The organism is Paracoccus sp. MKU1 (assembly GCF_001447385.1).
In the GTDB taxonomy this organism is placed as follows: domain Bacteria; phylum Pseudomonadota; class Alphaproteobacteria; order Rhodobacterales; family Rhodobacteraceae; genus Paracoccus.
On record NZ_LLWQ01000179.1, the window covers coordinates 1 to 54682 of the forward strand.

Below are 54682 nucleotides of genomic sequence, written 5' to 3' on the forward strand. Positions count from 1 at the left end.
CTCGACAAAGCCGGCAGGATCGTCGGGATCCGGCGGCAGATAGGCGTCATAGGGGTTGCCGCTTGCGAGATGGCCGAACGGCGTGAAGACGTAATCACCCCCGTCGCGGCCGACCGCGCACAGGACATAGCGTGTCTCACGGGTCGCGGCGTCGAGGCATTCCATAAGGGCGAGATTGCCGTCATCGGCAGCACGAAGCAGAGTGTCGAAGTTCGTTCGAACGGGATCGGGAATGGCCATTGTGTTCTCCTGAAACGAAGAAGGCCCGCCGTCACGGGACAAGCGGGCCGGATGAACGGGATCGGCGAACGTCACGCGGCAGCTCGACCCTCGACGGCGTCGGCGCCTGCCTCGTCGGCGGTGATCTCCTCGAGGCGCGCGCGGGTGTAGCCGTTCCTGGCTAGCCAGAGTTCGGCCGCCTCGTGGTTCTCCGCGAGGTGCAGCAATTCGACGTTCTCTCCGACATCCTGCACAACGCGGACTTGACCGATCTTCGGGCGTTCGATCACCCGGAAGCTCAGATCGCTGTCGATGCCGTAGCTGCGCATGACGGTGATAAGAATGATGCCGCCTTCGCCGAAATCGCCTTCATGCAGGGTGAAGGACGGCGTGGTCGTGTAGGTCGGGCGCTCGCGGCCCGGTTCCTTGCGCACGAGACGACCGGCCCCGTTGCGGGATTTCCACGCGGCGAGCTTCTTGGTGAAACGTGCGGGCGGCTTCGGCTGGCCGTCGCTGTAGGCCACGAGCGAGCCGAGCGGCACGATGTCGAAGATGAGGGAAGCGGACATGATCTTGCTCCTGAAACGAAAGCGGCCCGGCGAGATGCCGGGCCTTGAGATGGAAGGGATGGAATGCGGGGCGACGGAGGCCGCCCCGCTGATTCGCGTCACTCGGCGGCGACGAGGGCCTCCGGATCGTCGGCGGCCTCGGCCGTGTCCTCATGGCCACCGGCGAGGAAGTCGGGCAGCGCCACGCTGTCCTCGTCCTGATCGGTCGCGCCATCCACGGCCTGCGCCTCGATGGCGGGGCGCAGCGGCTCCGGCAGCCAGCCGGTATCGGCCAGGAGCCGTTCGGCCTCCTTCGCCATGTCGCCCTTCTTGAGATGCGCGATGAGATCGGCCGCGCGATCGCCGGCACCCTCGCGCACCGCCTCGATGATGCGGGTCTTGGTCACGCGGCCCAGATAGTTCTCGACCGTTGGCCTCCAGCCCGCTTCGACGAGGTCGAGGCCGGTGGCCTGCGCCAGCCGTTCGGCCTCGGCCATGCGGCGGTCGAGACCGTGCTGCGAGATGCCATTCCCCGAATAGGGGTTGGGCCGCTCGTAGAGCGCGTTGACGCCGAAACTGACGCAATGCGCAAGCAGCGCCAGGCGGCTGGCATCGTCGAGACCGTCGATCCAGTCCCAGAGCCGGTCGTCATCACCGGAGGGAATGTCCCCCCGCCAGGCGTCCGCGCGCTCGTCGATCATCTTCGCGGCGGCGCTGTCAGCGAGCCCGGTCGCATCCGTGGGAAGATAGATGTGACGCACGGCGGCATAGAGGCTGGTTCCCGAGGTGGCGGTGCGCTCGAAAGTATCGAGAACCAGCTTGTGCAGCAGCGCCGTCATGGCGACGCGCGGATTCTTGGCAAGCGCATTGCGCAGCGCCAGCGTCCGCCAGGCGGTCAGGTCGGTCACGAGTCGCTCGGGCAACGGCTTGACGGCATCGTCATCCTCTTCATCGGCGTCCGGGACGGGCTCGCCGCCGACGGTGATGACCGCGCGCTGCACCGCATCGGGATCGGACGGGTCCGCACCCTCGGTGGCATCCTCGCCATCGACGGTCTCGGGTTGTTCGTCCTCGGAGCGGACGTAGCCGTTGCTGACGATCAACTCGCCATCGCGGCCGATGCTGACGAAGACACCGGCACGAGCGATGTCTTCCGGCGCGAAGGTGACAGGCCGATTCTCGAAGGCTTCCAGCTCGGCTTCGATTTCCCCGAGCCGCTGATCGACCTCATCGGGCAGCTCGTCGGCTTCGGCATACTGCGCTTCGAGTTCGTCATACTCGTCGCGCAGCGCCTCTCGGGTGGCGCGTTCCTCGTCGGTCAGTTCCTGGGTCACGCCGACCAGCCTGCGCAACCCGTTGGTGTGGCCGTAGGGCAGCTCGACTGCCGCGTCGATCCACTTCCAGCCCTGACCGGCGATCTCGTCGGCGACGGTGCGCAGCTTCTCGTCGACCAGCCGGTCGAGAAGCGTGACGTCCTGCAACCAGCCGCCGTTCTCCTCGGAGAAGAGGTCGCGCAGCACCGGGCCACCCGCCGCATCGTAAGCGTCAACGCCAATGAAGCGGGCGCGCTTGTCGGCGGCCGGAACCGTGGTCTCGGTCAGCATGTTGCGGATCTGCCAGGGTTCCTTCTGCCACGACGTGCTGATGCGCTCCCAGACCTGCTGCTGGCGCTCGTGGTCGGGGTTGACGGTGAAGGCTTCCAGCATCGCCAGCGTCATCTCGTTGCGCGCATAGGCGTCGTGCAGCGTCGGCGCAACGGTGGCGAGGCGAAGACGCTGCATGATGTAGCGCGGGGTGGTCCGCCATGCGTCGGCGATCTCCTCCTTCGACATGCCCATGTCGAACATCCGCTTGAACGCCTTGAACTGGTCGAGCGGATGCAGGGCGAGGCGCAGCAGGTTCTCGGCCAGCGAGTCGTCCACGGCCGAGGTCTTGGCGTCGGCCTTCTTGACGATGCAGGGCACGAGCCCTTCGGCCGGGAAGCGACCGGCCTCGACAAGGCGCGCGATGGACCTGTAGCGGCGGCCGCCGGCCGGGGTTTCGAACTCGCCGGTCTCATTGCCGTCCTCGTCGAGGATGGCGCGGACATTGAGACCCTGCACGAGATCCTCGCGCCGGTCGATGTCATGGGTAAGTTCGTCCAGACCCGCCTCGACATCGGTCTCGCGGACATTGCTGTCCGACAGCCTGATGCGGTTGAACGGAATGTCGCGCGCCCGCGAAAAGACGATCATCGGGGCGACGGGCTTCTTCCTGGCAGCTTTGGCCATGGTGGTTTCTCCGCGACGGGCGGCCGGGAGCCTCTCTCTCGACCTCCAACCCGTCACGAAGCGAAGCGCCGCCCTCTTCCTCTGAAGAGCGCGACGCCAGGCCACAAAGCCGACAGCCGGAAATCAGGAATCCTGGCTTTCCGTATCTGCGGATGTGCAGGTGAATGCCGCACCGGCGCGGTAGAGGGCTCGCTCCGCCGCACGGATGCTGCCGGCTTCCCGCGCAGCCTCCGCCCAGACCGAGATCGGGAAATCCCCGGTGAAGAGCAGATCCCGCTCGATCCCCATGCCGAAGGGCAATCGGACCCTGCGCAGCTCTTCCAGGCTCCACGAGCCAAGTTCGGGGTAGCCGATATCGGCCAGGCCGAACATGATGTCGCCGCCCTGATCCAGCTCAGTGGCGAGCCAGACGCCCGCGCCGAAGGGGTTGAAGAATTTCACGACGGGGATGTGATCCACATCACGTTGGCGACCATTGGCCAGAAGCCGGTCGCGCTGTGTTCCGGTCAAAAGGATCATGCCGCGACCCTCCCTTCGATTGCAGCCGGAACCGGCTCCCCGGCATCTTCGTCGGGCAGATGCGACAGCAGCCAGTCGGCCGCCTTGCTGGCCTGAGAAGCTGCGCGGACGATGGCGCGGTTGTCCTCGCGCAGCACCTCCAGCCAGGAGCCGATATAGTCGGCATGGCGCACGGTCGGCACGATACCAAGCGAGGCGCAGCAGAATGCCGCGTTCATCTCGGCGACCAGCTCCTCGAAGGCGTATTTCTTCGTGCCGAAACTGCCCGAGAAATCCCGCCCCAGGCGCGAGGCATGGCCGGTGGCGTGCCCCATCTCGTGCAGCGCCGTCCGGTGCCAGTTAATCGGCTCGAAATAGGCGGCCGGCGGCGGCACCTGCACATAATCGAGTGCCGGCACATAGAAGGCGCGATCTCCGCCGATGCGGAAATCGATCCCGGTCGCGCGGATCAGTGCCTCGACCTTCGGCTCGATCATACCGGGCGGCGGTGGTGGCGCCTCCACGGCAATATCTTCTGGCAGGCCCTCGCATTGCGCGGTGTTGAAAACGGTGAAGCGCTTCAGGAACGGGACGCGTCCCGGTTCTTCACCGGTCTCGCGGGCTCGGCGCTTCTCGTCTTCCGGGGTGAAGCGGTCGGCATAGACGACCGTCGTGCCGTGCTCGCCCTTACGGACATTGCCGCCGAGGGCTGCCGCCTGGCGATAGGTGAGCCAATGCTGGGTCGGATAGCCGTTCTGGACCACGGCACCCCAGAGGATCAGCACATTGATCCCGGAATACTGCCGCGAGGTCGCGGCGTTTCGCGGCATGGCAAGCGGCGCTTTCGCCGCAGTCCCCCAAGGCTGGACCCAGGGAAGCCGTCCTTCCTCCAGCTCGGCGATGATCTTGCCGGTGATGTCGTCGTAAAGATTGCTGCGGGCGCCGCCTTCACGGGCGCGGTCCTGTCTGGCCATCGGGATGATCTCCGCGACGGGCGCCGGAGGCCACTCCTCCAGTCCTTAACCCGTCACGGAAAACCCGCCCGCACTCGAACTCTCAGGGGGCGTTGCGGGGTCTCCCCGCTGATGGGGGTGCGTCGGCAACGCAGTGCCGACCAGGGGGAAGGCTTTTCCCTGCCACCTGAGAATCTCAGCCATGATGAACCTTGTAGTCGTTCACTGCGCCTGCATAGTGTGACAGTCCGAACAGAGGCTTGAGCGATTGAAGGGGCGGAGAACGGACGTTCGTTGCCGTGAGCGCGAATGACCACAAACTTCCCGATGTTCCCGATCGCGAGCTACCCCTCGAGCCACTTCACAGAACAGATTGCTCGACTTGAAGTACGTTTCTCACGTAAAACCAAATAAAGTCATGTAGTTGTTGTCGCACATCCGCAGCACTGTCATTGAAAAGAACGCGCATGCAGCCGCCGCTGCTAAGAGAGTCTTAACCAGATGAACAAGGCCCATGAGATAGACAGCCCCGACAAGATAACCGTTTCGGCCGGGCCGGAGGCCGGAGTTGCGTCCCCAACGGCGATTTCGACGGCAGCGTGCAAGGTCAACGAGCACTGTGTCGGCGATCACTGGACGGTCGGTGATGTCAAGTTACTAGCGCGGCTCATAGCGATCATCGCGATGGGACAGGCGAAGCACGCGGCGCGAATTATCGCGGACCTGCAGCCAGCGGTTCCGGCCTTGACAATCGACGTGCTCCGTTCCGACGCGAAACAGCGTCTGACCGTGACCGGAGACACGCCGGAAAAGCAGGACGCTCACCGATGGCATCGCGACGGTCTGATCTTCGAGGCGATCTCCTGGATCGCCGCCCGACAGGGTGCTGCCGCCAACGTGCTCATGAGAGACCCGCACATCAGCGCGACGACACAGGGTCTTGACGGGCTCATGATCGAACTGGACGAAAAAGGTGAAACGGTCGTCCGCGCGACAATTCTCGAAGACAAATGTTCGAACGACCCCCGGCGAAAATTCAGAGACGAAGTTCTGCCTGCCTTCCGAAACTACCATGCGGGCAAAAGGGCTTCGGAGCTGGTGGCGGCAACATCTTCGCTGCTTGACGGCAGGATTCCCGACGAAGCGGTCATGGAGGCTGCAGGGCGCGTACTGGATATGGCATTCAGGGCCTACCGCGCCGGATTGACGATCAACCCTGACCACGACTCGGAGGCGGGACGCACAGCTTTGTTCAAAGGATATGAGGGGCTTGAAAAGATCACCGGGGCGCAGCGCATCGGGGCGACATTCCTGCCGCCTTCGGAACTGCGCACCTGGTTTGACGAGATTGCCGGTCGGGCGATCGCCTTCATTGACGTGCTCGGGGAGGACGATCACCAATGTTCGATCCGGTGACAGCGGAAATCATGCGTACTGCGCCAGCCTTGCCAGGCCTGAATCCTGCCGAGCTGCCGCAATTGCTTACAGCGCAGTATGCAGAACTGGCTGCCCGCAGAATGAGGCGCGTCGATGGCGCTGAAGAGGCGGCGGGTGACGGCGCTGCTGACGGCGAATGGCCTCTCGCCCGTATTGCCGACGCCTATGAGATCGTTGTGTCCGTCCGGCGTGATGCCGACCACCGCAGAGCGGCGGCATTCGTTGCCGGCACGGCGCATCAAATTCTGGCGCAGGACCTCGCGCAGACCGATGCTGCCGGGTCTGTTGCCATCATGGATCGGGATCGCATCCATCCGGCGATCGCGGCGGCGGTGCTTTTTCTGGTGGCCGAGCAGTATGCGGACGCCCACGAAGCCGCGCGCTTTATCAGGCCGGAAGATGGAGGGCAGGACTATGTCTGCACCATTCTGGCCGAAGATATCCGTGACCTGGCGCGCGGCAATTTCCAGAGCATTCTTGACCGCGCGCAGCGCCGTCCGGAGGGGTTCTTCTCCGGCGGACTGCTTGAACAGCGGGGGACAACGGCGCTCTTCGAGAGCCTTGTCGTCGGTGTCGAGTTGTTTGCTGCGGAAGTTCTGGCAGAAGATATGCCCGAGAAGGCGGCAGGGCGGTTCGACGGCGCAAGGGCGGCGTTCGCCCGCGTGTTGGCCCTCTCTTCGCTGGAGCACGGGCGCCTCGGCGATTTGTCCCAGAATTTTCAGACCACCTATCCGGGACCACGTCACCTCGCATCACTGCTGCTGGCAGCCTACGACTCCATTGCGGGCGCGGCGGTTACACGCCTGCAGCCGCCCAATGGTTCAGATCGGGATTATTGGCGAAGCTGGCTGAGGCATCGTGCGAATGCCACACCTTTCGCTTGGCCCAATCATAGGGAGGCCATAGCGAAAGGATTCCACGAGAGCGGCAAGTCCGCCGTGCTCGTTCTGCCGACCGGCGCGGGAAAAACGACGGTCTCTTGCCTGAAGATTGCTGCTGTACTGGCAAGCGGCAAGTCGGTTGTGTTCTTGGCTCCAACTCACGCGCTTGTGGATCAACTCACCGACGATCTGCAGAAGGTCTTCCCGGAATCGCTGGAAGGTTCGGTTGTTTCGAGCGATTTCGATCGCTTGTTCGCTCCCGGTACCAACTTCGAAAGCATCGAGGTCATGACGCCGGAGCGCTGTCTTGCACTTCTGTCATATTCGCCCGAGGCTTTTGAAAACGTAGGGCTGCTGGTCTTTGACGAATGTCATCTCCTCAGCCCCGTATCGAATCTCCGCCGGGCGTTGGACGGAATGTTCTGCGTCCTTGCCTTCAACAGCATCGCGCCGGAAGCCGATTTCCTTTTTCTTTCAGCGATGCTTGATAATGGCGCGGCATTCGCAGAGTGGATTGAAGAGCTCACCGGTCGGACCTGTGTTTTTGCCGATCCGCTTTGGAAGCCGAGCCGACAGGCGCGCGGCGTCCTGCTGTATGAGAGTGCCGCCATCGTGCAGATGAGACGCAACGCGATCGCCGTTCAGCGCGCGGAGGATGCCCGAAAGAAAAAGCGCGCAAAGCATCTGCGCAAACCAGCTGCCGAAGCGCTGCAATGCCCGCCGCATGCTCTCTTCGGGCTTCAGCACAACTGGCTGGCCGGTGCAGCGCCAAGCTGCACCCTGGCGGCCATTTCCGATGCGCCGGTCCCGTTAACCGGTAAGCTCAACCGGGATGGTTCGATCTATCTGACGCCGAATGTAAACAAGGTCGCCGCGCAAGTTGCGGCTGCTGCGGCGCGCAACGGCCTGAAAGGTATCGTCTTCGTCAACCGCAAGGATACTGCCGCGTCCACTGCGCGTGAAATCTCGGCGCTGCTGGGCGACCCGCCAGAGCAAACGCAAGATGAAGAAGAGCGATGGAAGGCGCTGGAGATCGAGCTTGGCGGGCTGGAACATGCGATCTTGGCCGGTCCCGCTGCCGCCGTGCCCCACAATGCGCTGATGCTCAGGCTGGAGCGCGATCTGGCAGAACGCTTGTTCCGCCGTGCCGACGGGGCAAAAGTCATCGTTGCTACACCGACGCTGGCGCAGGGTCTGAACCTTCCAGCTCATATTGCCATTCTTGCCGGGGACAAGCGCAGCGACCCGGACGAAGGAGGGCGTGAAGACCTGGAGGCGCACGAGATACTGAATGCTGCGGCCCGTGCAGGGCGCGCCGGTCACCTCGCCAACGGCATCGTGCTCCTGATCCCTGAAGTCGTGCTTCAATTCAGGCAAGGTAGGGCCTTCCCAAAAGGGGTGCTCGACAAGCTGAAGTCGGTACTGCCAGAGGACGACCGCTGCCTGTCCCTGAGCGATCCCCTGCAGACAATTCTTGATCGCATTAATGTGGCGGCTGCTGTCGATCCCGACGTCGAGTATGCCCTGAACCGCCTAGCCACTGCGGTCGCGCCTGAAGGCGCAGAAACCGAAGCAACGACGCGCTTTTCGATAGGACGATCACTGGCTGCCTTCACGGCCATAAGGATCAATCAGAAAGCGGGGTTCGATGCGAAAGTCGCGCGACTGAACGAGCTTATCGGCGAGAGAGCGAAGGAGGCCGATGATCAGGTCCTGGCGGAGCTTGCCACCCAGAGCGGCGCGCCGCTCGGCATCCTCAAATCGCTGCGGCAAAGGATCGAGGATCAGATTGAACGGCTACCCCAGACAATACCGGACTGGACGTCCTGGATCATCAACTGGCTTGCAGAGGATCAGGATGCGCGCGATGCTATTCTGATCCGTGATGGTAGAGCAATTCTCGGCGCTACCGGAAACAAGAAGGACGGACCGCTGACGGCCGACGCCGTAAGAAACCTCGAACCCGGCATTCTGGCCTGGCTATGCGGCGAACCCTTGCGCGAAATCGAAAGACAACTCGGCGGCGACCCCGCTGAAAAGGCGATTTGCCCGCGTGCCCGTGAGCTAGTCTCTCAGCTAGTGCCTCTCAGCCTTTCCTTCGCTGCCGGTCTAGCCGCGCGCACGGCAAGCGAGATACCTGCCGTCGCCGACGGAACGGCTACGCCGGTCTCTGTCATTGACTGCCTTGCAGCCGGGATCAGACGCGGCTTCGACACCCCGAACAAGCTCGCTTTTAGCGACATCAAGCGCGGCTTTCTGAGCCGCGTTCAGACGCATCAGGCCTATTCCGCCACTATCGAGCGTGAGCCAGAGATCTCAAACATGGAAGAGTACCCTGCGGTGGTGGATCGCATGCGGATGTATCTGCTGCTGGTCGACGACTGAGTGTAGCAGGCAAGTTTTCAAGCATCCCTGTTACCGTACGATCAATCTTGCTAAGGAAAGCAGAAGTTAGCCTCTGTGCGGTCGCGCGGCCGCAAAGAGCCGATTTCGTTTTCTGCAACTGCGGTCAATGCGAGGTTGCTGGGTGTCGTAAAGGTTCCGACCATTACCGAAAATCCCGCGTCTTTACCCTGATCGCGTCGACGTGCGGGTCGGGCACAGCCATACTGCACGCCCGCAGCCCCTTCGGTGGCTGACCGCGCAGATCAGGCGTCGGAGATTCTTGGTGGAGTTCGCATCCTCTGCCATCCGGCAGGAGGGCCGCCACGTCGCGTTGCCCAACGCTGGCCAAATCCCGCGACAGATCGACGATCCGATGGACAACGAGATGCACGACCTCGCCCTCGCGCTGAACGCGCCCCCTGACGGCAATCATGCTCGATGAGAGAATGGCCCGCCGATAGCACTCGAACACTTTCTGCCAGACCACGAGATTGGTGATGCCGGTCTCGTCCTCGATCGTGATGAACATGACGCCCTTGGCCGAACCAGGCCGCTGGCGGACGAGGACGATCCCCGCCGTCTCCAGCCAGCGGCAGTCGCGCGCGCCCATCGCCTCGGCGCAGGAGACCATGCGGCGCTTGCGCAGAGCCTCGCGCAGGAAGGCAACCGGATGGCGGCGCAGCGACAGGCCGGTATGGCTGTAATCCGCGACCACCTCGCCGCCAGCCGCCATCGGCCGCAGGGCGATGGACGGCTCCGATATCTCTGAAACCGTCAGGCCCTCGCGTGCCGAGGCTGCCGCAAACAGCGGCAGTTCCTCGTCGCGCAACCCCTTGATCGCCCAAAGCGCTTCGCAGCGCGCGAGGCCGAAGGGCGGGCGGAAACCGTCGGCCTCGGCAATGTGGACCAATGCGGCGACCGGAACCCCGGCCCGCCGCCAGAGATCCTCGACCGAGGCAAATGGCTGATCGGCACGGGCGGCGACAATCGCCGCCGCATGGGCATTGGCAAGCCCCTTGACCATGCGCAGGCCAAGCCGAACCGCAAAGCGCGCCTCGTTGCCGGTCGGCTCCAGCGTGCAATCCCAGCGGGAGGCATTGGCGCAGATCGGGCGCAACTCGACGCCATGGTCGCGCGCATCGCGCACGATCTGGGCCGGGGCATAGAATCCCATCGGCTGGCTGTTCAGTAGCGCGGCGCAGAAGGCATCGGGATGCCAGCATTTCAGCCAGGCCGAGGCATAGGCGATCAGCGCGAAACTTGCCGCATGGCTTTCGGGAAAGCCGTAGGAGCCGAAGCCCTCCAACTGCCGGAAGGTGCGTTCGGCAAAGTCCTGTTCATAGCCCTTGGCAACCATGCCCGAGATCAGCTTGTCGCGGAATTTCGAGACGCCGCCGGTGTGCTTGAATGTGGCCATGCTCTTCCTTAGCATATCGGCCTCACCGGGGGTGAAGCCCGCGCATTCAATGGCGACGCGCATCGCCTGTTCCTGAAACAGCGGCACGCCGAGGGTCTTGCCCAGCACCTTCTCCAGTTCGGGTGTCGGATAATCGACCTCTTCCAACCCCTCGCGGCGGCGCAGATAGGGATGGACCATATCGCCCTGGATCGGGCCAGGCCGGACGATGGCGACCTGCACCACCAGATCGTAATAGGTGCGCGGCTTCAGGCGCGGCAGCATGGACATCTGCGCCCGGCTTTCGATCTGGAAGGTTCCCAGCGTGTCCGCCTTGCGGATCATCGCATAGGTGCGCGGATCTTCGGCCGGGATCGTCGCCAGATCAAGGGCGATGCCCTTGTGTTCCACGATCAGATCCAGCCCCTTGCGCATGCAGGTCAGCATCCCCAGCGCCAGCACATCCACCTTCATGAAGCGCAAGGCGTCGATGTCGTCCTTGTCCCATTCGATGATCTGGCGATCCGCCATGGCGGCGGGTTCGATCGGCACCAACTCGTCCAGCCGGTCATGGGTCAGGACAAAGCCGCCGGGATGTTGCGACAAATGCCGCGGCGCCCCGCGAAGCTGGGCGGCCAGATCAAGGGTCAGGCGCAAACGCCGATCCTCCGGGTTGAGGTTCAACTCACGAAGCTGCTGATCGTTGACACCGGTCTCGGACCAGCCCCAGAGCTGGCCGGAGAGTGTCTGGATCAGATCCTCGGGCAGCCCCATGGCCTTGCCGACATCGCGCAGCGCGCCCTTGGAGCGATAGCGGGTCACGGTGGCGGTCAGCGCGGCCCGGTCACGGCCATAGTTCTCATAGACCCATTGGATGACTTCCTCACGGCGTTCGTGCTCGAAATCGACGTCGATATCCGGCGGTTCGCGGCGTTCCTCGGAGACGAAGCGCTCGAACAGCAGATCGTTGCGGCCGGGGTCGATGGCGGTGATGCCGAGAACATAGCAGACGGCGCTGTTCGCCGCCGATCCCCGCCCCTGACAGAGAATGCCGCGCGACCGGGCAAAGCGGACGATACTGTTCACGGTCAGGAAATAGGGCGCGTAATCGAGCTTGCCGATCAGGGTCAGCTCATGGCGCAACGCCGCCGTCACCTCATCCGGCACGCCCTCGGGGTAGCGGTTGGCCGCGCCCTGCCAGGTCATCCGCACCAGTGTTTCCTGCGGGGTCAGTGCGGGATCGTCGCGTTCCTCCGGATATTGATAACGCAGCTCATCCAGGCTGAAGCGGCAACGGTCGGCGATCTCGATGGTGCGGGCCAGCGCCTCGGGCCAGCGGGCGAAGAGCCGGCGCATCTCGGCGGGCGGCTTGAGATAGCGGTCGGCATGACGCTCACGGCGAAAGCCCAGCTGGTCGATGGTGGTGTTGTGGCGGATCGCAGTGACCACATCCTGCAGCATCCTCCGGCCAGGCTCGTGGAACAGCACGTCATTGGTCACGACGGTCGGCACGCCGATCCGCTGCGCCAGTTGCGAAAGCTCCCAGAGCCGCATCTGGTCGTTGGGCCTGCGGCGCAGGGTCAGCGCCAGATAGGCCCGGTCGCCGAAGGCATCGCGCAAACGGCGCAATCGGAAGCCGCAGTATTCATCGGCATCATCCGGCACCAGCACCGCGATCAGCCCTTCGCCATAGGCGGTGAGATCGGCCCATTCCAGGTGGCACTTGCCCTTGCCGGCCCGGCCCTTGCCAAGCGTCAGCAGCCGGCAGAGCCGGGCATAGGCCGCTCGGTCGGTCGGATAGACCAGCACCGACATGCCGCAGGCGAGATCGAGGCGGCAGCCAACGATCAGCCGGATGCCGGTTGCCTTCGCCGCCTCATGGGCGCGAACGATGCCCGCCAGCGAATTGCGATCCACCACCGCCAGCGCCTCGATCCCCATCGCCGCCGCCGTCGCGAACAATTCCTCGGCCGAAGAGGCCCCGCGCAGAAAGGAAAACTGCGTGGTGACCTGCAATTCGGCATAGCGGGGCGCATTCATCCGAAAACCCCGTGCAGGAACCAGCGATGCGATCCGGTGGCGACATCCTCGCCGTCACCGGCGCGGAAGATCCAGAAGCGTTCGCCAGCGTCATCCTCGATGCGGAAATAATCCCGCACCGCGACCAGCTCGGCATCGCGCTTCCACCATTCCCCGAAGACCCGCTCGGGGCCATCGGCCCGGCGCACCCGCCGCCGCACGCCGCGCCACGAGATCCAGTTCGGCGGATCGTCGGGCAGCAGCGCCATGGTCTCGATCGGATCGGGACGGGGCAACAGCCGCGAGGGGCGCGGCCAGTGATCGGGCCAGCCCGCGCCGGTCTCTTCCGCCAGGGCCGGAATGCGGCAGACGGATCGCTCGGGCACATCGCTGGCCACCGGCGCGAAGCGATAAATCGCGCGGGCGCCGACCCGGTTGGCGAGCGTGTCGATCAGGCCTGACAGGTCAGGCTCGGGCGCCTCGATCAGGTGGCTCACGGCCTGGCGCTCGGTCATGGGTTCCGCCAGCGTGGCCGTCAGCGTCATGATCTCGATGCCGAGGCCGGGGTCGATGGTCTCGATCTTGTCGCAGAGCAGCCGGGTCAGGCGCTGAGGGTCGCGCACCGGCCGCGCGAGGCCGATGCGGACGGTCTCGACACGGCTGTCTATCCGGTGGCAGAGCAGGTCGAGGCGGCGCACGCCGAGGCCGCGGACCTCCAGCGCCTCGCAGAGCGTTGCGACCAGCTTTCCAATATAGCGGGCGATGGTCTCAGCGGCGGCGATGGGTTCGGCAAAGCTGCGCCGCGCCTCGATCATGTCCTCGGGGCGCAGCGGCTCGATGGGTTCGGCGCTGTTGCCCAGGGCCTGATCCAGCCGACGGGACAGTTCCGGCCCGAAGCGCAGCGTCAGGGGCGCGCGGGGCTGGCCGATCAGATCGCCGATCCGGGAAAACCCCAGATCGCGCAGGCCAGCCGGGATCGCGGGCGACAGCCGTAGAGCCTCCAGCGGCAGCGGCGCGAGCATGTCGATGCTGGCCCCCGGCATGGCGATCAGCACCGGATTGGACCCATAGCGCGCCAGCGCATGGGCCGCGCCCCAGGTGTCGGCAATGGCGGCCCGTGCAGACACACCCGACAAGGTGAGCCGCCCGATCAGCGCATCGAGCATCGCCGCATCGCCGCCATGCAGATGATCCGCGCCGGTAGAGTCGATCACGATCCCGTCCGGCGGATCGACCGCCACAATCGGCGCGATCCGTTGCAACACCCAGAGCGCGAGGCGCTCCAAGCTTTCGGCATCGGCTTTTGGGTCGGCGGGTTCAATCACCAGTCCCGGCACCAGCGCCTGCGCCTTGGTGACGGGCATGCCGACCCGCAGGCCGAGCGCCTGCGCGGTCGCGTCGACCGCCGTCACGATACGGCGGTTACGATCACGTCCTGCAATGATGAGCGGCACCTCAACTGGCGGCGCTGTGTCGCCGGCCTTCCGCCGCAGCCGGTCTGTCGGCCATGTCGGCAGGAAGACCGAGATGACCCGAGCCATCGCACGCCTCCAGTTCGATATCGAGGGATTCTCCCGCCCGCGCCCGGATCAGTTCGATCAGCCAGCGCGCGCGACCGACGCCGGGCACGGGCAAAGGCCGGGACGGCAGCACCGAGATCCGCCAGCGGGTCATCGCCGCCGTCGGCTGGCCGAAATCGCTGGCCTCGGCCTGCCGCCGCCAGCGGCGCAGGGCGAGGCCGATGGTGCCGCTTTCCTTGGCGGCCAGGTGCAGCCGCCGCGAGGCGGTCATCGGCAGCCGGGCAATATCGGCGACCACCGCGCCCAGCCCACCGTGCCGCAGGCCTTCCTCCATGCAGGCCAGGACCGACTTGTCATCGCCGGCCTCGACATGGATGACGCGATCGGGCGGCAGGCCGGCCTGTTCCAGGCCCGGCGCGAACAGATCCTGCTGGGCGACGCACCACAGCACCTTGCCTTGGGTCCGCGCGGCGATCCCGGCCACGAAACAGGCCGCCGCCGCGCCGTCCACGGCGCCGTTGCCGCCGCCCGCAACCTCATGCAGACAGCCAAGAGCCAACCCACCACCGGGCAGTTTGCGGTCCAGAGACGGAACGCCGAAGGGCAGCACTTCCCGCGCGCGAGCGCCATCACCTTCAAGCTGCGCGATTCGCACACGAAGGGCCGCAATGGCTGGACTGATGGCGAGCTCGTGCATCTGGAAGGCAGGCTCCGGATCTTCTCAAGGGCAAATCCTGTCGTTATGTTCTTTGTTTGTTCTAGTGCGCGGCGGGAGTCAATCTGAGTCTCGTAAGATGTGATCGGAAGCCTTGCCGGAACTTCTGGCGTATGATGGCCGCAAAATCGGAGAAGCGGGTTTGTGCAATCTCTACAATCTGACCACCAACCAGCAGGCGATCCGGGATTTCGTGGCGCTCATCCACGACAGTATCGGCAATCTGGAACCGATCCTCGACGTCTATCCCGACCGGCCCGCGCCGGTCGTGCGCAAAACCGATGGCGGGCTGGAGCTTGCTCGCCTTACATGGGGAATGCCCACGCCGGTCGAGCATCTGAAGACCCCGGACGCGCCTGACACCGGCGTCACCAATGTTCGCAAGACCTGGATACGGCACTGGCAACAGTGGCTCGGGGTTGAGCACCGTTGCGTCGTCCCGGCGACGGCGTTCTCGGAATACGGGCAGGTGCCTGATCCGGTGACGAAGCGCAAACCACTCTACTGGTTCGCGCTCGACCAGGCGCAGCCCCTGTTCTTCTTCGCCGGGATCTGGACCCGATGGGAAGGGACGCGCGGATCGAACCGCACGCCGAGACCGGGCGAACATGAACTCTTCGCTTTCCTCACCACTGATGCCAACGAAGTGGTGAAGCCGATCCATCCCAAGGCAATGCCAGTGATCCTGACCAATTCCGACGAGGTGGAGGTCTGGCTGACGGCCGACTGGCGCGAGGCGAAGGCCCTGCAACGACCTTTGCCCGCCGATCGGCTGGAAGGTATCGAAAAACCGGCAACTCCGACAGGTTGACGACGAAGCATGTCGGGATCGGGAGAACAGATCGGGGAGGCCGCCGAGCCAGACAGGAATATCGGCAAGATCATCCATGTGGATATGGATGCGTTCTATGCCTCGGTCGAGCAGCGCGACAAGCCGGAGTTGCGGGGCAAGCCGGTCGCTCCTAACCTAGCGCAGCTTCGGTCGAGTTCGAGATGTCAAGCGGCGGTACGTGCCCTCTCGAAGTTGCGCGACCTGTACCCCTCGGACTATCTTGAGGAATGATGCAAAGCACCGCTCCAGATCCCAATAAGCAACCGGAAATACTCGGTCGAACACGCCGGCTGACGCCGCAGCACAGAATCACCTTCGACCAGATATTTCACAGTGGTGGTGGCTACGTTCTGAATTTCTCTGACCGGACCATGGGTGAATGGTTTGAAGAATTCTTCGATTTCAATATTTTTGACGAACGTTATCAGATCGAGGGCGATAGCAAGGGCAAGACGCTGAGGGGTTTTATCGAGGTCGCCGAGCCACGCCTCGTTGCTCGCGTCCTTCGCGCGCACTATGGGACTATCGTTGTAGCCTGGACGGTTTCGTGGAAGACAATTCCGATCAGGAGACGCGACTCAAGATGTGGCTCGAACAGTTCACCAACGAGTTGGAGAACTCCTCATCGCTTAATCTGGACGAGGCGTTCAAGGACTTCTCGAGCGATACGACTTTGCCCAAGCTACGAGCGTCGATCGCTGGGGATCTGATCGGCAACAAGCCTGATGTGGCACTCGATCGCATACACACATACTGCGTGAAGCGGTTCCGTGCACTGCTAGCGGATCGAGGTATGCCGTGCGATCCATCGACACCACTACACGCCATTTTCGGTGCATATGGCAAAGCGGTGCGAGATGAAGGTGTAGTGAGCCAATTTGCACTACCGACCCTGCGCGTTCAGCATAAGCTCTTTGAAGGTCTCAATGACGCGCGCAACAAGCGCTCTTTCGCGCATGACAACGACCTCCTTGCTGTTTCGGAGGCGCGGTTCATCGTCGATTGCGTATTGGCATCGCTTTCCTTCATCGAACGGATCGAGGCCGACCGGGACTCAGCAAACACCACTTCGGACAACGAGATTCCGTTCTAGAATTGCCCTTCTTGCTCGGGGTCAGGCCACCTGGTCCAACTGTCGACCCAGCCAAGTATTGCAGCTGCCCCCTGCCCGCATTAGACTGACCTCAGGACATGGCTGGAACGTCGCGCTGTGCGAGCAGATGTTCAAATCTCCTGGCGAGCCGCAAATTCGCACATCGTCGCGCCAGTATTTTTGCGACGCCATGCTGCTCAGGACTACGCCAATGCCCGACCCAGCCCTCCATTCCCCGCCGAACGCCGCCGGGCGCTTCTCTGTAACGCATTGGAAATGCTGCGTAGTCTCTGTGCAGGCTCTTCAGGGATCGGCACGGGAATGGCACGGCAACGACAAACCACCGCATCGAAGCTTCGGCTGGTCACCGAGACCACCGATGAAGCCGTTGCGCGCGTTGCTGGCACCCGCAACCCCGACCCCCGCCTCGCCGATCTCGTCCGGCAACTCGCCCGGCAGGCTGCGGGCGATTTCGTCCAACAGGAGACGGCCCGATTGGCGGGCGGCCGCCTCCCAGACTGAGGTGTCCGCATGAAGGTCGCGCTCTACGCCCGCTACTCGTCCGACAACCAGCGTGACGCCTCGATCACCGATCAGCTGCGCATGTGTCGCCTGCGCGCCGAAAAGGAAGGCTGGACCGTCGTCGAGGAATACACCGATCACGCCATCTCCGGCGCCAGCATGATCCTGCGGCCGGGTGTTCAAGCCTTGATCTCCGATTCCCTGCGCGGCCGCTTCGACATGATCATGGCCGAAGCGATGGACCGCCTCTCACGCGACCAGGAGGATATCGCCGGTATCTTCAAGCGCATGACCTATGCCGATGTTAAGATGTTCACCCTGTCCGAGGGCGAGATCACCCATCTGCATGTCGGGTTGAAGGGCACGATGAACGCGCTGTTCCTGAAGGATCTGGCCGACAAGACCCGCCGTGGGCTGCGCGGTCGGGTCGAGGATGGCAAATCCGGCGGCGGTCTCTGCTACGGCTATGACGTGGTTAAGAAGTTCGATGATCGTGGGGAAGCCGTCCGCGGCGACCGGACCATCAACGAGACTGAGGCCGGGATCGTGCGCCGCATCTTTGCCGATTATCTCGAGGGGAAATCATCGCGCACTATCGCCATGGCGCTGAACCGCGAAGGCGTACCGGGGCCGCAGGGCAGCGAATGGGGACCATCAACGATCCACGGCAACCCGAAGCGCGGCACCGGCATCCTGAACAACGAACTCTATATCGGCAAGCTGGTCTGGAACCGGCTGCGCTATATCAAGGACCCCGACACCGGTCGGCGCGTATCCCGCCTGAACCCGGAAAGCAATTGGGTCGTCCATGAGGTTCCCGACCTGCGGCTCATCGACCAGGATGTCTGGGATGCGGTCAAGGCACGGCAGAGCCGCCTCGCCTACGATGTGGTCGAGACCAGCCCGAATCCCCTGAACGACCGGCGTCGCCCGAAGCATCTCTTCGCCGGCCTCGTCAAATGCGGCTGCTGCGGTGGCGGCTATACGATGATCTCGAAGGATCTGCTCGGCTGTGCGACGGCGCGCAACAAGGGCACCTGCGACAACCGGCTCAACATCCGGCGCGACGCGCTGGAAGCCTCGATCCTCAACGGGCTACGCAAGCATCTGATGGATCCCGCGCTGTTCAAGGAGTTCTGTACCGAGTTCACCAGGGAGGTGAATCGGCTGCGCATCGAGCGCGGCGCCGATCTGGAGGGTTGGAAACGGGAACTGGACAAGATCAGCAGGCAGATTTCCCAGATCATCAATGCGATCACCGATGGCATGTATCACCCTTCGATGAAGGAGAAGATGACTGGGCTGGAAGCCCGCAAGGCGGAACTGGCGGACAAACTCGCCAATGCCGACGAGCCGCCTCCCCTGATGCATCCGAACATGGCCGGTCTCTATGCCCAGCGGATCGGCCAACTCTACGAACATCTGCAAGATGAAGACGGTCGTACTCGCGCTGCCGAGACCTTTCGGTCGCTGGTCGATCAGGTGACGCTGGTTCCCGACAATGGCGAGCTAGCCATCGTCCTGCGCGGCGACCTCGGTGCGATCCTGCGGTTTGCGGCGGGCAAGAAAAACCCCGACTTCCTTGCGGAGGCCGAGGCTTTGGACAACCTGCTATCGCCGGGATCGTTGGTTGCGGGAGGGCGCAACAGCCGATCGCTGCGGAATGAGGGTAAAAATGCAAAAACCTCCGCGACGGTGTCAGCGGAGGTTTCGCAATTATCGTTGGTTGCGGGGGCAGGATCAGATCAAGACTTGCCGAGCGCGCAAGTAAAGATGGTTGCGGGGACGCGCTTCAGCCTCAACTTGCTCACACGGTCAGCCGCGTAAGCCTTTTCGATCTGAAGACCAGCGGTACAATCGAACCCGACCCAAGTGAGCCAACGAATTCAACTTGCCCAGACTGAGCGAGCGGTTGGACCTGAAGTCCAGCCTTCTCTTATTCGCAAGAGCACGTTGGACACTTCGTGCATTCATGGTTTGATCGAAGACCCGTCGATCGACTGGCGCTCCGGGAAGAGTGCGATGATTCGTCTAAGCTTGGGACGCCTGAATGGAAGGTCTGAAACCAGGACGGTAGCCGCAAGTTTCTCGCACAACTCATCCAGAGCCGCATACTCAGCAGGGCTGGGTGAATGTTCGGCATTCTCTATGGGCTCCAGCTCATTGAGTCGCATCAGGAGCTCCCAATCGCGGAGCGCCACGGCCTTATCTCCGGTCCCGTGGATTCCAACAACGATCCTATGCACTGTAGCGCCAGTGCCGGTGATCTCGTCCTCGACTTGCGCTACAAGAAGTGGCGCTGAAATGCCGCGAGCACGCGACAGGAACACCGGCTGATCAATGCTGCGCGATATTGCGCGATCAAGCAAAGGATGGCCAACGCCAACAAGCCTGGTTAGGGAATGGTCCGAGCGCATAAAGCGATCAAAGGTGAGTGCGTCGTACCTGTCGCGTAGCTCGATGCTCCCTCGCCAAGCCTCAGGTGTGGCGACTGAAAGGCCCTCGTCGCCTTTCGTAACACGACGGCCTGCCAGCGCCATGGCGTTGCGGAAGAAAGGTTCCAATGCAGGAAGGTCGAGTTTGGGAATTTCCGCCCCTGCCGACTGAAAATCGTATCGAGCGACATTCCCGAGCATTGCCCGCACTGTCTCAACGGCATCACGCCCGCCAAACTGCTGAGTACTCTGGTCAAACCAGCCTGCAAGGCCACTACCGCTGCGCATAGAACCTTGTGAATAGATATCATCAAAGAACTGGCTCCCAGCCATCCCGATGACCAGCTGGGAGATGTCCTCTGGATCATCCATTGAAGCGGAAAGGGTTTCCTGAATCCGCGCAAGTTTCTCCTGTAGGAGAGACCATATCCTTGCTTCCACCGTTTCTGGGTTACGCAGCAAGAAGACACTTACCGCACGCTTCTGACCGTAACGATTCAGCCGGCCAACGCGTTGATGCAATCGCATTGGGTTCCATGGCATGTCGATGTGAACCAGCACGGCACAGCGTTCCTGCAGGTCGATGCCTTCGCCGCCGGCCTCGGTGGAAATCAGAAAGCGGGTCCGACCTGCGTTGAAATCTTCAGCAGCAGCGTCGCGTGACAGCACGAGTGCCGTTTCAGTGCCTGCGGCCGAGGAGACAACTAGACGCTCGTCACCATTGATGAAGCCAACGCAGCCTTTTCCGAAACGCGCCTCGAGCGCCTCATGAACAAGTGCTTGCGTCGCCTTGTACTCCGTAAACAAGAGCAGGGGCTCACCTTCAGGGAGATCACGTTCGATCAGGTCGAGCAGCGTTGCAATCTTTGTTTCGCGGTCAATCTCGGTCGAGAGAGCCAAAATCTCGTCGAGGCGGGCAATCTCATCCTGCATCAGCAAGACTGCGGTCTCGCTCGGACGGGCTTCCTCGGCCTCAGCGATTTCGTCGAAAGTCTCAGGTTCGCTGATGTCACGAGGCGTTGCATCCAGAAGGGTGTTTGCCAGCATAGCTCGCCTGCGCCGCAAAGCCCGAGTGATTGCGGCAATTGAGCTGGCCGCAAGCTTTTGCAGGGCGATCAGCAAGAGCATCCGGGCGGTCTGCTGGCGGCCGGAAAGACTTGCTGCATAGGCTCGTCCATCGATGATGAATTCGCTCATTGTATGATAGAATGCAGCCTCAGCTTCAGAAAACCCGTAGTCAATGGAGCGGGTTACCACCGGGCGAAACAGCTTGTTCCCGTCGAGATCAGTCACCAGTGCTTTGTTATTTCGGATCATTGCATTCGGCAGAGCCGAAAGCTGCTCCTTCATTTCTTTTTCCGGATCGAAAAGATCGGGCCGCACGAGCTGCATGAGTGCCAGAAAGCCGAAGTCCTTGCCCCTGTGTGGCGTGCCGGTGAACAAGACCAGTGAATCGATCCGACCAGCATCCTGGAGTTCGCGCAGCAAACCGTAGGTCAGAGTAGCTGCCCGCTCCTGCGCCTGGAAGTGATGCGCTTCGTCCACGATGACCAAGTCCCACGGCTCGGCTTGCAGCAGGCGTTTGCGGGGCTTCTCCATGCGCAGAGTGTGGAAGGACGCAACCACCTGGTGCGCGGTTTCCCAGAAACTGAGACGACCTCGGTCACTGTCCGCAGTAAACTCCTGCAGACGGATATCGAACATCGATTTCATTCGGGCCCGCCACTGCGGAACCAGCCGTGCTGGCGCAAGAACCAGTACACGCCTCACTCTGCCGGATGCGATCAACGGCTCAAGGATCAGCCCGGCTTCGATCGTCTTGCCAAGCCCGACATCGTCTGCAACCAGCCAGCGAATTGGCCATGCGCGCGTTACTTGTCGGCACACCCAAAGCTGGTGCGGCAGCAATTGGACTCGGGAACGCGAAAACACTCCCCATTGATCGTTCACCGAAGCGATGGCCAATGCCTGCGCCCTGCAGAGAACAGCGCGACTGTCATCCATCTGGCCGCCCAGCAACGCAGTTTCGAGAGAGCGCTGAAGGCTGATACTCTCGCGCTCGACCTGATGGATGGCTGTGCCGAACCGGGCCAGCACCGTAGGGCCGAGGTCGGCCACTACAAACCCCTCGCCATGTACGTGATGGCGAACCAGCTGATCCGCTTCAAGCTTCGTCATAGTTCGTCACCATGAGGTCGTCGTCCAGAACGCCGTAATCACTTCCAAGGAAACCGTGTCTTGCAGAGATCATCAGCAATTGTTGCTCATGCCGCCCATCGCTGATGATCTGCATTGGCAAATCCAGATCGCCAAAGAAACCTGCGTCGTCAGGGCCGAGGTGATCTTTTACAATACCGTAGATCTCACGGGTCTGGTCCATGTCCCCGGCCTCCCCCAAGTCAAGGTCAAGCTCGCTGCGACACAATCTGCGGACGCGATCAGAGGCTGCCCAGCCATAGGGATAGAGACAATTTCGTTCATCCTCACCCCACAGACCGGCGCGGAGGCCTTCCCGGATCAACCAGTTGGCCCCAAGTCCCAGACTCTGCGTCAGCGGTGCGCCTTCAAGTCCCCGCCTTTGCCAGATCGGCGATGCGCTCAACTTCCACACTTCTTTTAGCGAGATCACCTTTTGAGTTTGTAAAACCTTTGGCAGGTTACGGTAGGCATCGATGTAATCAGGAAGCCAGCGTGCCAGAACGTAAAGGTCAGCCAAAGCCCGACGCCACTGAGGATAATCAATTCGCCACGCGTCGGCGCGAGCGAAATCTTCAAGCCTGAGCAGCCATGGGCTGGGGTCGTTAGGCAGTTTAGCCTCGGCCATTTCCTGCCACCAGCCCGTTTGCCTCGCTCTAGTGACAAAGCTGCGATGCGCGCCCTCCGGAGCCCGGCCCAGAGTGCGAAAGATCGCCAGCGCAAAAAACGTGAACCAGTCCTCACGCCGGGATGCAACATCCTGCGCTGCCAGGTTACGCGGGTGGAAGCCATGCGGATAGACCCTTGCCTCGTAGGTCATCCGTTCCTTCTGGTGGTTCTCTTGCCACCAGTCGTGAAGCCGTCGAAGAAATGCTTGAGAGTCGGTTGGTTTATGTTCAGCCTCGGGTTGAACCCCACCGGACCAAAGAAGGCGCTGTTCAATGGGGTAGAGGATTCCGAGCAATTCTGGCAATTCTTCGGGAGCAACTGATTTCCCAAGCGGGCAGGCGCGAAATTCGTCCGATGTATTTGGGAGCCAACCGGGGCGATCATCCGCCAACAATTGCCCCAGTTCTCTGCCATGCCTGCCCTCGAGGATGTAAGATAGAACAGCGCACTGCAGGGCATCGTCACTGGCAAGCTTGGCCCACTGCGCGAGCGCGATTGGTCCGCGCTGAAAGCCGCTTTGGCGCATTGCAAGGCGGTAGAAAGTCAGTGCGGCGCCATCATAATCACGATCTGCAAGGTGCTTAGAAGGTGCAAACCCCAGAACGCGCCGTTCCTCCTCATCCCCGTCCGTGGCATTTTGCGGGGGCAAGGCTGCCGTGTGCCACCTCCCGTCACTCATCTTGAACAACAGGGACGATAGAAACTCCAAGAGTTCGCCTTCTTCCTGCTTGTCCAAAGACTTTACCAGATCGTCATCGACGAGCCTCCCAAGACGTTGCGCGAGATCAGGTGCGGCGCGTTTTTCCGCGCCGATCTCGTGGCGTAACAGATCGACCAGCTTGAATGATCTCGGACGATCAAAGCCCAAGCTTTCAATCCGGTCGGCAACCTCCTCTGCTATGGCAGCGCCGCCGATCACACTCATTGCCTGCCAGTCATTCAGCGAGGCGAGCAGTTTACGATCAGCTATCGCCCCCATCATTACGAAGCGAGCTTCATGAGCCCTCAGAAAAGGGCTAAAGGGCATGGGCAGACCCGTGGCCAGTGCAGAACGCTCCGCTATCAGCCTGCCAAAACCGCGATCCTTCCCATGCAGTTGGCTAGCAAGCGGGTCGCCTTGATCTTTGGCGAACAGTCGGTCGAGCGATCGTAAGAAACCTTGTGGGCCACGATCCTCTGACCTGTCCGACAACCCAGCGCGTTCGGCCAAAACAGCCCAATGATGCGTAACCAGATCATGAAGCTCCACAAGCCGCAGACCGAGAGTGCGTCCAAACTCGGCAAACATCCCTTGGCGCTCGGTTTCGCTACCAGCCAGGCGACCGCGGCCCGGATCAACCCGAAAGCGTCTCCCGTTCATCAGCCAGCCAACGGAAAGCACCTCTGCAAGCGGCGCCAGCAGCCACAGACGCGGCAAGCCCTCGGGCGCGGCTACTGGTCCCTGCATGTCCAGTGGCAGGAACAGAGTTGTCTCTTCGCCAAGGTCGAGAGCGAGCGCATGGCCGAAACCGCGCCCACCGAACGATACCAGCCTGATCCGCTGCGCATCCAGTTCGCAGAACTCTGCAGACCAGTCTCCGGAACCGTCGATCTCGATATGTCGGACCGATCGGCTCATCGCTGGCAACCACGGCGCCGCCTGCGTGAAATCAGCTAGCGCCCGTCCTACATCCTCGTGGCCCTCAGGATCTATCTCAACTTCGATCACCGTTGCCGGCCGCCCATGAGCGCTCCGCCTCACCGACAGCTCACGGCCCTCAGCCCATGCTTCTGGCAGCATACCGCCCTTGATCCGGCAGGACACGAAATGGCTTGCGATCGACACCCGCCTCGAAAGAAGGTGCACACTTTTGAACCCCAGACCGAAACGGCCAGTCACGTCCTCGCGCTTTTCCGAAAGATTCATCAACAGCATGTTGAAGAGATCATTGCGCCAGCCCTTTTTTATCCCTTCGTCAACATTCGGGCCTGGGTGGTTGATCAACCGCCCCCAATGGCTGACGGCCAACCGGTCATCGCCATATTCTAGACGAAACCGCCCCTCCGTAGAGACTGGATGCTGATGGGTCGCATCATCAGCGTTCTGGAATAGCTCGAAGAGCACACGGGAAGGATCATAACCATAATCCTTGATCCGCTGTCGTATGGCGATGAGGAGTTCGTCAGCCTTCTTCGGGGATGCAACCTTTTCCCATAGCTCACGCTTTGCGGCCGGTCGGGCTTCTTCTTGCCTCTTTCCGGCAGGATGGGAATCGATCCTGTCCCTGTAGGCTTTTCGAGCCTCCCAGAGCCCGGACCCATTCTGAGGTCTCAATTCGTCCAGGACCTGCGGCAAGCGATCTTCAAGTTCGGCCCTCGCGGCATCGACTGTGGCCTGATCCAGCCGATCACATTCGTCGGCAAGACGGTCGAGCGCTTCTAGGCAAGCTGCCTGCTCTTTGCGGTAGCCGATGAAGACTTCTGCCAAGGTCAGGCACAGCATTTTCACATCAGCAGATGTAACCGCCGTCCCGGAGAAAGCCGCGATCTGGAGCGTTCGCGCAGCGATAAGCTGCTTGTTGTGCCAAAAGTTCTTCCAGCCGACATGGACGTTCCCAAGGACGCCCAGAGGTTTGACCTCACCCGTCGGGAGGTTCGCAATAGTTCCGGTAAGTGTCTCGGTCGAGATTTCAGAAGGTGGCACCGTAAGTGATTGGAATTGCACGAACCGCGAAAGACGCTTGTCTTCAAATTTCTGTCCAAAGGTCTCTGGTTGGAAGTGCAGAGCGACGTCACTGTCAATTCTGCTCCAGATGCGGGCTATATCATGTTCGCTCACTGAAAGGCTTTGCCGCGCAACGGCGCGGAAGGGGTCGGTTCGCCCGACCAGCCCGACAAGAAGCAGCAGGAGATCTGATGGCACATGCGGCCGCGCGAATTCCAGGATCGGCTTTAGACTGGTTGCCGATGCCGCCAACAGCTTTTCGGGACTTTGCCCGTCAAGCTCTTTGCCGTTTTCCATGCGACGTTGGTTGCTCGTTTCGCTCTGAGAGGCCGGTGTCGGCAAGTAGCCACTCAGTTCGCGATGCAACAAGTGCGTGGAGACAATCCCTCCGCCAGTGTGGGCGACGGCAGACGCGTCCACCCATGTATTGGCCTCAGTGCGCACCCGGATAAGCTTGAAGACTGCTTTACGATCAGAATCCTCCCACTGCGCAAGGTCCTTGAAGGCTGCCCGATAGACAGACCAGGTGGCAGCGCCCTTCTTCGGGTCATCAATCAAGCCTTCCAGAGCAGACAGGAATTGCGCTGCGCTCTGGCAATCGCCATGCCTGACGGGGTCAAAGGCCCGCAGGAGATCTTCTGCGGGGCGGTCAGACAGGCGCAGAAGCGCGGCAAGGAGCGGCCAGCCCGGGAGGCCGACGTCCACACCCTGCTTTGCGATGAGCCCCAGCTCAGATGCGACCTGCGAGCACTCGCCCATTATCGCCACGGGCCGTGCGTCCTCGATCAGCAACATCAGCCGCTCCAAAGAACCAACCTTGTCCGGAATGACCCGACAATTGCGGAGAATTCTCTGGGCATCCGGATCGCACGTTTCAGGCGCCAGTTCGTCAATTGGCAAAAAGGACAGATCGCCTTTCTTCGCCAAAGACTGCCGAGCCGCGTTCAGAATGTCCGGTTCAAGATCCAGAATCTCATCCGGTGCCCAGAGGTCTCCGCGCCGGTCCGTGAGCCACTTCGTCGTATGGATTGCAGGCGGCAGGGAGGAGGCATCTGTTGCAAGCGCCCCAAGAATTTCGTGGGCGAAAGACTGTGGGTTTGATTGACGCAGTGCGAGTTCTATCAGCGATGCGGGAGTCCAAGGCGAGACAAGCCGCTCCATGCGAGCGTCGCTTGGGGCTTGGTTAAGGCGCCGCAGAATTGGCGCATGCCTAGACAGAGCAGGTGGGACGGGAAAATCTCCACTGATCCACCAGATCTCTGAAGCCGTCAGCTTGTGCCCATCCTTTGAAGGAAAGATCGGCAGGTTTCGCAAGTACTCATCGGGGATGTCGGATCGTAGCAAGGCTAGCACGGTCTCGTCGTGCAAAGGCGGCGAGCGCAGCTTGTCGATGTTTCGGTGGAGAAGCTCTCCTAGCTCGGCCCCATCGACCTGGGCAATCTTGACGTGCTGCAGTTGGTGTCCGTTTAGGCCATTCAGAATTTCACGGTCCACAAGCAGGCTGTGACTTTCGTCGGCGACGAGGTTAGCCGCGAGCTCGGCAACCGGGCCCATGCCATCGGCAAGTGCACATAGCCGGGTATGGTCATCACAGATCTGGCCCACCACCATGCTTCGCATGGCTCGGCGCGCTTCTGGTGCTTCTGTGAAGTGCTTCTGAAGATATCGACCACGCGCGCTCGCTGGGCCGAAGACACCAGACCCGACGATCAGCCCGGCGACGTTCTCTGGCGTAGCATCGGTAAAGCTGAAGGGGTGGCCGATGGCATCAAGCAGGTCAGCCTCGACCTTGCGGATGATCAGGGCCCCTCTCTCCGGTGCCGCTTCGTAAAGCGCTTTTACCAATTGCTGCGCCTGCGGACTGTCCCGAAACAAACGTCGCTCCCGTGACGCGGCGACGAGATCGCTCAGGCTGACAAGTGTGGCAAGTCCACTGCCGTTCGTGGCCCGCAGGATATGCAGTCGTCGGCAGGCCGGATCATCGAGGAACGCGGCCAGCTGCCGTCCAAGAAGACGGACAATGCAGAGGGCTGCCGCACCGGCTACCTCATGATCGCCGCCGCTCTCAAGAAGTGGTGCAATCCCGTGCAAGAGCGCGGTCGCCTCGGCTGTGCTGATGCTTTGCCGCATCGCCGCATCGGGTAACAGTTCCTCAGAAAGGCAAAGCGGACCATCGCGCGCCTCGGCGAGGCTGCGCAGGATGCGGCGCGAGCGACCCGCTGATTTTGGAAGTCCGATGACCTGATCCGGTGGCAGGAATCCAAGGATGGCGCGAAGATGGTCCTCATTGGCGAGGCTCGTGTTTCCCAGCAATCCCTTGCGAAGCAGGCCCAACAGGATCGGCGCGGCAGCCTGTCGCAAGTGCTCATCCTGCCCAACGACGACATCCAGTAGCTCCGCCAGAGCAACCGCGTTCCCGCCCTGCAAGAACACCCGAGGTGAAAGTTGCCCGAGCAACTCTTCGATCTCGTCAGGATGCCAACCAAGGTCACGCTCGCTGAGTGCAGCAGGACGCACCACCAGTAAGAGCCCACGCCCTCGCGCCCAGTCCGTGAGGCCCGGCAGGATCTCTGCACAGGTGAACCGGCCGCGCGAATTGGCGGCCGGCATCCATCTCAGCGAGGCGTCCGCCCGAAGCAGATTCCAGGTCGCCGTGATCTTGCCCTCGGCCTCCTCCAGTACTGGTGCAAGCGCATATTCCGCCGCAATGGCGCTGCGGTGTGTTCGGCCAAAGTCACTGCGCAGGAGCGCTTGCAGCAACCCGGCCAAGTCGTCATCCGAAAGCACACCTTCCTTAAAGGCGTCAAAGATCACCATCGGAACAAGAGGCAAAAGAACCTCGTCCCGCAGCAGAGCGTTCCATTCGCTTTGCACCGTGGCCGGGGCGGCACTCGAAGCATCGAAACCCTCGATGAACCGGCGGCCCGAGTCGACGAAGAAATACCCGTGCAGCATCAATCGCACAGAACTCCGATCTGAACGAAGTCTGGCCGCATTTGCTACTGGCAGGAACACAGCCCAGTCGACCAAGGTTTCCGTTCCGCTAGCTCGATCAGTCAGGACGACTGCGGCATGCACCTCGGCCTTTTCGGGAAGTATCTCCTCGCCAGCCTCGGTGAAGACGGGAGATTGCGGCCAACGCTCTGAGTTCCGAAGAGCATCGAGCTTAACCTGGGCACCGGAAACCTCGCGCCCAACATAGGTTGACGCTGCAGCACCTTGCTCGTTGATCACTCCCTTGAAGCCGATTGCTCGCAGTTCTCCGGCAGGATCAAAGCCGCGCATCCGCTGCGCGTCGGGGGCGCGGCCAAGACCGACGATCTGTTTGGTATCCCGCCAAAGCTCGATCCGGTTGAGATGACGCAGCCCTGCGAGCGTCAGATGCAGCTCAGCACGGTTTTCAAGAAACCCCGATATCAGTTCCTCGATCTGTGGTCTGTTGTCGATGAAGGTGAGTTTCGGCGCAGGCAGAATGTCGTCGTGCCGCAAAGGAAGCCAGAGCAGCAAGCCTCGATTGATCCCCAAGCATGCGGCAACAAGCTTGGAAAGATCCGTTGGGCCTATCGTGTCCCATGTTTTGGCCTTGGTGTTTTCGATCACCCCCAGACAAGGGTTCACGACTTCGGAGAACGGGATCGTATGCCCGAAGGCATGAACGATGAAGGCATCACATAGATGAAAAACCGCTTTCTGGCCAAACCCGAAACGGCCAATGGTCCCTGAATCATCTCCTTTGGCGCTGTCAGCGAAGGAAAGGATGCCGCGACCGTCCCTCTCGGTAAACGAGCCATCGTTTGACACCAGCAAACCGGGCACCCTCAAAAGCGGATTATCCGCCTCGGGCCAACCCTCATGCGCGACAAAACGGATCATTCCGGCTTTCGCGTCTTCGGCGTTCTGTATGAGTTCCTTCAGCACAGGAAACCCCGAGGAGTACCTATCTTTCAGGTTTGCTTGGATCTGCCGAAAGATGGCGCGCGGCGGGGTGGTCAGATTGGACATGGCTTCCTTGCGTTCCCGGCGGCGGGCAAGATTTTTTTGGGCGGATGATCAACCGAATAGAAGGTCAGTAAATCCAAAGGAACATGGCAATGTTGCGCTGCTCCAGTGGATCATGCTGTCTATGCAGTCTCACTCTTGGAAAACTGACTTTCGTCTTGCAGGGAGTACCTGGACAAGAGGTCAGCATCGACCGACCGGGTGTGCGTAGCCATCAATCCGCTGATCGTGGCGTTCGGCAGCACAGCGGTTTCGGGCACAAGCAGGTAAGACCAAGGTTTATCGCCAGCATTTCGTCCATTGGCGCGGTTTGCAATGTGGCACCACAGGGCGGCGGCATCGGCCTTTCTGACAACCTGCGCATTGGTCATTTCTGACGCTCGCTTCGTCTCAATGATAAGCTTGTCGGTCTTGGTCTCGACGACGAAATCAGGCTGATATGAAGCGTTATCTTCGTCATAGATTCTGAACTGGTTCGGCCCCGGCTTCATCCAGAGCTGCACGGAGGGGTCCTGCTCCAGAATGACCGCCATCCGACGTTCGGGGTCGGAGTCGAACTTTGCCATGTTGTAGCAGGACTTCGCGAAGCCGACGAAAATGAACCGCTTCATGTCGCTCAGGCGTTCAGGCGGACTGCGAAAATCGCGCATCGCGTCTTTTCCGCTGCCATCGAACGTCTGCGGCTTCAGTTGATCGAAAGCGGACACCCGCGTGACGCGATAGGTGGTCTGCTCCCTCCACATGTTGAGTTTCATTTGGGCAACGAGGGCTTCTGAGATCTGGCGCGCATGGCCCTGAAGGATCGACCGGACCTGCTCGTCGTCGGAGTGCTTCGCCCGGAAGTGGGCGACCACCTGGCCTGCAAGATCATAGAGAATGGCCGCGTGAGAGTCGTAGTCGATCTCGGGCACGTCGATCAGCTTGGCGACGATGTAGTCCTCCAGCCGTGATGGGGTCTCACCTCCGGCTTCGCCCGAAATGACTGTTCTCTGCTCCGTGCGGAGGATCTGGATCAGGAGTTCACGCGAAAGCGGCTGAAAGTTCCAGGACTTCAGGTCGACGTCGAAACGCCTGAAGCCGAAAGAAACCTGCTGTTCCGGCGTAATGGTCAACATCGGGATGGCGATCGTCCGCTGAACGAACTGCTTGCACACCTCAGCCGTGACGGCCGTAGCCTGCTCGGGTGTCACCGTCGCGAACAGACCTTCATCGAACTTCTGCGCAGCCATGGCAGCCTCTGCGATCCGCTGGACGACCTTAGGGTCTTCGAGGTCCTTGATCGAGGACACCTGCTTGCTGATCTGCGGCAGGACGACATTAAGGACGGTCTTTGCCAGCCCGATCTCCTCGGGCTTGTCATACTTGAACGTGGGCGCTGGCGGAGCCTGGAAGCTGTTCGGCGTTGTTGCGAGGCCGTCTTTCACCGATGATGCTTCCGACGGACTTGTCGCTGCCTGCGCGCCAGCACCGGCTTGCAGGACCATCTGCTCGACAAGGGACGGCGCGGTCACCATCACCGGCTTAGAGGCTGGCACATCGCCGCCTTCACCGATCGTCACCGATTTCAGTCTGCGCGTGACGCCGTTTTCTTCCTTCGCCTTCTCGATCAGCTCATTGAACCGCTCGTGGGCGATGACAGTAAGGGTATCGACAACTTCGACCCCGGTGCGCTTGCCATAGGGCAGCCGCAGGCCGCGTCCGAGGGTCTGTTCCGTCAGGATCTCCGACGCCGAGGCGCGCAGCGGAACGATGGTGAAAAGGTTGGTTACGTCCCACCCTTCCTTCAGCTTGTTGACATGGATGACGATATCCGTGTCGCCGCTCTTTTCGATGTTCAGCAGGCGCTGCGCGTTCTCGTCGCTTTCCTCGCCGGTGAGCTTGGAGTGGATCTCGATGACGCGCCCCTTGTAGCGCCCGTCGAAGAACCGGTCGGACTGGACGAACTCGTTGACTTGCCGGGCGTGGGTCGTGTCCTGGGTCACCACCAGCATGAACGGGCGCACTACGCGGGCCTGGTGTTGCAGGGCATAGGTCTCGAGCGCGACACGGACGTGTTCGTGGTAGTTCACGCCGTCTTCAAGCTTGATCCGCTCCAGCGTCGCGTCATCGACCGACTTCGGGTCGAAGTTGGCGCGGGTGCCGACCGCGGGCTCCTTGACGTAGCCGTCCTCCATCGCGTCCGGCAGTTCGTAGCGATAGACGACATTCTTGAACTCGGCGGACCGCGCCCCGACGCTCTTGGGCGTCGCGGTCACCTCGAGGCCGAGGATCGGCTTCAACTCGGCAATCGCCTTGGCCCCGGCCGAGGCTCGATAGCGATGCGCCTCGTCCATCAGCAGCACAAGGTCGTCGAGGCCAGACAGATAGGCGAAGTAGCTGTCCCCGATGTATTCCTGCAGGCGCTTGATCCGGGGCGCGTTGCCGCCACGCACCTCGGAGTTGATCTTCGAGATGTTGAAGATGTTGATGATCGCCCCTTCGCGGCCGAACAGGTCGGCGCCGCGAACACCGCGCCCTTCCTCGTAGTTCTCGGCGTTGACGATCAGCGGCGCCTGGTGCGCGAAGGCCTCGATCCCGCGAAACACGTATTTCGGGCTGGTCGGCTGGAAATCGGCCAAGAGCTTTTCGTAGATCGTCAGGTTCGGGGCCAGAACGAAGAAGTTCCGGCTCTTCCCGATCATGTAGAGATAGCTGATGAACGCCCCCATCAGCCGCGTCTTGCCCACGCCGGTGGCCAGCGCGAAGCAGATCGAGGGGAAGTCGCGCTCGAAATCCTCGAACTGGGCGTCAGACATCGGGCCATAGACCTGGCGCACGGCATCGCGCGCGGCGGCGACATCGGTCTCCTTGGACGGGACGATCAGGTCGACGATATCGTCCAGCCGCCGCAGGGCCTCGGCCTGCGGTTTGCGCAGGGACAGGCGTTGGGTGATCTGGATGACGGCGCGCTTGGGGTCGACGTTCTGCATCCTCAACCCTCCGCCTCGTCGGCGAACAGGTCGCCGGTGGACGTGTCGGCCTTGCTGGCGCGCCTCGGGGCCGGGCCTGCGTCTTCCCCCTCCTCCTCCTGCATCATCGGCAGGGAACTGATCTTGAGCGAATAATCGTCCTTGCCCCATTCGCAGCGGTCCAGCACCGCGCCGGGGATCTTGCGGATGGTCAGGTTCGACAGGGCACTGGTGCCCGCCTCTTCATAGGCCGAGCAGCAGATCAGCAGGCTGCGGTGTTCGCCCACCTCGTCGGACAGGGCGCGCAGCTGGGCGCCGGTCAGGCTGTTGGTGGTGACATAGATGTAGGACGTCTCGGAACTGTGGCCGTGCATCCAGAAATGCTCGGTCGAGGGGGCGTAGGTGTAGTTGAAGTGCTTGCACATCGCCTCGGCCAGCATGGCCGGGTTGTATTCCGCGCGGATGACCCAGTTGCCCCAGGCGTCCTTTTCCATCAGCGAAGGGGCAAGGCGCGCAAAGCGATAGCCACCGCCGCCGCGCCACGCCGTGGCCTCGGTCACGCCGCCCTTGTCGGTGCCGTCGATCACCTTTTGCAGGCGGGGGACAATGTGGGTTTTGGCATGGTCGCCGAGTTCGACCATGATCCAGCGGCGGCCCATCTTGTGGGCGACCGCGCCGGTCGTGCCTGAGCCCGCGAAAGAGTCGAGAACAAGGTCGCCAGGCTGTGTACACATTCCAATTATACGCCGAATAAGTGCTTCGGGCTTCTTTCCGTTGGGAAAAAGCACGCCACCTTCTTGGCCAACTCCGCCCGTTGTCTTGATATCAGTCCAAAAATCACCGGGATTTCGCATGAGATTCTCGTCAGCAAAAATAACCTGAATGCGAGGCTGCTTAGCATCTTGATCGAAGTCCGACTTATACAAGTATACCAAGCCGCGAGCAGAAAGCCCTGCTGAAATCTCTTGATCCAAGCGAGGCAAAGATTTAGCCAAAGCGAGGACGCTTGAAGAACCGACAGCCTGGATAATTCTCCAAGCATTATCGAACTTATACTGAACTTGCTCCTTTGTGGGTACATTTAACCTCTTGAAATGCTGAGCCAGAGACTCCGTGCGCGCATTCTTAAGTATCGCATTACACCTATCAACACCCGCCTGATCTCGGTTCTCGGCGTTGATGATTTCCTTTAGTTCAGTCAAGTCCCCTTCATCAAGCCCAAGCAGAATAGTTTTGTATTCGTCATTCCAATCGCCAATTGGAATATTCTCAACGGAAAGCCTTGGCGTAAATCTTTTTCGGTAAACAAGAACATACTCCTTGAGTTTCGGCAGTTTTTTGTCCACGTGAGACATCTTGACCCCAGAAGCCTCACTCATTTTAACAGCAATTACATTTATTCTATTTTCGCGACCGAAAACCTCGTCGAGCATGACCGCGAAGTATGGAAATTCATTGTCGTCTATTTGGGCAAAGAAAAGGCCATCGTCTGCCAGCAAGTCGCGAAGGATGAATGCACGCTCCCTCATTAGGGAAAGCCAAATCGAATGCTCCAAGCCATCGTCGTAGTACTCAAATGCTGATCCTGTATTGTAGGGCGGATCAATATAAATGCATTTTACGTTCCCCGCGACCCGCGGGTCAGCCTCCAGTGCCTTCAGGGCAAGAAGATTGTCGGCTTGGATCAGCAGGTTGTCGAAGATATCCCCATCGCGCCGGGCCTTGGCGTGATAGGATAGCTCGGGCTCTTCGATCAGGATGCGCGGTTCCAGCCGGGGGCGGATGTCCTTGCCAATCCAGGTGAGTTCGAGCTTGGACTTAGTGGCCATCAGACAAGGCTCCATCTAATTGTAAACAGTGTGGTCAATGCGGGCGTGAGGTTCAACTGATCGGCGATCTCGTCCAGCATCCGCTCCCGCTCGTCATCGATCTCGCGCAGGCGGGTGTAAAGCTGGTGCTGTAGGTCGTCGACCTGCCGCTGGATCTGCTTGGCCTCGCGCTGCAGCTCCAGCTTGGCCTCAAGGCCTGACGTTGCCCGCGCCAGCTTCTTCTTCTCATTCGCTTCCTTGGTCAGCGCTTTGATCTGCTGATCAAAGGACACCTTGGCATCGTCGCGCCAGGCGTCGAGGCGTTCTTCCTCCTCGTTCAGGAACTCGCCCAGACGCTCCTGCGCGCGGGCGACCACGTGGGTCTGCCGCTCCGCCATGACGCCGGACAGGTGCGCGTCGGGCATGTCGCCGAATGCAGCCCCCGTCACCTCGGCCGGAACCTGCAACAGACGCTCGACCGTTTCGGAATGAACCTCATGGCCCTGGTCGGTGAAGGCGGCGCAGATGATCTCGTCATAGGTCTTGGCCGGGGTGTGCAGGGTCAGCCGCGCGACCCGCATCCAGCCAGACTGCCCCCGCAGTTCGGCCACATCCGCCAGATTGCCGGGATAGGCCGCGTAGTCGAACTGCAGGGAGGCGGGTTCCAGCGGCCGGTCCTTGGCCTGCGCGATCAGCCAATCAGCCAGGCCACCATCGGCGAGGCGGAAGAACCGCCAGCCCCGTTCATCGGCCTCTGGCCATTCGGTCGACCACGTCTCACCCTCGTAGTCGAAGCGCTGCGCGTGGTCGTCATGAAAGCGAGCATCGGGCAGTTCGGCCCGGGCGAGACCAAGGAGCGCGCGCTTGAAATCGCCGATGGCAGAGACCACGGCCTCGCGCCGCCCCAGCAGGCGTTCGATCACCCGGTCGTCCAACTCGGCGAGCAGCTTGTTGCGCGCGTCCTTCTTGGCCTCGTCGATCTCGACGCTGAATTCGGCCTGAAGGCGGTCAAAGGCGGCATTGATCTCGTCATTGGTTCGGCATGACTGGACGATGTCGAGAATGCGCCGCTCGATATCGACGCCGGACTCGATGGCGCCAAGGACCTCATCCGAAGACCCGAATACCCCCTCGAAGAGCTTGAACTTCTGTTCCAGCAGCTGGTGGATGCGCGCCTCGGCGTGGTTCTTGCGGTTCAGGAAGTTGATGACGGTGACGTCGATCTTTTGACCGTAGCGGTGGCAGCGCCCGATCCGCTGCTCGACCCGCTGAGGGTTCCAGGGCAAGTCGTAGTTGATCAGCAGGGAGCAGAACTGAAGGTTGATCCCCTCGGCCCCGGACTCGGTGGCGATCAGGATCGTGCGGTCATTGCGGAAAGCATCGACGATGGCGGCCTTCATATCGGCGGTCTTGGAGCCTGAAACCGCTTCGGTGCCGCGGTGCCTTTCCAGCCACTTTTTGTAGATCGCGTTGCTGTCCTTGTCGGAATTCGAGCCGTTGAGAACGACTGTCTGGCCGGGGAAGCCGTTCGCCTCGAGCAGGTCGCGCAGGTAGGACTGGGTGCGGACGGACTCGGTGAAGATCACCGCCTTGCGCTGCCCACCCTTGCCGACGATTTCGGTCAGGACATGCGGCAGGCATTCGAGCAACGCCCGGCCCTTCGCGTTGTCCGCGATGGAAATCGCCAAATCGCGATAGCGGGTCAGTTCGTCGATCTCGGCCTGCAACTTCTTGGGATCGATGCGCTCGATGGCGTCGTCCTCGTGATCCTCGACGGCATCCGCTTCGGCGCCCTCGCCCGCATCACGCCAGTCTTCCGCCTCTTCCGCGAAGCCGTCGATATCGTCGAGCGTCTCGTCATCGACGATGAGCTTGCCCTGTAGTCGCTTGACCATCTTGTCGAGGGTTTGGGCCACGGCGAAGGACGACGATCCGAGGATCTTCCGCAGCATCAGCGTCACGAGGTGCCGCCCGTTCTGCCCGAGTGCGATCGTGTCGGTCCTCTGGAGGTATGCCGACATCAGGTCATAGAGGTCTGTCTCCAGCCGGGCGGGCGTGAAGTCGAAGGTCTTGGCCAGACGGTTGGTATAGTTGATCAGGCCGGCCTTCTGCACCTGCCGCCGAAGCGTCCGCTTGCAGATCGGCTCGAGGCGGCGCGCAAGCAGTGCTTGCGAAGCGACCTCTTCACGACCGCCGAACTCGGCGCGGAAGGCCTGTTCCGAGCCGAAATAGGTATCGTCGATGATGCTGATCAGCCCAAACAGCTCCATCAGGTTGTTCTGGAGTGGTGTGGCCGTGAGTAGGAGCTTTTGTCGACCGGCCAACGCGTCACGCAGAACGGCAGCCCGAGAGGTTTCCGCGGCCCGGTAGACGTTTCGGAGTTTGTGGGCTTCGTCGAACACGACCAGGTGCCATGGGACCATCCGGATTGCGTCAGCCATCCGGGCTGCAAATTCGTAGGAAAGGATGATGATGCCTTCCGCCCGACCGATAGGGCTTGGACGCCCAGCGGCCTTGATCTCCTTGAGCCTTTTGGAATCGAGGATTTCGGAAGGGAGTGAGAACTTTTCCATGAGCTCCGCTGCCCACTGCTTGCGAAGCGAGGCCGGAACGACAAGAAGCAGGTTCCGTTGCCGACTCCACCAATACTGGCTCAAGACCAGGGCCGCCTCGATCGTCTTGCCGAGGCCGACTTCGTCAGCAAGCAGGACCCCTTTCGACAATGGCGATCTGAGCGCGAACATGGCCGCATCGACCTGGTGCGGGTTGAGATCCACACGTGCCGAAGAAAGGGATTGGGTGAGCGCATCACCGTCCTCGAAGCCTTCCCGGGTCAGGAAGTTGGCGAAATACTTCGCCTGATGCTGACTAAAGCTTCGCTGCACCGTGCTTAGCCCTCCTGCTCATCTCGCGTGGGCTTTTGATTGCTCTTGCCCGACCGCAGCGCTTGTTCGGCAAGCCGCTCATATTCTTCTACCGCCACCACCACGACTACCCCCCTGCCGTGCTTCTCGATCATCACCGGCTCAGCGCGTGCAGTGTCGATCAGTAACCCGAATGCATTCTTGGCCTCTCTAGCGGACATAGTTCGCATGACAGCGTCCTTTCGGGACAATTTAGCTACCCTTTGAATCGCTCACGAAAGCCATACCGGCTTACAACAGCACGTTACGGGAGTGCTATTTTGTCCATTATGGCCACATATGGCAAGCTTGGAACAGCGACTGATCGGGGAGCGACGCTCCTTCAAGCTCTTGTTCTACTGCGTCCAGGCTAGCTGAGAAGAAACCTCAGGGAGCACTCTAACTTGATGGGGCGCGCTTCGCCATTGAACGCGCCATGCTCAGCAGCCGACGGCTCGCCGGGTTGTCGTTGCGTGCCGACCAAACCACGCTGAACGGCAGGACCTCTCCAGCGAGCACTCGATATACAATGCCCCGGAACTGCGCGCCGATGGTTGCCTCGCTCGTCAGGGTCAGGCCTCGCCCAAGGGCCACCAGCGACAATAGGTTGTCACGGCCGACCTTCTGGAACTGGATATCGGGATGGCGCCCGAGGTCGGAAAGATGCGCGACGAGGTAGTCGTGAATCTCGGGGCCCGGTGGGGCGTCACTGACAATGAAGGGCTCACGGGCGATGTCCGACCACGCCAGGTAGGCCTTCGCTGCGAGGGGGTGACCTTCGGGCAGGACGACAAAGACCCGTTCGAACCAGAGTTGCTCGGTTTCGCATCCGTCCCGGGGACCTGCCCCGGTGACGAAGGCGGCGTCTAGTTCGAGGTTGCACACGGCCGCGACATGTTCGGCCGGGTCGCCGTCGACCAGATGGACCCGGACCTTGGGGTGCTGTTTTCCAAAGGCACCCAGCAGGTCGAACAAGAAACCGGATGCAAGCGAGGAGAAGATGCCGACCTTCAGGACCCCTTCCTCCGCCCGGCCGACCGCGGCAACGCGCGTCACTCCGATGTCGATCTGGCGGAGCGCGTGGCGGGCGCTCGGCATGAACTCCTGCCCTGCGACAGTCAGACGGACGCCGCCGTGCGATCGTTGGAACAGAGAGGCACCAAGTTCATCCTCGAGATCCCGGATGCGCCGGCTGATCGAGGATTCCTGAATGGACAGGGCTGCGGCCGCCTTGCGGAAGCTCCCGTAATCGGCGGCGGCAAGAAAGTACCTGAGTTGCCGGAGCCTGACGGGTGCCCTTCCCCCGCCCGTAGGGACAAGCCGCGGCTGGGCGGTGTTACCAGAACGGCCTTGACTGTCCCGGTCCCCAGCCATGTCGGCTCATCCAGAGCCGCGGCCGGCGACAAGACGACGCGCCATGAGGGTGATCCCATTATCCTGCGGGTCCAGCAGGGAACCGTCTACCATTTGGCGCAGCTCGACTCGGTCTGTCCCCATCACCGCCGCACCCCTTAAAAGTTAACGTCGTTCATTTATGGATGCTGCCGCTTGACATCCGGAGCGTCAACGAAAAAAATAAACGTCATTCAGTAATCACGCAAAGTTGCGGGGACTTCGATGGCCCGCCCCCGGAAGGCGCAGGAACTCGACATCGGCCGCCGTGCGGTCGAGGAGACCATCAGGCTGGTCGCGCAAAGGGGCGATTTCGATGTGCCGCTGACAGAGGTCGCACTAGCCGTCGGATGCACGGCGCCTGCGCTCTACGGTCATTTCCGCAACAAGTGCGCGCTGCTCATCGCCATGCGGGATGAAGGCTTCAACCGCCTCTACGAGGTGAAGGCTGCGGTTTCCGAGCGCATGCGGTCAGATCCCTTCGGCTATCTCCGCGAGGGCAGTTACGCCTATGCGCGCTTCGCCCTCCACAATCCGACCCTTTACCGGCTGATGTTCTCCCCGCCCCCGAAGCTCGGGGTCGGGGACGATCCCTGGTCGAGCGAGAACGGCCGCCGGGTTCTGGCGCTGCTGCTGAACGGCCTGCGGGAGTCGCAGGACCACGGCTATCTGCCGGGCGCGGATCTGCGGCGTCAGGGATTGATGTTCTGGTCGACGGTGCACGGCGCGGTCAGCCTCAACCTCGAAAACCAGGCGATGGATCCGGCCGCCAAATGGGACGCGACACGGGACGTCATCGACACGCTGATGGAGATGATCGCGGCGACCGGGCGGCGCAATCCACCGGCTGGATCATGATCGGGGTTTGCGGGACCGGGCAAAGCCTCGGTCCGTGGCCATGAATCGCTCAAGCATCGGCACGATCAGCTTGACCGGATCCGAGACCGGCTGGCCGGTTTCCCCGGCCAGAACCTCGGCATAGGCGAGAAGATCGCGATGCAGCGGCCCGGGCAGTTCAACACTCACCTTCACGGGCCTGTCGTCGACGAGGGGGCCGAGTTTCAGCTTGGTCATGGTCAGTTCCTGTAAGGCTCGAGGACGAGGTCGCGGGTGACGATCACCCGGACCGGAAAGCCCGGCCGGATGGTCAGCGTCGGCGCGACCTGCAACTGGCGCTGGACGATCGCCTGTCCGGCCTGATTGATCGTGTCCTGCGCCCCGTCGCGCAGGGCCTGGATCAGGCGATCCTCTTCATCGGCGGCATGCTCCGCCCCGACGGCGAGCAGCGTGGAAAGGCCCGCCGCCTGCAACAGCTCCGCCCAGTGGTAATCGACGCCGTCCTCTAGGCCCGCGAAACCTGAAGCATCCGCACCGGGCTGCCGTTCCAGCACAATGGAGCGGCCGTTGGGCAGGATGAGGCGGTTCCAGACCAGCAGGACGCGGCGCTGGCCAAAGGTCACGCCCGCATCGTATGCCCCGATCAGGCGTGTGCCCTGCGGGATCAGAAGCAGGCTTCCGGTCGGGCTGTCGTAGACGTTTTCGGTGACCTGGGCGGTGATCTGACCCGGAAGATCGGACCTTATGCCCGTGATCAGCGCGGCGGGGATCACCGCCCCCGTCTGCAGGATGTAGGGCGACGCCGGTGCCATGACGCGGTCCAGCGCGACGACCTGCCGGTCGGTCGGGCCGGTCAAGAACGCAGTCTGGCTGTCCTGCGCGGGCACCTGACCCGGAAGCCCGGCGAGACCGAAGTCCGCAAGACCGGGAGCGGTCCCCGGACCCGCACTCGGCCTTGGGCCAGACTGGAAGAAGACCGAGCTCAGGCGCGCGGCCTCCTCCTCGGCGCGGCGGCGCTCTTCGTCAGGATCGACGGCAGGCATCGCCATCGCAGAGGGAGCAATGGGCTGCCCCCGGTTCTGGGCATCGAGGATCGGCCCGCCGAGATCGCCGGGAAGCGGCGGCCCGAGGAGCGGGCCGGTGTAATCGCGCGGCAGGCCGGTCAGCCCGTCGGCGGTGGGGCGGTTGTCGATCGAATAGAGCTCTTCGCCGCTCGGCCCCGGATCGCGTGTCTGCAGCGCATAGATCAGCGCCCCCCCGATGCCGACGAGCGCCACAGCGCCGACACCCGCCAGAACCTTGCGTGACAGGCGCGTCACGCGCGGCGGTTCCGCACGCAGGCGCATGGGCTCGACAGTCGCGTTGGTGTTGTCGGTCATGTTGGGGCCTCCCCGGTCGCAGCTGGGCGCACCTCAGCTTGCTGCGGCTCGATCCGCAGGATGCGAACGACCTGCTGGCGCTCACCACTGCCGAGGCGCAGTTCCGCGACGCCGAAGAGTCGATCCACGATCAGGACATTCTGGTGGATGCGGCTGTTGACGATCTGTGTCTCGCCATCCGACCCGATGACGAAGAGCGGCGGCATTTCGCCCTGCACGATGCCCCGCGGGAAGACGACATAGACCCGCCGGCCGTCATCGAAGACCGAGATCGGCCGCCAGGGCGGGCTGCCCCCGGTCAACCCGTAGCGGTAGTTCCGCGCCGCCTCGACCGGAATCTGGGGCGCGGCCGGTACGGCGTGGCGCTGCCCCGGTGGGGGTGCGGGATAGGCCCAGGCCACGGCAGGCATGTAGAGTGCTTCCTCAGCCCGAAGCTCGATCATGTAGGTCCGCCGGTCGGTGGTGATGACGAGGTTCGTCGAGATGTCCGGGCGGGTCGGCTTGACGAGGATATGGACGCGGCGGCTCATACCGCTCCCGCTTTCGGTGTCGCCGATGATCCAGCGCGCGGTATCACCCGCTGCGATCGGCCCGGCGCCGGTCAGGCTCTCTCCTGGTTCGAGGGCGATGTTGGTGATCTGACCGGGCGCGGCATAGACCTGATAGAGGGCACCATCGGACCAGGGATAGATCTGGATGGCGTTGTAGTACCCCTCGCGGCGCGGCTCGACACGCGCGGCGGCATTGGCGTTTTCCACGCGACCGGCGGGCGTTCCGGCCTCCGGTCCGCCCCGCGCGACCGTCCAGGCCGGGGGCACATGCAAGGGGCGCGGTCGATCATCCGTGACCGCCGCAGGAACCGTCGGCAAGGGCGGGACATCGGCATCATAGCTGAACTGCGGATTTGGACGCGATGCGCAGCCTGCAAGGGCGGTTGCTGCCAGCAAAGCCGCAATCGCGGGCGTGCGCAGCGCCGAAGGCCAAGACATGCAGATTGTGGGAACGGTCATTGGCTCATCTCCCGTGACCAGTTGATGGCGTTGACGTAGATGCCCAGCGGATTGACCCGCAGCCGCTCGGCCGTGCGCGGGGTCTGGACCACGATGGTCAGGATCGCCGTCCAGCGCTCGGTCGTGGCCAATTGGCCGTTCTCGAAATGCCGCTCGATCCAGGCCACGCGGAAGCTGTCCGGGGAGGCGCGGATGACGCTGGAGACCTCGACGGAGACCTGCTGCCGGCCGACGCGGCTGAAGGGGTCATTGGCGCGGGCATAGTCGTTGAGGGCTGCAGCTCCGCGGTCCGTCGTCCAGTCATAGGCCCGCAGCCAGTTCTGCCGCACGATGATCGGATCGGCAGGAATGGCACGCACCTGTTCGATGAACCGGCCAAGATGCCAGGCGATCTGGGGATCGGTGGGCCTGTAGTTTTCTGCCGCCGGGGCCACGGTCTGCGCCTGCCCCAGATTGTCGACCTGCACCACCCAGGGCACGACGGTGCCACGCGCGGATTGCCAGACCAGCGCCGAGGCGAAGCCGCCTGCGAGGATCAGGCAGCCGAAGGCCATGTACCGCCAGTTCCTGGCCTGAACGCGGGCGGAACCGATCCGCTCGTCCCAAACCTGGGCGGCCTTCTGATAGGGGGTCTCGGGCTCCGGGGATTTCCCGTAATGGGGGCTGGGTCTCTTGAAGATGTTCATCAGCGATTGCTCTCAGAAAGATTGATGGTGGATCCGGCGCCCTGACCGTCGCCGGAACGAATGGCATGGGCCGCCATCGTGGTGCCCTGGCTGAGGGCCTGCTTGCGCTGCATCCGCTGCGCCCAGGCGGGAACAGCACCGGCCGCGCTGGCCGCAGGAGCGGCGGCCTCCGGTGTCCCGGCAACGGTCCCCATCGACGACGATCCTCCGGTCGCTCCGAACCCACCCCGCGCGCCTGCGGCGAAGCCGGAGCCGACACTGTCAGCAGCCCGGGCGGTCGCGCGTTTCAGCGGAGAGACCGCGACCGCACCCGCCGCGCGGGCCACGCCGCCCAGACCCGCGGCGACACCGCCCGCTCCGGATTGGCCCATGGAGGCAAGACTATAGGCCGTCGATGCTCCGCCTGCGGCGGCCGCGCCGCCACGAACGGTTGCGACACCCCCGGCGAGCGCCGCGCCGCCGCCCCGTGCGGCAAGACCGGCTGCGGCACCGCCCGCGATCATCGCGCCGCCTGCGGCAAGGCCGGTTCCTACGGCCGCGCCCGCGCCGAGTTGCGGCCCACCCGAGACGAGGCCGGAGGCGATGCCGGGGCCAAAGATGCCGAGCCCCAGAAGTGACAGCGCCGCCAGCACGATCGCCATGGCGTCGTCGATCGTGGGCGTCGCCCCTCCGAACCCCGAGGTGAACTGTGAGAAGAGCGTCGAGCCGATGCCAATGATGACGGCCAGCACCAGCACCTTGATGCCCGACGAGACGACATTGCCCAGCACGCGCTCGGCCATGAATGCGGTCTTGCCGAAGAGGCCGAAGGGGATGAGCACGAAACCCGCAAGGGTCGTCAGCTTGAACTCGATCAGCGTCACGAAGAGCTGCACGGCCAGGATGAAGAAGGCCAGGAGCACCAGGACCCAGGCGAACATCAGGCAGGCGATCTGGATGAAGTTCTCGAAGAAGGCGACAAAGCCCATGAGGTCCGAGATGGCCTCGAGGAGCGGACGCCCGGCATCGAGACCGGTCTGAGCGACGCGGCCCGGGCGCAAGAGATCGGCGGCAGAGAACCCGGTGCCGGAGGCGAGAAGGCCGAGGCCCGAGAAGCTCTCGAACACGATCCGGGCGAGCATGTTCCAGTTGGAGATCAGGTAGGCGAAGATGCCGACGAAGATCGTCTTCTTGACGAGGCGGGCGATGATGTCGTCGTCCGCGCCCCAGGTCCAGAACAGGGCGGCCAGCGTCACATCGATCACGATGAGCGTGGTGGCGATAAAGGCGACCTCGCCCCCGAGGAGACCGAAGCCGCTATCGATGTAGCTGGTGAAGATGCCGAGGAAGTTGTCGATGACGCCGGTGCCGCCCATGGTTCACTGTCCCTCATTCCCTTGGGGTGCGGCGGGCGTCGTCGGGTGGCCCAGAAACCGGTCCCGCGACTGCGCCCAGGCCGACAGGCATTCCACCTCGTTGCTGGCCGCCTCGCCGAGTTGCTGGCACCGGCGCAGCGTGGCGCGCAGAGGATCGGTTGGGGGCTGAAGGGCAGGAAGTGAGGACACGGGTGGCGGTTCTTCCTGCCGCGTCATGTCGATCACCGTTGCGGTGATGGCGATGGCCACAAAGACCACCGCACCGATCCGGGCCAGCACCTTGCCTTCCATAAAGGCCCCCTTCCCCGCGTTTCAGTTGGTGCTGAACATCCGGGCATTGCCGGGCTGGTAGCCCGCGCTCGGCGTGAGGAAGCGCTCGCGCTGGACACGCCCCTGCTCGGCGGCGGTGGCGCGCTCGGCCTCGATCAGCGCTTCGGCCCGGCCATTGGCCGACAGAAGCGCGATCATGTCCGACAGCTGTTGCGATTGCAGGGCCAGAAGCTGGTTGCCCGCCTGCGTCGCCTGCAGCGCACCGGTGGCGTTCTGGCTCTGGCCCACCAGCGCGGACATTTCGGCGCGATTGGTGTCGATGTTGCCGACGACGCCCGCCTGAACGCGCAGAGCGTCCTGCAGACTGCCGACGGTGGTTTCCCAGCGGGCCCTTGCATCCGCGACGAGCTGTGCGTCGGTCGCGGATAGCGCGACATTGCCGTAGCGCTGCTGAAACGCCTGGTCGATCTGGCCAACGTCGAAGGCGATGCTCTGGGCCTGTTGCAGCAACTGCTGCGTCCGCCCGACATTCTGCTGAAGTTGCTGCAGAGACGAATAGGGCAGGCTCGCCAGATTGCGGGCCTGGTTGATCAGCATCTGTGCCTCGTTCTGAAGCTGCTGGATCTGGTTGTTGATCTGCTCGAGCGTGCGCGCGGCGGTCAGCACGTTCTGGGCATAGTTGCTCGGGTCATAGACGATGCGACCGAAGCCGAAAAAGGCATGGGCCGGGCTCGCAAGGATCGGCGACAGGGCCACGGGCGCAGCAAGCGCCAGGGCGAGCATCGAGGCGCCGGCGAAACGGCCGATGGGGGTGCGGGTCATGGTCAGGTCTCCTCTGCTGGGGGGTGGTCCGGGCCCTGTGGCGGCTTGGCCTCGGGTCCGGGAGTGAGGTTGGGAAGATCGGGGAGCAGGTCCGTCGCCCAGTCCGCGCCGCGGTGGCGCAGCCAGGCGGCGAGAAAGCCTGTCCGGCCATGTTCGGCCAGAAGCCGGTCGACGGCGGCCTGATCGGATTTCGAGGAGGCCGCGCAGAGCGCAAGGCCGACCTCGGATAGCCCAAGCTCGAACAGGCGGTTGCCGCGTCGGGACTGGCAATAGTAGTCGCGCTTGGGCGTGGCCCGCGCGAGGATCTCGATCTGGCGGTCATTCAGGCCGAAGCGGCGATAGATGGCCGTGATCTGCGGCTCGATCGCCCGCTCGTTCGGCAGAAGAAGCCGGGTCGGACAGCTCTCGATGATCGCGGGCGCAATGGCGCTGCCGTCGATGTCGCTCAGGGACTGGGTGGCGAAGATGACGGAGGCATTCTTCTTGCGCAGCGTCTTCAGCCATTCGCGGAGCTGGCCGGCAAAGCCCTCATCATCAAGGGCCAGCCATCCTTCATCGATGATCAGCAGCGTCGGCCGACCGTCGAGACGATCCCCGATCCGGTGGAAGAGGTAGGACAGCACCGCCGGGGCGGCGCCGGTCCCGACCAGCCCCTCGATCTCGAAGGCCTGAACGGAGGCTTCGCCCAGCTCCTCGATCTCGGCGTCAAGCAGCCGCCCATAGGGTCCGCCGAGGCAATAGGGCCGAAGCGCCTGTTTCAGGTCGGTCGACTGGAGCAGCACAGCAAGACCCGTGATCGTGCGCTCGCCGATCGGGGCCGAAGCGAGCGAGGACAGCGCGGTCCAGAGATGCTCCTTCACCTCGGGGGTGATGGTGACGCCTTCACGGGCGAGGATCGCCGCGATCCAGCCCGCAGCCCAGGCACGTTCGCCGGGATCGTCGATCCGGGCCAGCGGCTGGAGATAGACCGCCTCCTCGCCGCCATCCGTCAGCGCGCCGCCCAGATCATGCCAGTCGCCGCACATGGCGAGCGCCGCGACCCGGATCGACCCGCCGAAATCAAAGGCGAAGATCTGGCTCTGCGCATAGCGCCGGAACTGGAGCGCGATCAGCGCCAGGAGCACGGATTTCCCGGCACCCGTCGGCCCGATCACAAGGGTATGTCCGACATCACCAATATGCAGCGACAGGCGGAACGGGGTCGCCCCTTCGGTCTTGCCGAAGAGCAAGGGCGGCGCGTCGAGGTGGTCGTTCCGGTCCGGCCCCGCCCAGACCGCCGAGAGCGGGATCATGTGGGCGAGGTTCAGGGTCGAGATCGGGGGCTGGCGGACATTGGCGTAGGCATGTCCCGGCAGGGAACCGAGCCAGGAATCGACCGCATTGACGGTCTCGGGCATGGCCGTGAAATCCCGGCCCTGCACGATCTTCTCGACCAGCCGGAGCTTTTCATCGGCGGCGCGCGGATCGCGGTCCCAGACCGTGATCGTGGCCGTGACATACGCCATGCCCGCGACATCGGCGCCGAGCTCCTGCAGGGCCATGTCGGCATCGAGCGCCTTGTTCGCCGCATCGGTGTCGACCAGCGCGGACTGCTCGTTGGTCATTACCTCCTTCAGGATCGCGGCGACCGACTTGCGCTTGGCGAACCACTGGCGGCGGATACGGGTGAGCAGGCGCACCGCATCCGTCTTGTCCAGAAGGATCGCGCGGGTGGACCAGCGATAGGGAAAGGCCAGCCGGTTCATCTCATCGAGAAGCCCGGGCGTGGTCGCACTGGGAAAACCGGTGAGCGTCAGGATGCGCAGATGCTGATCGCCGAGGCAGGGCTCGAGGCCCGCAGTCAGCGGCTGATCGGCCAAGAGCGCATCGAGATGCATCGGCACCTCGGGCACGCGCAGGCGCTGGCGGTTGGTCGAAACCGTCGAATGCAGATAGGTCAGCGTCTCGGCATCATCGAGCCAGCGGCATTCGGGCATGAATCCGTCCAGAAGGGACAGCACGCGATCGGTCCGGTCGGCGAAGCCCCGCAGCAGTTCCCAGGCATTGACCCCGGATTGCTCACGGCCCTCATAAAGCCAAGTCTCGGCACGGGCGGCGTCCTCGGCGGGCGGCAGCCAGAGGAAGGTCAGGAAATAGCCTGACACGAAATGCGCGCCCGCCTCTTCGAAAGCCGCCTTGCGTTCGGCATCGAGAAGCGCCGAGGCCGGATCGGGAAACCGGCTATCGGGATAGGTCGCGGCCTCGGACCGCTGCGCCTCGACGAATATTGCCCAGCCGGAGCCCAGACGTCGAAAGGCGTTGTTGATGCGCCCCGCGACCGCGACCAGTTCGGCCGCGACCGCGGAGTCTAGGTCCGGCCCGCGGAACCTTGCCGTCCGCTGAAAGCTTCCGTCCTTGTTCAGAACGATCCCGGGCGCGACCAGCGCCGCCCAGGGCAGGTAATCCGCGAGACGGGTATTGCGGTTGCGATATTCGGCGAGGTTCATCATGGGCGCGCCCTCACACCGCGAGGAAGGCAGGAAGACGCAGATGCCTGCGACCGACTTCGACGAAGAGCGGGTCGCGCTTCGCGGCCCAGACGGCCAGAAGATGCCCCACGGCCCAGATGAGGATGCCGACCAGCCAGAGGCGCAGGCCGAGGCCAATTGCCCCGGCCAGCGTCCCGTTCAGGATCGCGATGGAGCGCGGCGCGCCGCCCAGCAGGATCTGCTCGGTCAGCGCCCGGTGGACCGGCACGGAAAAGCCGGGAACGGCATCGAGGCTCTCGAAGCTTCCCGCCATCAGAGCAGCGCCCCGCCGCCGAAGGAGAAGAAGGAGAGGAAGAAGCTCGAGGCCGCAAAGGCGATCGACAGGCCGAAGACGATCTGGATCAGGCGACGGAACCCGCCGGAGGTGTCGCCGAAGGCCAGCGTGAGGCCGGTGGCGATGATGATGATCACGGCGACGATCTTGGCGACGGGGCCCTCGATCGACTGGAGGATGGCCTGGAGTGGCGCCTCCCAAGGCATGGAGGAGCCAGAGGCATGGGCCGCGGGGGCCAGCAGAACGCTGACATAGGCGGCGGTCACGACGGTCGAGGCACGACGTTGCAGGGCACGGGCGTGGCGGATCATTCGGGGTGTCCTTTCGGGGTGGTTGCGGGGGTGATGCTGTAGTCGCCGTCAGCGCCGAGCCCGTCGACGCGGGCCAGTTCGACCAGCCGACGCGCAGAGCCGCGCCCTGCGAGAACGGCGACCAGATCGATCGTCTCGGCGATCAGCGCGCGGGGGACGGTGATGACAGCTTCCTGGATGAGTTGCTCAAGGCGGCGCAGCGCGCCGATGGCGCTCCCGGCGTGGATCGTCCCGACCCCCCCGGGATGGCCGGTGCCCCAGGCTTTCAGAAGATCAAGGGCCTCCGCCCCGCGCACTTCGCCCACGGGAATGAGGTCCGGGCGCAGGCGCAGCGAGGACCGGACCAGATCAGAGAGGGTCGCAACACCATCCTTGGTACGCAGCGCGACCAGGTTGGGCGCGGCGCATTGCAGCTCGCGGGTATCCTCGATGATGACCACGCGATCCGAGGTCTTCGCAACCTCGGCCAGGAGAGCGTTGGTCAGCGTGGTCTTGCCCGTCGATGTGCCGCCCGCCACGAGGATGTTGGCCCGCGCGGTCACCGCGCCACGGAGGAGATCGGCCTGGTGATCGGTCATGATCCCAGCGGTCACGTAATCGCCGAGCGTGAAGACCGCGACCGCGGGTTTCCGGATGGCAAAGGCAGGGGCGGCAACAACAGGTGGCAAAAGACCTTCAAACCGCTCCCCCGTTTCGGGAAGCTCAGCCGACACCCTGGGGCTCCGCGCATGGACTTCTGCGCCGACATGATGGGCCACCAGGCGAACGATGCGTTCACCATCGGCGGCAGAGAGCCGCTCCCCCGTATCGGCCAGCCCTTGAGACAGACGGTCGACCCAAATCCGACCGTCGGGGTTCAGCATCACCTCGACGACACCAGGGTCCTCGAGAAGCCGAGCGATCGACGCGCCGAGCGCGGTGCGCAGCATGCGCGCACCGCGTGACCTAGCCTCGGAATTCCGGTGATCTGCCGCCATGCTGTCCCCATTGTACGGGGACGCCTCAGTCGTACCCCGGTTCGGGATCGATTAAGAGAACCGGATTTTTGCTCGACTCAACAGGTATTTGGCGATGTGCGGGACACGGCGGCGCACGGCGGAAAATCGGAGGGTCTGCGAACCGACTTCATCAACAGCGACACGAGACATTATGGAGCACGCAACAAGCGCATCGCTTGACAAGGTCGGCCCAATCACATATCTCACTGTCATGCGTGAGGATGGTGAGATGATTCGATACCAGATGCTGATCGACCCTGCTGGAAGCGCAACCTTGGCTGGAAGCGCAATGGGGAGGCAAATGCTTGCGCAGATGATCGAAAAGACGAGCCCCATGTCGGAGCCGACGGTGGCCTTCCTCGATTTCGCGAATGTGGATATCGCAACCGGGTCGTTTCTTCGAGAAGCCGTTATGGGATTTCGTGACTTCTGCCGCAACGCCTCTGGCATGATCTATCCGGTTGTAGCCAATGCCAATGCTACCATTGAGGAAGAGCTTGCGACTTATCTTCGGGGGCGTAACGACGCAATTTGGGCATGCAGCCTAGACTCTGAAAGTCATGCTACCAATCCGCGTATTCTCGGGGAGCTGGACTCTGGACAGATGAGCACTATCCAGATCATTGGACGGCATCATCCGATTTCGGCACCAGAGTTGGCTAAGCTCCGGCCAGACGACAATATCGGGACGACCGCATGGAACAATCGACTAGCCACGCTGGCCGCCAAAGGCATGTTGAAGGAAGTGCGGAACGGAAGAGCCAAGTTATTCAGCCCCGTAATGGAGACGATCTAATGGGTGCCGACTTTATCCGACAGCAGTCTGGCCAGCCATGGCGTAAGCGCTGGGACAAGGGTGTAAACCGGCTCAAGCAACCAAGCCTATTCGATGTTCAGTTTAGTTTTCAACTGCGTATAATCACAGCGGACATAGATCCTGGTGTGAATGTTCAGACTGGGGACGAATTGGTGGTTCACTGCGGGTCAGACACCGCCACTATCTGCCGAGGGCAAAACCGCGTCGGGGCCATCAAAGGCTTAACTTCGGACGTTCGCGCATCCATAACTGACTCCGGTGGGGTGGCGCTCGGCATTGTCGAGCGGGTCAGTCTGTTCGGCAACAGCGTAGCGCACATGTGTTCATCGTCCATGCACTGGAAGACGCCCAGGAAAACGATCACGGGAATGCCGAGGATCGGATTCGTTCCCATGTCGAACGCATCCTGGCGGAACTGGCCGGAACCGGTGTCGAGGTTCCCGCACAGTTCGACCTCATCCTTCGCAGCGGCGGCATCCTCGCGGCGATGATGGCCGTCGAGAAAGAGTTTTCTCCCGACCTCGCTGCGTTCGGGCGCACCGCGCGCACCGGGCTTAAGGCCCTGATCCAGGGCAGCGACGGCCAATTGCTTCTGGCGCATCAGCGCAGCGATTGCCTGGTCGGGCCGAAACTGTCATAGGCAGACGAATATTTGCCGAGCTGTCAGGATGTGACCCATTGCCCAAAAAGAAAATCCGCATCGATCTCGCCCTGCAGGGCGGAGGCGCCCATGGCGCCTTTACCTGGGGCGTGCTCGAACGTTTGCTGGAAGACGCGAGGATCGACATCGCCGGCGTCAGCGGCGCCAGCGCCGGGGCGATGAACGCAGCCGTCCTGGCGCACGGGCTGGCGACCGGCGGGCGCGCGGGCGCGCAGCGGGCGCTCTGGGCCTTCTGGAAGGGTGTCAGCCGGGCGGCGACGGGCGGGATCGTCCCCTCCGATCTCTTCGGCGGATTCTTCGCGCCCTGGTCACCGGCGACCTGGGCGAAACCCTTCCTCGCTGCATCCAAGGCGATGATGTCGCCCTACCAGTTCAACCCGCTCAACGTGAACCCGCTCCGGCGGCTGCTCGAGGATCAGATCGATTTTGCCGCGCTGACCGATCCTGCGGCGCCGCGGCTCTTCGTCTCGGCCACCGATGTGCGCAGCGGCAGGACGCGGCTGTTCCGCAATGATGACCTCAGCGCGGATGCGCTGATGGCCTCGGCCTGCCTGCCGATGCTGTTTCAGGCGGTCGAGATCGGCGAGGACGCCTATTGGGACGGCGGCTATACCGCCAACCCGTCGATCCTGCCCCTGATCGAGGAAAGTCCCGCCAACGATCTGATGCTGGTCACCGTCAACCCGTCGCGGCGCGAAGAGGTGCCGAAGACACCCGGCGACATCGTCGGGCGGCTGAACGAGATCACCTTCAACACCAACCTCGTCAGCCAGATGCGCAGCGTGGCGATCCTGCGCCAGCAGCTGGAACTCGACCGCGCGCCTCCCGCCCGATACAGTCAAACCCTGTTCCGTCAGGTGGAAAAGCTGCGCGTGCACCGCATCCACGACGATGCCCAGATGGCCGGCAAGGGCTCGCACAGCAAGATGAACACCGAATGGCGGTTCCTGATCCGCCTGCACGGCATCGGCTGGCGCGCAGCGGACACCTGGCTCGCGGCCCATGGCGGCGATCTGGGCAAACGGTCATCGCTCGATCTTGCCGCGACCTATTGCTGAACAAGGAACCTCCACCATGCTTGATGCCGCCATCGTCGTCGCCGTCCTCGGTCTCCTGATCTGGCTTGCCTATCGCGGGATCAGCGTACTGGTTCTGGCGCCTGTTCTGGCGCTGCTGGCGGCGGGATTGTCCGGGCAACCGCTGCTGGCCACGCTGACGCAGATCTTCATGCAGGCCGCGGGCAATTTCATCGTGCTGCTCTTCCCGCTGTTCCTGCTGGGTGCGGTCTTCGGGAAGATGATGGAGGCGAGCGGGTCAGCCACGTCCATCGCGCGGGCTACCACCGGCTGGCTGGGGCGCGAACGCGCGATCCTCTCGATCGTTCTGGCCTGCGCGATCCTGACCTATGGCGGTGTGTCGCTGTTCGTGGTGGCCTTCGCGGTCTTTCCCGTGGCCGCCGCGCTGTTTCGCGAGGCGGGCGTGTCGCGCCGTCTGATCCCGGCGACGATTGGGCTGGGTGCCTTCACCTTCACCATGACCGCCCTTCCGGGTACACCCGCGATCCAGAACCTGATTCCGATGCCGTTCTTCGGCACCACACCCTTCGCGGCACCCGGTATCGGCCTCATTGCGGGCGCCGTCATGCTGGGGGTGGGCCAGGCCTGGCTGAGCTGGCGTGAACGCAGTTTGCGACGGGCGGGGGAAGGCTATGACGCGCCGGCCGCGGCCCTGCCCGAGGGCGGTTCGACCCTGCGCCGCGAGATCCGCGAGCGCGCCCAGGGCGAGGGCTTCGACACGCTGGAACTGTCGCCCCTCGACCGAAGTGAGGCCCATGGCATGGCGCAATCGGACCTGCCGGGCTTTGGCATCGCCGCCCTTCCGATCGTGCTGGTCGTGGCGCTGAATCTCGTCATGCTGAACCTTGTCCTCCCCGCGCTTGACACCGCCTATCTGGCCGAACCGCCCTTTGGCCCCACGACGCTGTCCTCGGTGCAGGGCATGTGGGCGATCATCGCGGCGCTGTCGCTGTCGATCCTGGCCACCTGGGCGCTGAACCGGCGGCGGCTGGCCGCGCCGGGCAAGACATTGTCGGAGGGTGCCAATGCCTCGGTCCTGCCGATCTTCAACACGGCCGCCCTCGTGGGGTTCGGGGCGGTCATCGCGGGCCTGCCCGCATTCGAGGTGATCCGCGATGCGATGCTGGGGATGGCACCGGGGAACCCACTGATTTCGCTCGCGATCTCGGTCAGTGTGCTGGCCGGAATCACGGGCTCGGCGTCCGGCGGCATGGGCATCGCGCTGCAGACCATGGGTGAGACCTATCTTGCCTCCGGTGCCGCTGCGGGCATCTCGCCCGAGCTTCTGCACCGCGTCACCACGATTGCGACCGGCGGTCTGGATGCGTTACCCCATAACGGGGCGGTGATCTCGCTTCTGACCATCTGCGGGCTGACCCACCGCGAAGCTTACGGCGACATCTTCGTCGTCGCCGTGCTGGGGCCGATCCTGTCGCTGGTGGTTGTCATCGTGCTGGGGACGATGCTGGGCAGTTTCTGAGCAGACCCTATTCGACCAGCTCCTCGGCGGTATCGACAAGCCAGTCCCAAACGACACCGCCGATCCACCAGGCTGCCCAGAGTGCAACCAATTGCGCGACCAGCCCCCAGATCACTGCCCGCTGGAAGGACTTATCCGCGCTGCTCCGCGCCACCCATATGCGGACCAGTGTGTTGGCCGTCAGGGCGGCCGCCAGCGGCAAGGTGCCGTCGATGGCCGGAATCTGCCCTGCTGCCACCAGCGATCCAAGGGCCACGACCGCGGAGTTGGTGCTGACGAGACCCGCAAGCACGATGGTCACCAGGATGGCGGCATTGCCGAAGATGTCGTTCAGCGTCGCCGAGAAAACCATGACCGTCGCGACGATGGCCGCGAACCTGACCGCGCCCCAGACCGAGAAAACCCGGTTCGGCAGCTCCATCTTGGCTGGCTTCAACTCACCGCCAAGGGTGCGGAAGAACATCAGCGCGCCGATGCCTGCCGCCATCAGGCCCATACCGACCAGGAGGGGTATTCCGGTGCCCAGCATCGCGGGGCTAAGTGCGGCAAGGATGATCCCGTTCTGGGCCAGCGAAGACACCGAGGACAGCGTCGCGCCCGTCGCGGCGCTGGTTGCGTCCTCGGGCTTTTCGCCCGCCCGCTTGCCCAGGGTGGCGATGGTGGCAAGGCTGGACACGAAACCCGACAGGAACCCGCTGACCGGCAGGCCCAGGCGCACGCCCACGACGCGCGTTGCGACATGACCGGCCGCCCCGATCAGCATGACCAGAACTACCATCAAGAACAGGTTGCGCGGGTTCAGCGCACCGCCGGGCCCGATATCGACATTCGGCAGCACCGGCAGGATCACCAGCGCCGAGACACCCAGGATCAGCCCGTCGCGCAACTCGGGCGGAGTCAGGATCTGGCGGCTGAACCCGTGCAAAACCTCGCGCGCGGCCAGCAGCGAGGCGATGACCAGCGCGACTGCCGCCGCCAGCATGGCGGTGACCGTGGCCATCGCACCCAGCAGAACCACCGCGACCAGCGCGAAGCTGGTGGTCAGTCCGGTCGTCGGATCGCCCCGCTGCGCCACCGACACCAAGCGCGTCACGGCCACCGCAATGACCGCCACCGCCAGCAGCGGCACACCGCCCGCCATCATGCTGAGCGCGCCGATGAGCGCGGCCAGGGAGAAGCTGCGCACCCCGGCAGACGCGGCCTTGTCGCCGGCCTGTGCATTCTGTTCCCGTTCAATGCCGATCAGGAGCCCGATACCAAGTGCTTCGGCCAGCGCAAAAAAGGATTCTACATCACTCTCCATAACGCTATTGTATTCAACGACACCAAGTCAGCAAGGGAAACTAATTCACTTCCGCTCTTCAAATGCCTGAGAACGCAGGCTATCCCACATTCTCCAAGTAAGTCGCTGATTTCGCTGTCGTAATCGTGATATTTCGCATATAAATCATGGCGTTGACGGCTGCGAGGGGCGCGTTTCATGGATCACCTGGAGGGTGCGGGCTTGGCGCGGGGAGATCGGGTTGATTTCGACCGCCGTGTGCGTCTGGAGTTCCGTGGTGCGCAGATCAGTTCAGACGGTGGCCTGCTGGTGATGCGCGAGCTTGATGACGTGCTCGGCCTGTCCAATCTGGCGTCGGAGGCGCTGCGAGACAGCCGCACCGGGAAGAACACGCTCCATCGGCTTGACGGATTGTTCCGGCAATCGGTGTTCGGACGACTGGCCGGATACGAGGATGTGAACGATGCCGACCGCTTGGCCCTCGATCCCGTGATGCGTCAGGTCGTTGGCGGCAGGGCCGTCGAGGCGCAAGCTGCTTCGGCATCGCAGATGGG

At 62.8% G+C, this 54682-nt stretch carries 41 protein-coding genes; 12 read left to right on the top strand and 29 right to left on the bottom strand.

Features of this window, described 5'->3' with window-relative positions:
- From AQY21_RS14145 to AQY21_RS14165, 5 genes are all read right to left on the bottom strand, one after another.
- A partial coding sequence (locus tag AQY21_RS14145) for a DUF6117 family protein (RefSeq protein WP_058098277.1) occupies positions 1-240 on the bottom strand: 240 nt, incomplete at its 3' end.
- A 71-nt stretch (positions 241-311) separates the two neighbouring features.
- Positions 312-788 carry a hypothetical protein gene (locus tag AQY21_RS14150; RefSeq protein WP_058098278.1) on the bottom strand — a complete coding sequence of 159 codons (477 nt, stop codon included), beginning with the start codon at positions 786-788 and terminating at the stop codon, positions 312-314.
- Positions 789-886: 98 nt separating this feature from the next.
- Positions 887-3037, bottom strand: coding sequence for a hypothetical protein (locus AQY21_RS14155; RefSeq protein WP_058098279.1), 2151 nt, complete (start codon positions 3035-3037; stop codon positions 887-889).
- Between the two features lie 123 nt (positions 3038-3160).
- Positions 3161-3556, bottom strand: a complete 396-nt coding sequence (locus AQY21_RS14160; protein ID WP_058098280.1) for a DUF2958 domain-containing protein — start codon at positions 3554-3556, stop codon at positions 3161-3163.
- Positions 3553-4509, bottom strand: coding sequence for an ArdC family protein (locus AQY21_RS14165; RefSeq protein WP_058098281.1), 957 nt, complete (start codon positions 4507-4509; stop codon positions 3553-3555). Before AQY21_RS14165 ends, AQY21_RS14160 begins: the two co-directional genes overlap by 4 nt.
- A gap of 480 nt (positions 4510-4989) precedes the next feature.
- Between AQY21_RS14165 and AQY21_RS14170 the strand changes: the two genes are divergently transcribed.
- Positions 4990-5904, top strand: coding sequence for a hypothetical protein (locus tag AQY21_RS14170; protein ID WP_058098282.1), 915 nt, complete (start codon positions 4990-4992; stop codon positions 5902-5904).
- A complete protein-coding gene (locus tag AQY21_RS14175) occupies positions 5889-9191 on the top strand; it encodes a DEAD/DEAH box helicase (protein ID WP_058098283.1) in 3303 nt (1100 codons plus the stop codon). Before AQY21_RS14170 ends, AQY21_RS14175 begins: the two co-directional genes overlap by 16 nt.
- A gap of 163 nt (positions 9192-9354) precedes the next feature.
- On the opposite strand, the gene AQY21_RS14180 is transcribed toward AQY21_RS14175, so the two are convergent.
- The 3 genes from AQY21_RS14180 to AQY21_RS14190 are packed head-to-tail and all read right to left on the bottom strand — an operon-like array spanning position 9355 to position 14823.
- Positions 9355-12627, bottom strand: a complete 3273-nt coding sequence (locus tag AQY21_RS14180) for an error-prone DNA polymerase (RefSeq protein ID WP_058098284.1) — start codon at positions 12625-12627, stop codon at positions 9355-9357.
- Entirely contained in the window at positions 12624-14147 is a 1524-nt protein-coding gene (locus AQY21_RS14185) for a DNA polymerase Y family protein (RefSeq protein WP_058098285.1), read from the bottom strand. Before AQY21_RS14185 ends, AQY21_RS14180 begins: the two co-directional genes overlap by 4 nt.
- Positions 14062-14823, bottom strand: coding sequence for an ImuA family protein (locus AQY21_RS14190; protein ID WP_058098286.1), 762 nt, complete (start codon positions 14821-14823; stop codon positions 14062-14064). The genes AQY21_RS14185 and AQY21_RS14190 overlap by 86 nt, the downstream gene beginning before the upstream one ends.
- A 112-nt stretch (positions 14824-14935) precedes the next feature.
- On the opposite strand from AQY21_RS14190, the gene AQY21_RS14195 reads away from it, so the two are divergent.
- Positions 14936-15652, top strand: a complete 717-nt coding sequence (locus AQY21_RS14195) for an SOS response-associated peptidase (protein WP_238986787.1) — start codon at positions 14936-14938, stop codon at positions 15650-15652.
- Between the two features lie 9 nt (positions 15653-15661).
- Entirely contained in the window at positions 15662-15904 is a 243-nt protein-coding gene (locus tag AQY21_RS30215) for a hypothetical protein (protein ID WP_058098288.1), read from the top strand.
- Here the strand turns inward: AQY21_RS30215 and AQY21_RS28710 are convergent.
- Entirely contained in the window at positions 15889-16188 is a 300-nt protein-coding gene (locus AQY21_RS28710) for a hypothetical protein (protein ID WP_152988234.1), read from the bottom strand. The two genes, AQY21_RS30215 and AQY21_RS28710, sit on opposite strands and share 16 nt — an antisense overlap.
- 32 nt (positions 16189-16220) lie before the next feature.
- On the opposite strand from AQY21_RS28710, the gene AQY21_RS14205 reads away from it, so the two are divergent.
- Positions 16221-16766: an abortive infection family protein gene (locus AQY21_RS14205; protein ID WP_152988235.1), complete on the top strand. Its 546-nt coding sequence runs from the start codon at positions 16221-16223 to the stop codon at positions 16764-16766.
- Positions 16767-17069: 303 nt separating this feature from the next.
- Here the strand turns inward: AQY21_RS14205 and AQY21_RS29045 are convergent, their stop codons facing one another.
- Complete coding sequence (locus AQY21_RS29045) at positions 17070-17246, bottom strand: hypothetical protein (protein ID WP_161906020.1); 177 nt, start codon at positions 17244-17246, stop codon at positions 17070-17072.
- A 51-nt stretch (positions 17247-17297) separates the two neighbouring features.
- On the opposite strand from AQY21_RS29045, the gene AQY21_RS14215 reads away from it, so the two are divergent.
- Positions 17298-19115, top strand: a complete 1818-nt coding sequence (locus AQY21_RS14215) for a recombinase family protein (RefSeq protein ID WP_058098291.1) — start codon at positions 17298-17300, stop codon at positions 19113-19115.
- A 143-nt stretch (positions 19116-19258) separates the two neighbouring features.
- Here AQY21_RS14215 and AQY21_RS14220 read toward each other — a convergent pair whose 3' ends face one another.
- The 7 genes from AQY21_RS14220 to AQY21_RS14250 all read right to left on the bottom strand — a co-directional run bounded on the left by AQY21_RS14220 (position 19259) and on the right by AQY21_RS14250 (position 38324).
- Positions 19259-21901, bottom strand: coding sequence for a DEAD/DEAH box helicase (locus tag AQY21_RS14220; protein ID WP_058098292.1), 2643 nt, complete (start codon positions 21899-21901; stop codon positions 19259-19261).
- On the bottom strand, positions 21888-29294 hold the full coding sequence (locus AQY21_RS14225; protein WP_058098293.1) for a sacsin N-terminal ATP-binding-like domain-containing protein: 7407 nt from the start codon (positions 29292-29294) through the stop codon (positions 21888-21890). Before AQY21_RS14225 ends, AQY21_RS14220 begins: the two co-directional genes overlap by 14 nt.
- 119 nt (positions 29295-29413) lie before the next feature.
- Positions 29414-32260 (bottom strand): DEAD/DEAH box helicase family protein, encoded by a 2847-nt coding sequence (locus AQY21_RS14230; protein ID WP_058098294.1) that lies wholly within the window; start codon positions 32258-32260, stop codon positions 29414-29416.
- Positions 32261-32262: 2 nt separating this feature from the next.
- Complete coding sequence (locus tag AQY21_RS27190) at positions 32263-34068, bottom strand: site-specific DNA-methyltransferase (RefSeq protein ID WP_065169934.1); 1806 nt, start codon at positions 34066-34068, stop codon at positions 32263-32265.
- Entirely contained in the window at positions 34068-36932 is a 2865-nt protein-coding gene (locus AQY21_RS14240) for an SNF2-related protein (protein WP_058098296.1), read from the bottom strand. Before AQY21_RS14240 ends, AQY21_RS27190 begins: the two co-directional genes overlap by 1 nt.
- 5 nt (positions 36933-36937) lie before the next feature.
- Positions 36938-37141 (bottom strand): type II toxin-antitoxin system prevent-host-death family antitoxin, encoded by a 204-nt coding sequence (locus AQY21_RS14245; protein ID WP_058098297.1) that lies wholly within the window; start codon positions 37139-37141, stop codon positions 36938-36940.
- Between the two features lie 208 nt (positions 37142-37349).
- Positions 37350-38324, bottom strand: coding sequence for a LysR family transcriptional regulator (locus tag AQY21_RS14250; protein ID WP_058098298.1), 975 nt, complete (start codon positions 38322-38324; stop codon positions 37350-37352).
- Between the two features lie 243 nt (positions 38325-38567).
- Between AQY21_RS14250 and AQY21_RS14255 the strand changes: the two genes are divergently transcribed.
- Entirely contained in the window at positions 38568-39200 is a 633-nt protein-coding gene (locus tag AQY21_RS14255) for a TetR/AcrR family transcriptional regulator (protein WP_058098299.1), read from the top strand.
- Here AQY21_RS14255 and AQY21_RS14260 read toward each other — a convergent pair.
- The 11 genes from AQY21_RS14260 to trbB are packed head-to-tail and all read right to left on the bottom strand — an operon-like array spanning position 39195 to position 48791.
- The gene (locus AQY21_RS14260; protein ID WP_058098300.1) at positions 39195-39416 is read right to left on the bottom strand and encodes a DUF2274 domain-containing protein; all 222 of its coding nucleotides are present in this window, start codon (positions 39414-39416) and stop codon (positions 39195-39197) included. The genes AQY21_RS14255 and AQY21_RS14260 overlap by 6 nt on opposite strands.
- A 2-nt stretch (positions 39417-39418) precedes the next feature.
- Positions 39419-40558 (bottom strand): TrbI/VirB10 family protein, encoded by a 1140-nt coding sequence (locus AQY21_RS14265; RefSeq protein ID WP_058098301.1) that lies wholly within the window; start codon positions 40556-40558, stop codon positions 39419-39421.
- A complete protein-coding gene (gene trbG, locus AQY21_RS14270) occupies positions 40555-41547 on the bottom strand; it encodes a P-type conjugative transfer protein TrbG (RefSeq protein WP_058098302.1) in 993 nt (330 codons plus the stop codon). The genes AQY21_RS14265 and trbG overlap by 4 nt, the downstream gene beginning before the upstream one ends.
- A 17-nt stretch (positions 41548-41564) precedes the next feature.
- Positions 41565-42254: a conjugal transfer protein TrbF gene (trbF, locus tag AQY21_RS14275; RefSeq protein ID WP_058098303.1), complete on the bottom strand. Its 690-nt coding sequence runs from the start codon at positions 42252-42254 to the stop codon at positions 41565-41567.
- A complete protein-coding gene (gene trbL, locus AQY21_RS14280; RefSeq protein WP_058098304.1) occupies positions 42254-43609 on the bottom strand; it encodes a P-type conjugative transfer protein TrbL in 1356 nt (451 codons plus the stop codon). The genes trbF and trbL overlap by 1 nt, the downstream gene beginning before the upstream one ends.
- A gap of 3 nt (positions 43610-43612) precedes the next feature.
- Positions 43613-43900: a putative entry exclusion protein TrbK-alt gene (gene trbK-alt / locus AQY21_RS14285; protein WP_058098305.1), complete on the bottom strand. Its 288-nt coding sequence runs from the start codon at positions 43898-43900 to the stop codon at positions 43613-43615.
- 21 nt (positions 43901-43921) lie between these two features.
- Complete coding sequence (gene trbJ / locus AQY21_RS14290) at positions 43922-44701, bottom strand: P-type conjugative transfer protein TrbJ (RefSeq protein WP_058098306.1); 780 nt, start codon at positions 44699-44701, stop codon at positions 43922-43924.
- A 2-nt stretch (positions 44702-44703) separates the two neighbouring features.
- Complete coding sequence (trbE, locus tag AQY21_RS14295) at positions 44704-47190, bottom strand: conjugal transfer protein TrbE (protein ID WP_058098307.1); 2487 nt, start codon at positions 47188-47190, stop codon at positions 44704-44706.
- Positions 47191-47200: 10 nt separating this feature from the next.
- Positions 47201-47482 (bottom strand): VirB3 family type IV secretion system protein, encoded by a 282-nt coding sequence (locus tag AQY21_RS14300; protein WP_058098308.1) that lies wholly within the window; start codon positions 47480-47482, stop codon positions 47201-47203.
- Positions 47482-47814 carry a TrbC/VirB2 family protein gene (locus tag AQY21_RS14305; protein WP_058098309.1) on the bottom strand — a complete coding sequence of 111 codons (333 nt, stop codon included), beginning with the start codon at positions 47812-47814 and terminating at the stop codon, positions 47482-47484. Before AQY21_RS14305 ends, AQY21_RS14300 begins: the two co-directional genes overlap by 1 nt.
- Positions 47811-48791, bottom strand: a complete 981-nt coding sequence (gene trbB / locus AQY21_RS14310) for a P-type conjugative transfer ATPase TrbB (RefSeq protein ID WP_058098310.1) — start codon at positions 48789-48791, stop codon at positions 47811-47813. Before trbB ends, AQY21_RS14305 begins: the two co-directional genes overlap by 4 nt.
- A 250-nt stretch (positions 48792-49041) precedes the next feature.
- Here trbB and AQY21_RS14315 point away from each other — a divergent pair, with 250 nt between their 5' ends.
- The 4 genes from AQY21_RS14315 to AQY21_RS14330 all read left to right on the top strand — a co-directional run bounded on the left by AQY21_RS14315 (position 49042) and on the right by AQY21_RS14330 (position 52846).
- On the top strand, positions 49042-49608 hold the full coding sequence (locus tag AQY21_RS14315) for a hypothetical protein (protein ID WP_058098311.1): 567 nt from the start codon (positions 49042-49044) through the stop codon (positions 49606-49608).
- Between the two features lie 340 nt (positions 49609-49948).
- The gene (locus AQY21_RS14320; RefSeq protein WP_029032387.1) at positions 49949-50269 is read left to right on the top strand and encodes a hypothetical protein; all 321 of its coding nucleotides are present in this window, start codon (positions 49949-49951) and stop codon (positions 50267-50269) included.
- Positions 50270-50307: 38 nt separating this feature from the next.
- A complete protein-coding gene (locus tag AQY21_RS14325) occupies positions 50308-51348 on the top strand; it encodes a patatin-like phospholipase family protein (RefSeq protein ID WP_029032388.1) in 1041 nt (346 codons plus the stop codon).
- A 16-nt stretch (positions 51349-51364) separates the two neighbouring features.
- Entirely contained in the window at positions 51365-52846 is a 1482-nt protein-coding gene (locus AQY21_RS14330; RefSeq protein WP_058098312.1) for a GntP family permease, read from the top strand.
- Between the two features lie 7 nt (positions 52847-52853).
- On the opposite strand, the gene AQY21_RS14335 is transcribed toward AQY21_RS14330, so the two are convergent.
- Complete coding sequence (locus AQY21_RS14335) at positions 52854-54149, bottom strand: DUF4010 domain-containing protein (protein WP_058098313.1); 1296 nt, start codon at positions 54147-54149, stop codon at positions 52854-52856.
- Between the two features lie 177 nt (positions 54150-54326).
- Here AQY21_RS14335 and AQY21_RS14340 point away from each other — a divergent pair.
- Positions 54327-54682, top strand: a 356-nt coding sequence (locus AQY21_RS14340) for a transposase (RefSeq protein WP_203416509.1), incomplete at its 3' end; no start/stop codon positions are given.

Bases quoted from the DNA above. Each gene is read 5' to 3' on its own strand.
- AQY21_RS14150 (WP_058098278.1), bottom strand. From the start codon at position 788: ATGTCCGCTTCCCTCATCTTCGACATCGTGCCGCTCGGCTCGCTCGTG.
- AQY21_RS14155 (WP_058098279.1), bottom strand. From the start codon at position 3,037: ATGGCCAAAGCTGCCAGGAAGAAGCCCGTCGCCCCGATGATCGTCTTT.
- AQY21_RS14160 (WP_058098280.1), bottom strand. From the start codon at position 3,556: ATGATCCTTTTGACCGGAACACAGCGCGACCGGCTTCTGGCCAATGGT.
- AQY21_RS14165 (WP_058098281.1), bottom strand. From the start codon at position 4,509: ATGGCCAGACAGGACCGCGCCCGTGAAGGCGGCGCCCGCAGCAATCTT.
- AQY21_RS14170 (WP_058098282.1), top strand. From the start codon at position 4,990: ATGAACAAGGCCCATGAGATAGACAGCCCCGACAAGATAACCGTTTCG.
- AQY21_RS14175 (WP_058098283.1), top strand. From the start codon at position 5,889: ATGTTCGATCCGGTGACAGCGGAAATCATGCGTACTGCGCCAGCCTTG.
- AQY21_RS14180 (WP_058098284.1), bottom strand. From the start codon at position 12,627: ATGAATGCGCCCCGCTATGCCGAATTGCAGGTCACCACGCAGTTTTCC.
- AQY21_RS14185 (WP_058098285.1), bottom strand. From the start codon at position 14,147: ATGGCTCGGGTCATCTCGGTCTTCCTGCCGACATGGCCGACAGACCGG.
- AQY21_RS14190 (WP_058098286.1), bottom strand. From the start codon at position 14,823: ATGCACGAGCTCGCCATCAGTCCAGCCATTGCGGCCCTTCGTGTGCGA.
- AQY21_RS30215 (WP_058098288.1), top strand. From the start codon at position 15,662: ATGTCGGGATCGGGAGAACAGATCGGGGAGGCCGCCGAGCCAGACAGG.
- AQY21_RS14215 (WP_058098291.1), top strand. From the start codon at position 17,298: ATGAAGGTCGCGCTCTACGCCCGCTACTCGTCCGACAACCAGCGTGAC.
- AQY21_RS14220 (WP_058098292.1), bottom strand. From the start codon at position 21,901: ATGACGAAGCTTGAAGCGGATCAGCTGGTTCGCCATCACGTACATGGC.
- AQY21_RS14225 (WP_058098293.1), bottom strand. From the start codon at position 29,294: ATGTCCAATCTGACCACCCCGCCGCGCGCCATCTTTCGGCAGATCCAA.
- AQY21_RS14230 (WP_058098294.1), bottom strand. From the start codon at position 32,260: ATGCAGAACGTCGACCCCAAGCGCGCCGTCATCCAGATCACCCAACGC.
- AQY21_RS27190 (WP_065169934.1), bottom strand. From the start codon at position 34,068: ATGGCCACTAAGTCCAAGCTCGAACTCACCTGGATTGGCAAGGACATC.
- AQY21_RS14245 (WP_058098297.1), bottom strand. From the start codon at position 37,141: ATGCGAACTATGTCCGCTAGAGAGGCCAAGAATGCATTCGGGTTACTG.
- AQY21_RS14250 (WP_058098298.1), bottom strand. From the start codon at position 38,324: ATGGCTGGGGACCGGGACAGTCAAGGCCGTTCTGGTAACACCGCCCAG.
- AQY21_RS14255 (WP_058098299.1), top strand. From the start codon at position 38,568: ATGGCCCGCCCCCGGAAGGCGCAGGAACTCGACATCGGCCGCCGTGCG.
- AQY21_RS14260 (WP_058098300.1), bottom strand. From the start codon at position 39,416: ATGACCAAGCTGAAACTCGGCCCCCTCGTCGACGACAGGCCCGTGAAG.
- AQY21_RS14265 (WP_058098301.1), bottom strand. From the start codon at position 40,558: ATGACCGACAACACCAACGCGACTGTCGAGCCCATGCGCCTGCGTGCG.
- trbG (WP_058098302.1), bottom strand. From the start codon at position 41,547: ATGTCTTGGCCTTCGGCGCTGCGCACGCCCGCGATTGCGGCTTTGCTG.
- trbF (WP_058098303.1), bottom strand. From the start codon at position 42,254: ATGAACATCTTCAAGAGACCCAGCCCCCATTACGGGAAATCCCCGGAG.
- trbL (WP_058098304.1), bottom strand. From the start codon at position 43,609: ATGGGCGGCACCGGCGTCATCGACAACTTCCTCGGCATCTTCACCAGC.
- trbK-alt (WP_058098305.1), bottom strand. From the start codon at position 43,900: ATGGAAGGCAAGGTGCTGGCCCGGATCGGTGCGGTGGTCTTTGTGGCC.
- trbJ (WP_058098306.1), bottom strand. From the start codon at position 44,701: ATGACCCGCACCCCCATCGGCCGTTTCGCCGGCGCCTCGATGCTCGCC.
- trbE (WP_058098307.1), bottom strand. From the start codon at position 47,190: ATGATGAACCTCGCCGAATATCGCAACCGCAATACCCGTCTCGCGGAT.
- AQY21_RS14300 (WP_058098308.1), bottom strand. From the start codon at position 47,482: ATGGCGGGAAGCTTCGAGAGCCTCGATGCCGTTCCCGGCTTTTCCGTG.
- AQY21_RS14305 (WP_058098309.1), bottom strand. From the start codon at position 47,814: ATGATCCGCCACGCCCGTGCCCTGCAACGTCGTGCCTCGACCGTCGTG.
- trbB (WP_058098310.1), bottom strand. From the start codon at position 48,791: ATGGCGGCAGATCACCGGAATTCCGAGGCTAGGTCACGCGGTGCGCGC.
- AQY21_RS14315 (WP_058098311.1), top strand. From the start codon at position 49,042: ATGATTCGATACCAGATGCTGATCGACCCTGCTGGAAGCGCAACCTTG.
- AQY21_RS14330 (WP_058098312.1), top strand. From the start codon at position 51,365: ATGCTTGATGCCGCCATCGTCGTCGCCGTCCTCGGTCTCCTGATCTGG.
- AQY21_RS14335 (WP_058098313.1), bottom strand. From the start codon at position 54,149: ATGGAGAGTGATGTAGAATCCTTTTTTGCGCTGGCCGAAGCACTTGGT.